This is a genomic window from Bacillota bacterium, from assembly GCA_018333655.1.
Lineage (GTDB): Bacteria > Bacillota > UBA994 > UBA994 > UBA994 > BS524.
Genome location: JAGXTJ010000053.1, coordinates 1 through 44512, shown reverse-complemented (window position 1 = coordinate 44512; position 44512 = coordinate 1). Strand labels below are relative to the sequence as shown.

The following is a 44512-nucleotide window of genomic DNA, read 5'->3' as shown; positions in this document are numbered from 1 at the left end:
GACTTCGTTCTTCTGGGCAATCGAAAATTTTGCGGAGTTATATGCAAGGCCTAGTTTCGTCTAAATAACGGAATTTAGGCCTTTTTGCCGCAAAACTTCCGATTGGACCCTTTTAGAACCGTCCCCTTTGTCGGGGGGCGGTTCTTTGGCTTTACTAGTCGGCTTTGCCACCGGGCAACGTGAGCACTTAGCGAATGGCCGTACCTGTCGCAAAGAGACGCTTTCCTGCCATTATGGCAGGAATTTCGTGTAACTTTGCGAATATAGATGCGTAGTATAGATTAGCGGCAGGAATGAGGTCTGTAGCGGGTGGATTTAGTGGAAAAGTCACTGGTCAGTAGAGCCAAGCAAAGAGACATTCATGCTTTTGCCGAATTAGTGGAACTCTATAAGGACCGCATGGTATCCTTTCTCTTTCGTATGACAGGCAATCGTGAAGATGCCTATGATCTAGCGCAGGATGTCTTCCTCAAGGTCTACAGCAACTTTCACGCCTTTGACAGCAACATGCGTTTTTCACCCTGGCTCTACCGCATTGCGCAGAATCTCGCCATTGATTTTTTGCGCCGCAAAAAGAAAATAGTATACTTAGATGAGCCCTTGAGCGGCGACGATGATCGCGTCTGGCAGCTTGAGAGTAGCGATCCTTTGCCCGAAGAAGTGGCAGAGTTTAAGGATTTAGAAGGCGCGCTCGAGCGAGCCTTGCTTCAGTTGAACCCACTTTATCGTATGGTCTTGGTGCTACGCTTTGTGGAGGACTTGTCTTATGAAGAAATAGCCAATATACTCAGTGTCCCCTCTACCACTGTCAAGACGCGGCTACATCGCGCGCGCGAAGCGCTGCGGCAGCTCTTGGTGGAGCAGGGCTACTATGAAGAATCCCAAGGGGGTAAGAGATATGGACTGCAGTAAGTACCGCCAACTCGCTCTAGAGCAAGATACTACAGCACTACCTAGAGGCCTTGTCGCGGCGATGAATGAACACGCCTGCAGTTGTGCGCCCTGCCAAGGCTATGTCGCGCAACTTAGGGAGATTGAGCAGGGTCTCAAATGCATAACGAGTGTCAAAGCCCCCGCTGATTTTACCCGCTCCCTTATTAAGTGCTTACCGACTACAGAGAGATTTAGTAACTCGTGGTTGCCCTGGCGAGCGGTCGGCGTGGCAGCGATTATGCTCTTGTTTTTTGGCTTTCCAACGTATATGTTAGTAGAGCACCCGCAGCCTTTTGTTGAGTCTACTGACGCACGCGCCGCTGTGCACATTGTCGGGCAAAGCGTCATTGTCCCTGAAGATGTAGTTGTGAGTGGCGACCTGAGGGTCTACCATGCATCGCTCCGGGTGCTAGGTCGAGTGGATGGAAATATTTATCTTATTTCGAGCGAGCATACTCTAGGCGAACAGGGCAGGGTGCAAGGGCAGGTTGTGCGACAGACGCATTTGCCATGGGACAAATTTGTCTTTGGTTTCCGTAACATCAGTCAAGAATTGCGCTCCTACTTAAGAGGGGCGTGGCGTTAGCCACTTCGCAGAGTTACTATCAAGCAAGGCGGCATATAGGAGGTCTAGTGTTTGGGGCAGAAATTTTCCGCAGAACAGATCGAACAAGTTATCGAGGCGTGCCGTAAGGCCTTGTCTGTCGACCCCAAGAATGGGGCAGCGCATCATGATTTAGCGGTGGCCCTCATGCAGGGGCACCAGTTTGAACAAGCCGTAGAGCACCTGCGTCAAGCCGTGCAGCATGATCCTAAACGTATATTAAGCCATTACCTTTTAGGCGTCGCCTATGCCGAGCAAAATCAGCTTGACGACGCCATTTCGGCATGGAAAAAAGTAGTCGAGCTTGATAAGCGTCACGCCACGGCGCACTACTTTCTGGGCAAAGTCTATGCCATGCGTGGCATGCTAGATGGTGCCCTACATCACTTGCGCAAAGCTACGGCGATTGAGCCAGACAGTAGCAATTTCCTTTACACTCTGGCCGAGGTATATGTTCTTAAGGGTGAACTTGCTAAGGCACAAAGCGAGTGGCAGAAAGTAGCCGAGGCCAATCCACAAGAGGTTAAGGCGCGCGTAAATCTCTGTGCAGTGAGTTTGGACTTAGGCGAATATGAGAACGCTCTGAAATATGGCCAGCAGATTTTAGAGCTAGGTCGTGATGACGCGCGAGCGCGCTTTAACATGGGGCTCTCTAGCCTCTGCCTAGGGCAGCTAGAGCAGGCCTTGCTTCATTTGCAACGTGCTCATGAGTTAGAACCGAAAGATTTCGATATTCTCATGAGCCTAGGCGAGGCTTATGACCGCGCCGACAAGCCCGCGCCAGCCTTTGCCGCCTGGCAGCAAGCCAGCGAGCTTAACCCCGAGAGCCCGCACCCCTATTTTAACTTTGGGCAGTCGCTTATGCGCCGCGAGAGGCTTGACGAAGCCCTAGTCGAGTGGGACAAGGCCCTTAGGCGCGATGCCGCTTACCTGCCAGCGCTGCTCGCCAAAGCGAATGTCCTAGCGCAGCAGGGCAAACTCGAGGCGGCAGGCGAAACTTGGCGCGCCATCTTGCAGTTAGACGAAAACAACCACTACGCTCGCCTAAACTTGGTCGGCATCTTGCTACGCCTAGAGAGATTTGCCGAGGCTCTAGAAATGTGTGAGTTGCCCCTGCACCCTGATATTAGTGCCGAAGAGAGCGCAAAGCTACCGCTCGCTGACTTCGCCTTGTTCAAGGGGTTAGCATTACTCTCGCTCGGACAAAAGAAACAGGCCGAAGAAATGCTCCTCGAAGCACTCCGCGCTGACCGCAAAGTCTTTAGTCGCCAAGCCACTCGCCTAGGGGAGCTATGTGACAAAGATCAGTTAGAGGTATGGTATCAGCAAGCCGCAGGCCCAGAAAAAGAAGTCTATGAGCTAGTCAGGGAGGCTCTGAGTGGTCAAGTGCAAGTAAGTACAGGCAGCCTGCCAGAGCGAGGCAATGGTTTTTGGGCGAGGCTGCTCAGCAAATTGCGCCACTGACCCGAAAGGAACGGAGACGCTATGTGGGCAACTCTAGAACAGATTCTGCTCGAGGTGCGTATCCTCGACCTACTGGAGATAGCCATTTTGTACTATGTGTTTTACAGGCTCATTCTGTTACTACGGCACACGCGAGCCGTACAGCTTATTAAGGGCGTAGTAGTGCTTTTAGGAGCTACTCTCCTTAGCGACAGTCTCCGCCTGACAACCCTTAACTGGATATTAAGTAGGGCCATTTCAGCGCTTTTTATCGCCATACCTCTTCTGTTCTGGCCCGAACTGCGACGGGCCTTAGAGCACTTAGGTCGTACTAAGTTTTTGGGCAAAGGGTTTAGCCTTATGACGGCCACGGACCAGACACCGGTAGCGGCGGCAATTGCGCAGGCTGCCGGTGCACTTAGCAAGAGCAGTACGGGGGCGCTGATTATTATTGAGCGGGAAAGTGGCCTTTCGGAGTATTCGGATACAGGCGTCCGCATTGACGCGGTAGTTACACCCGAGCTGTTGTTCAATATCTTCGTGCCCAATACCCCGCTGCACGACGGGGCAGTTATTATTCGCCAAGGGCGTCTTTCAGCGGCGGGCTGTTACCTGCCCCTTTCTTCCAATCCCGAAATTGAGCAAGAACTAGGTACCCGCCATCGCGCTGCCCTTGGCCTCACCGAGGAAACAGACGCTTTGGCGGTAGTAGTGTCTGAAGAAACAGGCTCTATTTCCTTGGCGCAAGGCGGAGAGCTTGCCCGCCATCTCGACCTCGCCGAGCTCGAGCGCCGGCTACACGCGGCCCTGCCCGCCACCCAAGCAACTTCTATTTTTTCGTGGGGGGCGAGAGTGTGAACAGGCGCGATATAGGCACCCACGTCTTGGCGATAGGTTTAGCCCTCGTACTATGGTTCTATGTGCAATCCACCCAAGTTCGCGTACAACCAGAAGATATTCCGGTGCAGCGTTTTCCTGCGGTGACGCTTGAAGTTCGCAATCGCCCCGCCGACCTAGAGCTAGTCAGCGCTATCGTCCCGACAGTTTCTCTGACCGTGCGCGCCCCGGACGAGGTATTGGCGGCGGTCACGGCGCGTGACCTTATTGTCTACATCGACCTGCGCGGTCTTCGAGCGGGCAGCAATCAGTTGGCGGTGCGCGTCGACGCGCCCGCGGGTTTAGAAGTGGTCGGTGTGTCTCCGGCACGGGTGGAAGTCATGCTCGAACCGGTCACCGCTGTGAATCTTCCGGTGTCGCTCGTGCTGCGAGGCACTCTAGCCCCGGGGTATTTTGCGGCCCCAGGCGTGGTAGGTCCGGCTAGTGTCACCGTTTTTGGGGGGAGCACTGCCGTAGGGCAGGTGGTTCCGGTAGTTGTAGAGGTAGATGTTACCGGCAAAACCTCTACCATAGAGAGTAGTCGTGTGCTGGAGGCCAAGGATTCCTTAGGGCAGGTGGTGCCAAAGGTCACCCTTAACCCCCCGAGCATACAGTATGTGCAGCCCATATACCCCATCAAGGTTCTGCCACTGCGGTTCGTTGCTGTGGGGCGGCCGGCTCCCCTTGTGCAAAGCGTGCGACTAGAAAGTGCGACCGCCACAGTAGAGGTCGCCGCACCGCCCGAGGTCTTAGCGGGGCTTTCTGAGATAGTCATAGAAGTTAACATCGAGGGGACAGCGGAGGACGAGACCCGAGAGGTAGTTGTGGGCGTGCCCAGAGGGACTTTCTTAGTGTCGTCGCCCACGGTAAGCGTGCAGCTGCTCGTGACCAAAAGCCCTTAGTGGTTTATTTGTCTTTTTTCGTCAGTTGTGGTTCAATGGAAAGGAGCATCTCTTATGCGCATATTTGGTACGGACGGAGTAAGAGGCAAGGCTAATACGGAGCTCACACCCGAGTTGGCTTTGCGTCTAGGTAGAGCAACAATTGCTGTGTTAAACGATAGTTCATCTCGCGCAGTAGTCTACATGGCGAGAGATACACGCATCTCAGGCGACATGCTAGCGTCGGCCTTTGCCGCCGGGGTTTTGTCCGCTGGGGCGGATGTAGTAGATTTAGGGGTCTTGCCCACGCCGGCTTTAGCCTATATTACGCGGCTAGGTCAGGCTACAGCTGGTGTCATGATCTCGGCCTCGCACAACCCGGCCATAGACAACGGCATTAAGCTATTTACGCGAGATGGGTATAAGCTGCCCGATGCCGTCGAGGACGAAATCGAACGCCAGGTACAGGCAGCGTGTGGCCGCGAAAGAGTAGCGGGGGATAAAGTGGGTCGGATGTTTCGCGGTGATACTGAGCAAGAGGCCTATGTAGATTACTTGTTAAAGATAGCGGACCTTGATCTAACGGGGGTAAAAATCGTCGTCGATGCGGCGCATGGTGCCGCCTTTGATGTGGCGCCGCGGGTACTGACCATGCTAGGTGCCGAGGTAGTGCCGCTTAACATTTCTCCCGATGGCGTAAATATCAATGTAGAATGTGGGTCTACTTACCCGGCCGCCATGGTGCAAGCCGTCCTCGCGCATGGTGCACAGGTGGGGCTCGCTTTTGATGGCGACGCCGACCGATTAATCGCCTGCGATGCGCGGGGCCAGCTACTAGATGGCGACGATCTCCTGCACATTTGTGGGCTGCTCCTCAAGGCCGAGAAGAGCCTCACCCATAACTTGGTGGTGGCCACGGTCATGAGCAACTTTGGTCTTGACGCCTGCCTGAGGCGAGAAGATATAGGTATTACGCGTTCTGCGGTTGGCGATAGGTATGTCTTGCAAGAAATGAAGCAAGTAGGCGCAGTTTTGGGGGGAGAGCAGTCGGGGCATTGCATCTTTCTTAATCACAGCACTACGGGCGACGGTCTGTTGACCGCGGTGATGCTGCTTAAGGCCACTTTTGGCCGCGGCGTGTCACTAGAAGCGTTGGCAGATAAGCTAGAGCGATTTCCGCAGATACTACTTAATGTCCCCGTCAGGGACAAAAAGGCCAGCATGGAGCATGGCGCGGTAAAGGAGGCGATAGTTAGGGCAGAGAATATGGTAGGAACAGAGGGTAGGGTCTTGGTGCGGCCTTCAGGCACTGAGCCGCTCGTGCGGGTCATGGTCGAGGCCAGGACAAAAGAGCTCGCTTCGCAAGCAGCGAGCGTCGTAGTTGATGTGCTATCTAGCGTAAGCGCCTGAGCCTTAGCAGTAGCTTGAGGCTGACGAGGTGGGGGTTTATCGATTATCGGCGGATGCCCTCCAGCCATTAGGGGTGGCTGTAAACCCTCTTTGAAAACGGCCGAGCAATCGGGCGGACAAAATAGGGGTACCCTAGTTTAATTATGTACTGAAATGGAGAGTTGCGGCATGTGTGGAATCGCCGGCTACGTAGGCGCGAGAAGCGCGCAAGATGTGGTACTTGATGGTTTACGACGGTTAGAATACCGTGGATATGACTCGGCAGGCTTAGTCTTACACAAGAACGGCAAGCTTCATCTAGAAAAATATGCGGGGAGACTTTCCGTTCTAGAAAACAAGGTCTCTGGCAATGGCCTGACTAAGGCGCACCTAGGCGTCGGGCACACCCGCTGGGCCACCCATGGCGCCCCGACGGATGACAATGCTCATCCGCACATGGGTTGCGGAGGCAAGTTTGCCGTGGTGCATAACGGCATTATTGAGAACTACGCCGAGCTGCGGCGTGAGCTAAGAAGTCGCGGGCACGAGTTCTTTTCGGAGACCGACACCGAGGTCATCCCCCACCTGATCGAAGAAGAGTACGCGGGTGACTTAGGCCAGGCGGTGGCGCAAGCGGCCAAGCGCATGCAGGGGGCGTTCGCTATCGCCGTGGTGTCTGAGCATGACCCCCTGACCTTGGTGGCCTATCGCCAGTATAGCCCCTTAATTATTGGTCTGGGCGAGGGAGAGAATTTTCTGGCTTCAGACATTCCCGCCTTACTGCCCTACACTCGTCAGACGGTAGTGCTAGAGGATGGAGATTTAGCCGTCCTAACCGCCGGTGAGGTTAAATTCTACAATGGCGGACAAGAGATCAAGAAAGAAACGCTCTACATCACTTGGGATGAAGTAGCTGCTGAAAAGGCAGGTTACTCACACTTCATGCTTAAAGAGATTCATGAGCAGCCGCGAGCCTTGCGCGACACTGTTTCGCCGCGCCTACTCGACGACCAAACCACTCTCGCCGAGGAAATTGGGCTGACCAAGGAGCTGATTGACTCCGTTAAGCGAGTGGTAATCGTGGCCTGTGGCACTGCCTACCATGCTGGGCTAGTGGGCAAGAACCTAATTGAAAAGCTCGCTCGTCTGCCAGTGGAAGTCGATGTGGCGTCAGAGTTTCGTTATCGCGAACCGATTCTTGACCCGAGCGACTTAGTAATCATCATCAGTCAATCGGGCGAAACAGCCGATACTCTGGCCGCACTGCGGGAGGCCAAGAGGCAAAAGTGTCGTGTGGTCGCCATCACTAACGTTGTCGGCAGCTCGGTCGCGCGGGAGAGTAGGCATGTGCTCTACACTTGGGCGGGGCCAGAGATAGCGGTAGCCTCCACTAAGGCTTACACAACCCAGTTAGCGGCCTTAACGCTGATGGCCGTTCATATCGGTTTGGCTCGGGGTGCCATTTCCTCCTCGCGAGCGGGTGAACTTCTCGCCGGACTTAAGGCTATACCCAGTCTAGTAGAAGAAATTCTTGCTCAGGCCGACGCCATACGCGATGTCGCGCTAAGGCTCTCCCAAAGTGAGAGCGTCTTTTTCATCGGACGTGGCCTAGACTACAGCGTGGCCCTCGAAGGAGCCTTAAAGCTTAAAGAAATCTCCTACATTCACGCCGAGGCTTATGCCGCTGGCGAGCTCAAGCATGGCACCCTCGCGCTCGTCTCACCGCAGACACCTGTCATATGTCTGTTCACGCAGCAACATTTGCAGGAGAAAATGGTGAGCAATGTCGAGGTAGTGAGGGCTAGGGGTGCGCGCACCTTTGTAGTGACAAATTGCAGCCCCCATGTCACAGAAACTTTGCATGATGTAGAAATTCGCCTGCCAGGCCTTGACCCCCTACTAGCGCCTATTCTCGCCGTTATACCACTGCAACTGATTGCCTACTATGCGGCAGTGGCGCGCGGAGCCGATGTCGACAAGCCGCGTAATCTGGCCAAAAGCGTAACTGTTGAGTAGAAGCCGCACAGGGCTGCCCCGACGCGGGCAGCCCTGTCTCCATAGCGATTTTGCGGTAGAAGGAACAAGATCCGAGTCTTCGAGCGGGGGGAGGTAGTATTCAAATGCTGGGTATAGGCATAGATATCACCAGTGTGGACCGCATTACCGCATTAAACAGCAGGTATGGTCAGCGTTTCATTAACAAAGTGTTGGCTAGTGGTGAGAGCTTTGCTAGTATGGAGTCCCTGGCTGGCCTTTGGGCGGCCAAAGAAGCTGTGGTTAAAGCCATGGGCACGGGCTACCTTGGCTTTGGCCCCCAAAGTATATGCATTACCCCTGATTCCTTTGGTGCGCCAGAGGTGCTACTAAGGGGCCAGGCAGCCACCCTAGCAGAGCAGCGGGGTATCAGCCGTTTCATGGTTACCATTTCGCACGCCGAGGGTTTGGCGGTGGCCTGCGCCGTAGCCCTCTAATGCAGGTGTTCGCGGCCGGCCTAATATGCACTAAGGATTTTTCTACGGCCATAGTTGTGTATAATGTGAAGTAGTAAGAGCAGGGGCGAGAGCAGTATATGAGGGGAGATTAAATAGTGCACGCTTATCGCCACACCGTGGCAGACATATCTTTAGATAATATCTCTTACAATACGCAAGCAGTGCGCAACCTGTTGTCTAGCCAGACAGAGCTTATGGCGGTGGTGAAAGCAGCCGGCTACGGGCATGGCGCGGTAGAGGTAGCGACTACAGCACTCGCCGCGGGGGCGACTAGCCTAGGTGTAGCTATAGTGGAAGAAGCAGTCGAGCTTAGGCGCGCGGGTATCGGCGTACCCATCCTTATACTTGGGCACATGCCCACAGAGTGTGCCGAGCAGGTGGTCAAACTAGGGCTGACCGCCACAGTCTTTGATCGCGAGTCGGCGCAAGCCCTGTCTACTGCCGGAACACGGCTAGGGCGCAAAGCGCGCGTGCATGTCAAAGTAGATACGGGCATGGGCCGAATAGGAGTAAGACCAGTAGATGCGCTGCCTTTCGTCGAGCTCATCTCCCACCTGCCTTCTCTCTTGGTCGAGGGCATCTTCACCCATTTTGCTGCTTCCGACGCGGTCGATTTGTCCGGGGCCAGGGCGCAACTCGCGCTTTTCGAGGGAGTTTGTGCCCGTTTAGAAATCAAGGGCTATCGTTTACAGCGCCATGCCGCTAACACGGCGGCCATTATGGCCTTGCCAGAAAGCCACCTCGACATGGTGCGTTTAGGAATAGGCCTTTATGGACTGTATCCTGCGGCCCATCTCAAGGCGAGAGTAGCCCTCCGCCCTGCGATGTCACTGCGTTCTAGGCTTTCTTACGTGAAGTGGGTTGCAGACGGTACGCCGATTGGTTATGGCGGTACCTACGTGGCCAAGGGGCAGCGGCTCATCGCCACCGTACCAGTGGGCTATGCCGACGGCTACTCACGGCGGCTTTCTAACCAGGGGTATGCCCTTTTGCACGGCAGAAAAGTGCCCCTAATCGGCAGGGTCTGCATGGATCAGTGTATGTTTGATATTACTGACTCTCCTGCGGTGGCAGGTGACGAAGTTGTGCTCTTCGGGTCGCAGGGGCTAAGTGAAGTATCTGTGGATGAAGTGGCTCTCCTCATGGGCACCATCAACTATGAAGTGACCTGCCTCATCGGTCACCGCGTGCCACGTCTCTACTGGCGACACCGCCAACTTATCTCTACGCGGTCTTTCCTTTCGCGCGGGTAATTTCTGCGCCGGCCAGATAAGCTCGCCGGGCATGTATGAACAGCGGATTTGTTGACACACTTATATTAGCGTATATATAATCGGTATAGATGTACGCTTGTCCACGAGCGAAAGAGGTGTGTCAGTTTGGCAGTAACGAAGCGTATTATGATTACCTTACCCACTAGTTTGCTCGAGGAAGTTGACGGTTTTGTGCAAGAGGTCAAGGGTAATCGTAGCGAGCTCATTCGTGCAGCCATGCGCCTGTACCTAGAAACACAGAAAAGACGCCGTATTCATGACGCCCTAAAGCGTGGTTACTTGGAGATGGCCGAGGTGAATCTGCATATTGCGAGAGAGAGTTTTATGCTAGAGAGTGAGGCCATGGAAATCCTGCCTAGGAGAAAGGTGTCTGGAGTGAACTAGGTTGATTATCAAGCGAGGCGACATTTTCTATGCCGACCTGAGCCCTGTGGTGGGCTCGGAACAAGGTGGGGTTCGACCGGTTCTCATTGTGCAGAACGATGTGGGCAACAAGTACAGTCCCACCGTAGTGATTGCCGCGATAACCTCGCAAATAGACAAGGCCCGCCTACCGACACATGTCGAGTTGACTGCCGATGATACTGGCTTAGAGAGAAACTCCGTCATTTTGCTAGAGCAGGTTCGCACGATAGATAAACAGCGCCTTACCCATAAAATTGCCCATCTCGATAATGAAGCTATGGAGAGAGTAAATGCTGCCCTAGGTATATCGCTCGGTCTGACCCCTTTTTGACAGCACCTAAGTCGCAGGACTTAGGTTTTTGTATCTTGACGGCAGGGATGAGGTCTATAAAGCGAGAAGATGGTGGGGAGAAAGTCATAGGGAGTGTGGTAAATTGCTAGAGCAACTGTCTAGGGTGAAATTAACTTTCCTGCCTACGGCCCTCGAGCCCTTGCCTCGCCTTGGAGAGCGCCTCGGCGTAGAGCTCTACATTAAACGTGACGACAATACGGGCTTGGCCATGGGGGGCAATAAAGCTCGCAAATTGGAGTTCTTACTGGGCGACGCCCTCGACAAGGGAGCCGATGTGCTCATTACCACCGGTGGTCCCCAGAGTAACCACTGTCGCATGACCGCGGCTGCCGCCGCTAAGGCGGGGCTTGGTTGTCACTTGGTTCTCTCTAGTGCCACGCTAACCGAGCGGCAGGGCAATCTCTTCTTGGGGGAGCTTTTGGGTGCCGAGCTTCATTTTGCTGGTTCAGATGAAACCCAAGTTGTCGAAGCCAAGATGGAGGAAGTAGCAGGAGAGCTACGGGCTCGCGGTAGGAGACCTTACCTCATACCTTTGGGCGGCTCTAACGCCATCGGTGCCGTGGGCTACATCGCCGGCATAACAGAAGTTATCGCCCAGTCGGCGTCAAGCGGCCTTACTTTTGACTACATTGTGCATGCCTCTGGCTCGGCTGGTACGCAGGCGGGGCTCTTGGCGGGGGCTAAAGTGCATGAGCTACCGCTCGCGATCATTGGCATTAGCGTCAGCAGGCCAAAAGAGCGACTCAGGAGAGAAGTCTACGAGCTATGCCAGGCCATTCTCGCTCACGCCCAAGTAAGTAAAGAGATAGATTCAGTCGATGTAGTGGTGTATGACGAGTATATTGGTGCCGGTTACGGGGTGCCTACTGAGGCGTCGTGCGCCGCACTCGCCACCTTTGCCACCTTAGAAGGCATTATTATTGATCCTGTCTATACTGCCAAGGCGGCGGCGGGTCTCATGGACCTAGTGCAGCGGGGGGTTATTCCGCGGGGTGCGAAGGTGCTTTTCTGGCACACGGGGGGAACTCCGGCACTCTTTGCTGACTCCGCCCTGCACTGGAGGGCCAAGTCATGAAGCCAGTTATAGGTCTAACTTGTTATCACGACTGGAAGGAGCAGCGTCATCGCCAGAACGACACCTATATCGAAGCCGTCAGAAAAGCGGGTGGTTTGCCGCTCTTGCTGCCCTGCCTGGCCGATTTAGCGGATATAGGCCAGCAGCTTGACCTAGTCGCGGGGCTACTAATCTGCGGGGGGCCCGATGTGGACCCGCTCTTCTTTGGCGAAGAGCCTGTCATAGGCATGGGCAATATTCATCCCGCTATGGATGCTTACGAAATTCCCTTGATTATCGAGGCGCTGGAGCGAGACATGCCCGTCCTTGGTATTTGCCGTGGGGTGCAGATGCAGAACGTCGCCTTGGGCGGCACCCTCATTCAACACATACCGCACGCGGTTACTAACTCCCTCCTGCACCAGCAACAAGCTCCACGCAGCTATAGAACACATAGTGTCAGAGTGGTTAGCGGCACAGGGCTAGCACGCCTCTTTCCTCGGGAGACACTCCGCGTCAACTCCTTTCATCATCAAGCGGTGGGCCAAGTTGCCCCGGGTTTTGTGGCTTCGGCCTTCGCCTTAGACGGAATCATCGAGGCGGTGGAGTCGGTGAACCATACCTTCGTCATGGGGGTGCAGTGGCATCCTGAGTGTATGTGGAATGAGGCAGAGAACTACGATCCCCTGTTTAACGCCTTGGTGGGGGCGGCGAGGAAGTACAAAACGCGTCGTTAAGGCAGCTCTCCACTGGTAAGCGTTCACTGTAGTGCTTGGCCTTCGGAAGTAGCCAAAGATATAATCAGCTAGGGGGCAGGTAGAGTAATGACCAAGAATAAGAATCAAAAGAATAGCAAGAGTAACAGTGCTTTAGCTACCGAAAAGAACAAGCAGAGTACAGGTGTGCAGTCCCTAGGGGATAAACTGCTGACTTGGTCAGTATTCCCCTTGTGGCAGGATGCGCGCCGGGGGAGGACCTTTCTTTTCACCGTCATGGCGTTTTTGAGCTTTATTTACCTCATCTATGGCGAGATGTTGTGGGTGGCTTTTGGTTTAGCCGTTATACTAGTCTCTTTTCACTCCTTTGTTCTGCCTTCCGAATACCAATTGACCACCAAGGGGGTCACCATTCGCACCGGGCTGTTTACTTTTTACCGCCCCTGGGAAGATTTTAAGTCAGCGCTCAAATTCCCTGACGGGATTCTACTTAATTTCTCGTACCGTGGTTTGCGCCGCCTTCTCGTGCCCGGCCAGTTCATCTACTATAGCAAGGATAACAAACTAGCGGTCGTCGCCATCATCGAGAAGCAAATGGCTCTGACAGCCAAAACGGCAGATAGTAAACCGTAACTTTACGGAGTAAGCTAGAGATAGAAGAGCTCTAAGAAAGGCAGGTGTATTTTGCAGTGACGACAAATTTTGAGATTACCCCCGAGCGTCGCGACGAGATTCTGTTGGCCGTCGTAGAAAGAATTGAGAAGTACGACATGATTACGCCATCGCTCTTTTTCTTACAAATGGGCAAGCCCATTTCCTTTGTGACTGGTCAAGCTCTATTTGCTTTTGCGCCCTTTGGCAGCCTCTTTGTCAAGGAGAAGCTGCTCGAAGAGCTCGCGCATCTCCTCTCGGATCGCGAAAACGTGGAGCGGCTGATGGTGATGCTCGAGACGCGCGAACAAGCGAAGAAGTCGGCCAAGTAGACGGTTTTTTCACGCTCTTCAGAGGAGCGTGTATTTTTTTGCACGGCAGAAGGAAACGCATATTTCTCGTCGTATTACTATAGTTTGTGGTCAATTTAGTTTGTGGTTGCTAAGGAACTTTGTTATAATCACAATGATTGAGAGTTTACCAAGAGGGGGATTAGTAACACTATGGAGCAGAGCCGCAAACTAAGGTCAATCCTAGCTACGGACTGCGGTAGCACAACCACCAAAGCCATTTTAATTGAGCTGGTGGATGGTGTTTACCGTCTTGTTTGCCGTGGTGAGGCGCCTACCACCGTTGAAGCTCCCTTTGAAGATGTAACTATGGGAGCGCGTAATGCCGTGCACGAGATCGAAGAGCTGATGGGCCGAACTTTTCAAGATGAAAATGGCATCATTACTCCTCAAAGAGACGACAAGGTAGGAGTAGATATATTCCTGTCCACAAGCAGCGCCGGTGGCGGCTTGCAGATGATGGTGGCCGGTGTCGTAAAGCAGATGAGCGCCGAGAGTGCCGAGCGGGCAGCCCTAGGCGCAGGCGCTATCGTTATGGATGTTATCGCCATTAATGATGGTCGCTTGCCTTACCAAAAGATTCAGCGCATCCGTCAGTTGCGCCCAGATATGATCCTCGTCTCTGGTGGCATTGACGGCGGCACGATTACTCATGTCGTTGAATTGGCGGAGCTTATCTCCGCTGCCGAGCCACGACCACGCTTAGGCATTGGCTTTAACTTGCCCGTCATCTATGCCGGAAATAAAGATGCTCGCCTGCATATCGAAAACACCCTTGGCGAGAAGACTGACCTCCGCGTGGTGGACAACCTTCGCCCGGTACTAGAGCGTGAAATGCTCGGCCCCGCACGCGAAGAAATACACAACCTCTTTATGGAGCACGTTATGGCGCAAGCACCCGGTTACAACAAACTCATGAGCTGGACCGAGGTGCCCATTATGCCTACACCCGGGGCAGTGGGTAAAATGATCGAGACTGTGGCTGCGCAAAAGAACATGACTGTAGTTGGTGTAGACATCGGTGGCGCGACTACCGACGTGTTCTCCGTCTTTGCCGACACCTTTAACCGCACCGTGAGCGCTAACCTTGGCATGAGTTACAGTATCTGTAATGTAATGTTGGAATCTGGCCTAGATAATATTATGCGCTGGATGCCCTTCGACATCGATGCGGCTGATTTGCGTAACCGCATTCGTAACAAGATGATTCGTCCGACCACCATTCCGCAGACCATGCAGGAGTTGGTCATTGAGCAAGCTATTGCGCGCGAAGCCTTGCGCTTGGCCTTCGAGCATCACAAGTCTTTAGCCATTGGTCTGCGCGGTGTGCAAGTACAGCGCGACATTGCCGAAGCCTTTGAGCAGTCTGGCTCTGGCGCCACACTAGTCGACCTTATGGGGCTCGGCATGATCGTGGGCTCGGGCGGCGTACTGTCTCATGCCCCTCGCCGCGTGCAAAGTGCTCTTATGATGCTTGACGCCTTCGTGCCTGAGGGCATCACAGAGCTCGCCGTCGACTCCATCTTTATGATGCCGCAGCTTGGTGTTCTCTCTAGCGTCAATGCCGAAGCTGCACAGCAAGTGTTCGACCGCGACTGCCTTATTCGTCTCGGCACGGCCATCGCACCCGTTGGTCAAGCCAAAGAGGGCGATGAGTGCGTGACAGTGAAGTTGACCACCTCAAAAGGTAAAACCATTGAACACAAAGCGGTCTATGGTAGCATGCACCTAATCTCGCTCGAAGAAGACGAGACAGCTGACTTAGTGGCCCGCCCTGCACGCGGCTTTGACCTCGGCAAAGGCAAGGGGCATGAAGTTCAAGCCAAAATCTTGGGCGGCGTCGTAGGAGTTATTATCGACGCACGTGGACGTTGCCCGCTTGGGCTACCAGCAGACAAGAACAAGCGGATTGCCAAGCTAGTTGAGTGGTACAAGGCTCTTGACGCCTATCCCATGGACATACTACAGAAGTACCTTGGTTAAGGGAGGATTGAACATCAATGGCTAGTGCATACACTCCGGGACTACTGGTTACCGAGTCAATATTGGTCAAGAAGCGCCGTCGCCTCCCCATTCTCGGGGAAGTAACGGTAAAGCTTGGCGACATTGTCAAGCCTCACGACATAGTTGCTAGCACCTACATTCCGGGTGACCCAGATACAGTAAATGTAGCCAACCACATTGGGGTTGAAGGCGACGAGATCTTAGAGTTTATGCTCAAGAAAAAGGGCGACAAAGTGACAAAAGGCGAAGTTATCGCCAGAAAGTCCTCCTTCTTTGGCCTCTTTAAGTCTTCTGTAGAGTCTCCTATCGACGGTACGGTAGACAATATCTCTTCCGTAACTGGGGTAGTAACCTTGCGCAAACCTGCCGTGCCTGTCAACGTTCCCGCTTACATCCACGGGCGCATTACCGAAATTATGCCGCGCGAAGGCGTGGTAGTAGAGACGCCAGCTGCGCTCATCCAAGGCATCTTCGGCGTGGGCGGCGAAACACAGGGCGCCTTAGTGATGGTAGCTAAGAAGAACAGCGACATCCTAAGTGGCGACAAGCTTAAGCCCGAGCACAAAGGCAAAGTAGTAGTGGGGGGTTCTCTCGTTACCGCAGACGCTTTGCGCAAGGCTTCGGAGCTAGGTATAGCCGGCATCGTAGCTGGCGGCATCATCGACAAAGACTTGATTGAGTACCTCGGGCATGACATCGGCGTGGCTATTACCGGCGCCGAAGACATCCCCCTCACCCTTGTCTTAACCGAAGGTTTTGGTCAGATCAACATGGCGGACCGCACCTTTAACTTGCTTAAGAGCCTAGACGGCAAGGTAGCCAGCATTAACGGCGCCACACAGATTCGCGCCGGCGTTATGCGCCCAGAGATTATTGTGCCACTAGAGCACCTCGTCAAAGCGACTGAAAGAAGCACCGAATCCGGCATGATTGCCGGCACCCCCGTGCGCATCATTCGCGAGCCATACTTCGGCAAGCTCGCCACAGTGCATACCCTGCCCCCAGAGCTTCACGTTATCGAGACTGGCGCCAAAGTGCGTATTATGACAGCCAAGCTAGACAGCGGCGAAATTGTCACCATCCCCCGCGCCAATGTCGAGCTTATAGAAGGCTAGAAGCAGAAGTAGAATATAGTTCCTAAAGAACCGGCTGAGTCGCTTATCGCGGCTAGGCCGGTTCATTCTTTTTCCGACACCTGGCGTCGCGGTAGCGACAGAGGGGACGGTTCTTTTTGTCGGAATTGCGCGACAAAAAGAACCGTCCCCTCTGTCGCAGAAATAAATCTTGACATTGGTGGCGGGCAAACTATAGTCATTATAGTAACTTCTACTAGAAATGAGGCGGGGACGGGCATTGTACGAACTGTTGCTCGTTCTGCCGGACTGTAAACCACGCCGAGGTCTGTCGCACTCTTCCGGTAAATTGCTTTTGCCTGGGATAGTACAAATTTTGCTAAGGTATGGCGTTGTTCATATAACAGGAGGTGACTTCATCCATGGTAATTTGTACGGGAGGCATGGGGCTAGAATTATGGCAGGTAATGCTGATGCTGATAGGTGCTGGTGCTATCGTCCTCATAACAGTTTTTATCCTGCGAGAGCTGGTACGTAGTGGGCGCGTGGAAAAAGACGCGAGCGATGCCAAGAAACTTGAGACAAGGAGACGAGGAGGAAGGATTGGCACCTCATGTTGGGTGGCTAGCGTTGCGATGCTTTTGGCGGTGCAGAGGGATTTAATTGAGGCGGCTGTTCCTTGGCATGAGCTATTAATGGTAATTGGTACGGGGGCAGTGGCATTTGCGGCAACTGAGCTCATGTGGGTGTGGTGCCGCAAGCAAGAAGCAAGAAGCAAGAAGCAAGAAGCAAGAAGCAAGAAGCAAGAAGCAAGAAGCAAGAAGCAAGAAGCAAGAAGCAAGAAGCAGGAGAGAGGTAACGTTTATTAACCACAGAGTGCATAGAGTATTAGAGTTGGTATCGTTATCATCCCACCTGTGTTTGTCGGCGAGCACATTGTAGTGAGGGGAGCGCAATAGTGATCAGAGAAAAACTAACAATTGGACAACTTGCCAAGTGTGCAAATGTATCGGTGCGGACACTGCAGCATTATGATCAAATTGGGTTGATGAGGCCATCTGAAAGTAGTGAAAGCGGTAGGCGAATTTATCAGGCGAAAGACATTACGAAGCTCCATCAGATTATGTATTTAAAATCCTTGGGATTTTCCTTGGAAGATATAAAGGACAAAATAATCCCGGTAAACGGTTCAGATGATGTTGTGCATCTGTTGAGTCAGCAAGCCGAGGTTATCTGTAATAAAATTGAAAGATTACAGAAGGTCGTGGAGTCCATCAAAATGCTGAAAACTGAAATCAATATGAAGCAGGAAGTAGACTGGAATAAGTATTCGAGCATGGTAAGGCTGATACAAGAAAATTGTGGGTATTACTGGGTGGTCAATTATCTCGACAAAAAAGTCATCGGCCATTTACTAGAGCAACAGGGGAGAGACAAAGAGATTCTACCAGGTTGGTGGAGAGATATATTCGAGAGCGCAATCTCGCTAGAAGAAAGTGGAGTTCTTCCAGAAAGCGCGGAGGGACAGCGCTTAGCGGAGCAATGGTGGAAGCAGATGCAAGAACTGAGTGACGGAAAACTAGACATCATCAACAAAATGGTGGATTTTTACTACAGCGCAGAGCAATGGCCTGAAGAATTCAAGACCATGCAGCAGAAAGCCCAACCATTTATAGAGAGGGCTTTTTTGCACTACATGGAAAAAAACAACATAGAATTGCCTGAAAGAGGCGTGTAAGCTGTAGCTTCGATGCTAAGGCAGTAGTGTCCTGCCGCAATCCTCCCGTGGCTAATTTCAGGCCCCTCTTTGGCCTTAGACAAAGTGGGGGCAGAACCTGGACGCAATGCTCTTGATTGTGACGTTACGTCGTGTTGTATGATGTTAAGCAAGAGCGAATTTCGTACCATGAATTTGCCATGAGGGGGATGAAAATGAAAATAGCCATTTTCGGGGCAACAGGAAAGACTGGTCTAGAACTTATCAAACGGGCACTTGACAGAGGTCACACCGTAACCGTGTTTGTCCGCGACCCGGCACGCCTACAAGATAGAAGGGGCGTTCTCAAAGTCTTTTCTGGCGACGTGCATGATGCCGCAAGCGTCGAACAATGTGTAAAAGATCAGGATGCGGTTATCTGTGCGTTAGGTTCTAAGGATCTCTTCAAAAACAGTAAAATTCGCACCAACGGCACCATCAACATCATCAGAGCGATGAAAAAGTGGGGAGTGCCGCGGCTTGTTGTCATGTCTGCGATGGGTGTTGGCGATAGCTGGAGCTCCTTGTCACTGATTAACAAGCTCTTTTTTGCCATCCTCATGCCTGCAGCGCGCGAGGACCACGAATCGCAAGAGGCAGAAGTCAAAGCTAGCGGCTTGGACTGGACAATCATACGACCTAGCGGGCTCAAAGACACTCCACATACTGGTGTGTATTTGGTTGGCGAAAACATTCGTGCCAAGACTGCGCAGATTTCTAGAGGTGATGTGGCAGACTTGATGTTGCTTGCCTTGGAAAATAACACCTATACCCACTCGGCTTTAACCATTACCAACTAAAAGTATGGGTCGGAAAGGATGACGGCAAGAAATATCGTAAAAGGAGCATTAGCTTGAAGCAACCACTAAAAGACAAGGTTGTAGTGATAACTGGTGGTGCTGGCGGTCTTGGTCTGGCTCTAGCGAAGGAAGCAGTAGCGCTTGGGGCAAGCTTGGCACTGCTTGATTTGAATCTGGATGCGCTCCATGAAGCAGAAAGGAACCTTAAAGACTTGTTTCCCGCGGTACAAGTTTCCCTTCACCCCATTGATATCAGTCAGCCAAGTCTCTGGGTAAAAACAAGTGCTGACATTTTGGCAGTCCATGGCGCAATCGACATTCTGATCAATAATGCGGGCATCACTTTGGCACCACAGCCGATCGAAAATATACAGTCGACTTTGTATGACAGGGTGGTAGCTGTTAATCTACTGGGAGCAATATATGCTGTAAGAGCCTGCTTGCCTCTGATTCTAAAGTCTCCCCAAGGTGGCGTGATTAACATCGGCAGCCTCGCCGGGCAAATTGGCCTTTATGGGTACAGTCCATACTGCGTGAGCAAATTCGGTTTGCGTGGTCTGGGTGAAGGCTTGCAGATGGAGTTTGTTGGCACAGCGCACCGCTGTCTTAACGTCTATCCGGGAGGAATTAAGACCAACATCATGAAAAATGCCCTCGGCATGGCCGAAGACAAGCGTGAGGCGATGCATCGGTCATTCATTAAACAAGCATCAATTGGGCCTGAACAAGCAGCTAAAAATGTCTGGCGGGCTTACTTAGGTGGGCAGCTAAACCTGATTATGGGCTTAGATGCATGGGTAATCATATTGATACGCAAGTGTTTGGGTAAATGGGGACTAAAATTGTTAAAAAAGGCCTTCGACTTCCAAGCTCAGTCGGTCAAGTAAGACCTAAGCGACAGAGGGGACGGTTCTTTTTGTCGGAATTGCGCGACAAAAATAACCGTCCCCTCTGTCGCAGTGCTCTAGCGACGCCGGTGATACTCAAACCAAGCTATCTGCCGCGTAAGTTTGTCTAGTCGATGCAGGGGGCGCTTGAGCCCATGGGACTCGCCTGGGTAGCGAATCAGCACCGCATCCTTACCCTGTCTTTTTAGTGCTGTGTAGAATTCCTCGCTCTGGCTGACGGGGCAGCGCAAGTCGTTCTCGCCGTGCATCAACATAAAGGGCGTTTCGACTCGGTCAGCAAAAGTGACGGGGGACGAGCGGAGCATCTGGGGGGCGCTTTCCCAAGGCGAGCCGCCGTATTCGCGCTCGTCGGCCAAGGTGATGTCGGAGGTGCCGTAGCCACTAAGCAGGTTAGACACCGGTGCCCCGGCGCAAACAGCGTTAAACTCGGTGGTCCTGGTGACCAGCCAGCAAGCGAGATACCCGCCGTAAGACCAGCCTTGGGCGAACAATTTCGACTGGTCGATAACCCCGCGCGCGTTCACCGCCTTGACACCGGCCAAGACATCGCCGCAGTCGAGGTCGCCCCAGTTGCCATCGATAATATCAGCGAAACGCTGACCATAGCTCTCGCTTCCCCGTGGGTTAGTCAGGAGCACGGCATAGCCTAGAGCCGCAAAGACTTGGGCATCGAGCATAAAGCGTGGTCCATACCAGCCGTGGGGCCCGCCATGGATGAATAGCATCAGTGGGTGCACGGTCTGCTCTGCCTGATCTGGGGGTAACAAGAGCCACCCATCTAGCGCTTGTCCGTCCTCGCTGACAAAGGCAATGTGCTCGGCCGGAGCTAGCAGCAGCTCGGCCGTCGCCTGCATGTTGTGAGCGGTAAGCGCGCGTTCTGCGCCTTCGCGCGAGGCCCATATTTCTTCCAACAGGTCAAAGCGACCTTTAATGTAGGCTAGGGTCTTACCTGCCCCGGCCAAAGATAAATAGGAAGTCTGCTGCGCTGCCAGAAGGGCCTCCACAGTGCCATCTACTGACGCTGCATAGATGTGCACACAGCCTTGATCGGCGAGAGGGAACACAAATCTCTTCCCTTGCCAAAAGCCCCCCGGAAGCGCGGGCCTGTCGATGGGCTTGGTGACTGCTATCGCGTCACTATGTGCGCATCGATCTTGGCCAAAAAAAGGCAGCAAGTAGAGCCCTGTAGTGGTTGAGGTCGCGCTCTCCCCTGCGTGCCCGAGGAAACTTACATACTCTCCGCACGGAGAAAAGCGCGGGTTGCTAGTAGGGCTGGGTGCGGCGTACAGCAGCTCCTCGGTGCCCCCATCAACTGGAAACACCCACAGGTCGCGCGCGAGCACATAGTCTGCGTCTTTGCTGCGGCGCGCAGACGTTACGATGCAGCTTCCGTCGGGCGACACATCACAGCTTGTGTAGTCAAAATCCCCACTTGTGATCCGACGCCCTTCCGCTGGCAAGGGCGACTGCGGCGGCACGATAGGTACTTCGCGCACGAAGACATGTTCGCGCACGTCGCCGAAATACCCGCTGCCGTCGCGCCGGTAGCTAAAACGGGTTACTACCTTAACGAGGTTCTCTTTTTTGTCTGGCTCGGGCTGCTTGTCTGCGTGAGGTTTGTCGGCTAAGTGCTTTAGCCTGGCGGAGTCACCCTCCGGCGCGCCCGGGTAAGGTTGCCAGCCTTCCTCCTGACTAAAGACTTTGGCACTGTAAGCAAGGCGTGTGCCGCAAGGGAACCAACACAGGTTGCCGGCAACATTTTCTTCGGTCGTAAGTCGCCACGGCTCGCCCCCGAACGCTAGCTCGATGATGTAGATTTGGCTCTTGCCGTCACGCCCGGAAACAAAGGCGAGACGACTGCTATCAGGCGAGAAACAACCCTTGCCCTCCTTGCCGCCGTAGGTGAGGCGCCGACTGTTCCCGCTGCCAAATTCAAAGAGGTAGAGGTCCGTCTTACTCTCGTCCTTGTCTTGGTCGAGGCGAGTCACAGTATAGGCCACTAACTCCCCGTTCGGCGAGACAGCGATGTCACCCGGGTAAGCTAAGGCAAGTAGGTCGGGGGGAACTAGCATGCGTTTCTGCACAGGCCTCACTCCTCATTTTCACTTAGGGTCTTGTCAGATATTTCTCTGCCCCTTTCCGTACTCCTGCCTATCCTTGGCGGCGAAGCACTGATAGAGCAAGATGTCGCTCAGTTGTTACTATGTAGTAGGGAGGTAGCACACGCGGCAGGAAAGCATGGACGGATGTGGAATAGTTTATGAAAGCCGTAGGCACAGAAATTCCCCAGTTAGCGCGACTGCAACCATGTTGCACAAAGGATGAGGGAGTCGCCATGCAGGTGGAGACTTCAAACCACCCTAAACTGCTTCAGTCACAGGCTGAGGTGGTGAGCGTTAGGGGGAAAGTGGGGGCAGAGACTCCGGCAGGTGAGTACTGCGGAGACGAATAGAATTTCAATCAATACTGAAATTCCCCAAGGAATCTGAACCTTTGTTGAAGTATCGAAATATCAAGATGTCATCAAAAACAAGACGCTTATAAAGTGGAGGCGGAAGAAAGTACGGAATCTCCATAGGACACAAAGACATGAAGCATGCTGGATAAGTAAAGTCGCCCAGCGAGACGTAAAACTCTTTGCCCGCTGGAGTGCGTAAGGAGACTACCGCAAGCCAGATGACACGAGCCGGATGAATCGAGAGGCTCACGTCCGGTTGTGTGAAGGACTGGAGGGGGGCGCCCCAGTCTGCTCGGCGATTAGTTTAGTTGATTGGTTCGATTGATTGTCAGAATGTAATAAAGAATTATGTCAAAATGTGCTTGACAGTCCGGAGGGGGGTGAGGTAAAATTTAGCTAATGTTTGAGAATGGGGCAAGATTGGATGAAAGCGTGTTTAGTTGTAGTCCTTTCTTTGGTGATTTTGGTAAATACCATCATGATTCCTGTTGCTAGAGCTGAGTCAGCCGTAGGTACAGTCGAGTGCCTTATAGCATCTCTGATGCAGAACAGCACATATCTGGCAATTCGGGAGTCGCTCAGCCGTGAGGGTACAATGTTAATAGACCCGCGTGTTGCACACCGGGGCAACGTGGACATCATTGCGTTTAGCACTAACAACCCGGATTTGTCTACAGTATTGGTGGTTGTTGATGCTGCCCGTCAAGTGCGTGATATGGTCGCAGTGCAGAGGGGCGGAATGCAATCAGGAAACGAAGTAAGCGCAAGTAGCGCTACCGACGGAATAACGGCGGTTAGCCTCCTCACAGGTGTTGCCAAGGAGGTCGTAACCGCGAGCCCGGAGTTAGAGGGGGTTCATGTTGGGTCTCTTGTAGTCATGTTTGGGGTAGTATTGTGGCAAACCACGCAGTGGATGGTTCTTTATCAAGTAGGCTTGCATAGTTGGCAGGCAGCTATGGTGCTCTCTATTGCATGGGGTACCGCGCTCGCGTATATCGATCATCATGGCAACATTTGCCCCAATGTAGTATGGAAATTCCACACCGAACAAATTACGCTAGGGCATAGCGTTGTTCATGTGTGTCCGCATACCGGATTAGTCACTGTGCCCTGAATAAGGGGCCAAGCATTAGGGGGTGACTTCATCAATGGTAATTGGTACGGGAGGCATGGAGCTAGAATTATGGCAGGTAATGCTGATGTTGATAGGTGCTGGCGCTATGGTCCTCTTAACAGTTTTTATCGTGAGAGATTTGGTGCGTCGTGGGCGCGTGGAACAAGACGCGAGCGATGCCAAGAGACTTGAGACAAGGAGACGAGGAGGACGCATTGGTACCTCATGTTGGGTGGCTAACGTTGCGATGCTTTTGGCGGTGCAGAGCGATTTAATTGAGGCAGCTGTTCTTTGGCATGAGCTATTAATGGTGATTGGTACTGGTACAGTGGTATTCACGGCAACTGAGCTCATGTGGGCGTTATGCCGCAAAGCACTTGCTAAGATTAGAGCACCACATTCAAAGGCGTAAGCTTTGCCACGCCCCATCTGCGGTAAGCTGGTGGGGCGTTCTGTCGCACAGGTCCTCCCTGTCGTACGCTATTGCTGGAGAGGCCCGGCAATGCGGCGATGGAACGCTCTGACATCTCTTCATCGTGCACATTCTTCTGATATTCTTGTATTGAGCCATTTCGAGCTCTCCGAATTGCTCCGTTTGCTCAGTTTCGCAAACAAAGCATGCAGGATTTTTGGTCGGAGTGGCTCACTTTTCAATTAGCAAAAGTGGCTGTATTGGCTCATTTTTAGATTAGCCTTTACAAAGGATACGAGCGGAACAGCTAAAAAGGCTTCCGTATGAGTTTTTGAGAGGCTTGTTCTTATCGCGGGAAACGGATGGAAGCAAAATGCGGCAGACAAGGCTTTAGACGAAACTGTAAATTGGCTAGGAGAATTAGGCGATGCCATAAGAGAGGAGGTGTTAAATTAATGGTGTGAACGGTAAGATAAAGTGGACAGATTGGCGCGAGTCGATGAGGTAGTAATAACCGAAGACATGGCACCGTCTTACCCGTACCGCCCTAAGGGGTATCCTGTCGACCCGACGCTTCTTCTTGGCATGTGTTTAGTAGAGACTTTCAAGCCACAGTATTTATCTGCGTTAGGGTCGCTAATTAAATCTTGCTTGGCTAGGCGTGTATTGGTATTCACGAGCGGATTCATGCTTCCCCATGTAATGGAGGCCATTGCCGTTGCTCCGCACGACTGGGAAGGTGGAAGCGAAGTCCGCTTTGTGAAGTGCCACAACCGCTATTGGGGTGGGAACATGCATATGTGCGACCTCATGACCGTGGATGATTTTATCGCGCAACTATCTTCACTCTACAGCTGGATGCCCGATCTCGTAGTTATGTCAGAATCCAGCTTCCACAATGGCTAGGGTACATCTTTATGTTGGAGATAAGCAAGTGTGTCCTAAGGGCTTCTCATTCATTGGCATGCGTGAAGGAAAGATATTCCCTATATGGGAGAAGAAATGCAGGTGACTAGTAATCTCACAGTTGCAATCGCGATCAGTGATGTTTGGAAGAAGTATGGTCGGACACAAGCCCTTGCGGGTCTTGCGTTGGAGGTTCCCAAGGGGAGCTTAGTCGGTTTGGCTGGGCCAAATGGCGCGGGAAAGACCACTCTGGTTAAAATTATCTTAGGTGTTACCAGCTACGATTCCGGACAAGTCACGGTACTCGGATTAGCGCCGAGGACTCAAGGGATGCAGATCAGAGGTCAAACTGCCATTGTCCACCAGCGCAGCGGCGTCGATGCTTTCTTGAGCGTCTGGGACAATGTACAGATATACATTCGATTGCGCGGGCTTGAAGTCGCGGCCAGTGAGACCAAAGCAAGGGAATTACTGCGGGATTTCGGCTTGGAAAAGGTACTCCAGCAGCCAATGATTATGCTCTCCGGTGGCGAAAGCCGGAAGGTCCAAATCGTAAGAGCGTTGCTCCTTGACCCACCACTTCTGGTAATGGATGAACCGACAGCAAGCGTCGATCCGGAGAGCAGAAGAACCCTGTGGTCTAAGGTGCGTCAGCTGACGTCCAAGGGAACTACGGTATTGTGGACAACGCATGATCTGCATGAGATGGCTGCCGTTAGTGACTGGGCATTCGTACTAAAAGGTGGTCAACTGGTTCGGGGTGACACTCCCCGTAACTTGGCTAGGTTGGTGGGTGGGGATGTCATAGAAATTCGCGGGCGCTTCTCGGAGGAATTGCGTGCCAATATCACCGAAATACCCGCTGCTAGACTTATTAGACACTCCAGCACAGAACTTGTGTTCGAGAGCAACTCCCCAGAAGCAGCTCTGCCTCGTGTGGTAGCAGTTCTGCATGACTGTGAGGCTACTATTTCCGCAATTTCTATCCGGTCTGTAACGTTTGAGGAGGCCTATGTACGACTGGTGGGGGGGGAAGTAAGGTGAGCCTTCTATTAGGGCTAGTATACCGTGAGCTTAAATTGTACACGCAATCACCGACGAATGTCGCCCTGTCTCTAGCTACTCCAGTGATCTACGCGCTTTTGCTTTCCACTGCCTTGGGTCGAGCTGTAGGGGACGTTATCCACAATGGTAATCCCATTTCCTATGCAGCATTTGCCGTTCCCGGCCTTGCCGTTCTCGCGCTCTTGACCAGCAGCATGTCCAACTCACAATCGCTATTCCAGGAACGAGATTCGGGGATGCTCCTTGAGATAATGTCATGTCCGATCTCGCCGCGGACGTATGTGCTGGCCAAGTATTTTGGTACTACGATCGTTGCCACCTGCCATGGTCTTCTGTTGCTTGGCTCGACGACTCTGTTGTTTGGATTGCGGTGGGATGTTCTGCGGTGGCTTGCTGCCTTAATCGGGTTACCATTAGGGAGTATTCTTATTGTGTCAGTTTATCTTCTAATATGTGGGTTGGTGAAGTCACTGCAAACCTTCCTAATCGCCATGAACCTGTTATCGATGGTGATGATGTTTGCATCAACAATCTTCACACCGCAAGATGCATTCGTATGGCCCCTAAATCTGTTAGTAATGATAAATCCCGTGACGATCAGCGCTGAGATGATGAGGTCTATTATGCTCAGTCCCGCCACTGAATGGATAGGTGCCTTGGCACAAGTGACAGCACTGGGTACATTGCTCACTATTGGGGCGGTGCGGATTCTTGAGCACAAGTTCAAACAGCTGTAGTACTCCGTAAGCGTCTACCTTCCACCCTTGGGTCAATCCAAGAGGGGCAAGGGCGGGCAAAACATATGTTCGCAGCAAGTAGTATGAACCATTGCTATTCCTGATCCTAACCAACCCCGCCTGAGGAGGACATAGACTATTCCCTTAGTTGACACGGTAGAGGGCACAGTTTCGAACCCTGTTGCTCCCACCATAAGAACTAGTAACGCCAGAGATTTTGCGCCTTTGGCGTTCTTGTGTTGTAGAGAAAAACGACTTAATAGATAAAAATTCCAACACAAAGGGTTTTCTTCTTTGGCTAGGCCCACTCTGGAGCCGTAATTGAAACTGGCAGCGTAAAACCTTCGGGAAATAGGAGCCTATGCTCTGATGATTTGCAGGGGTGGTCTTTAGAGCGGCCAATTAGGTTAACTATTAAGATGTTAATTTAACTTAATATTAGCAATAAATCTTGACATTGGGGGGGGGTAAGCTATAGTCACTATAGAAACTTCTACTAGAAATGAGGTGGAGCCGGGTATTGTACATTTTGGCTGCTCCTTCTGCCGAAAGGTATCGATTCAAAAAGGCTCTTGACAGACGAAGTGGCGAATCCCATTAAAGCCTACCTGCCCTGCCCCTTAAGAGAAAAGCAGGGACCAGCCAGTGCCAGTTTTGAGGCGACCACAGTAGTTTTGCCGCAATTCCGCCCCAAAATAACCTACGCAAATTCAAGGAGGGTGCTTGTGAGAAGGGTATTCGTGATTCTAGCAATTGTGCTCATCTTAGTTAGTCCAATGATGGTTTCGGCCACGACGTCCAGAACGCTATCCGTCTTTCACTCCGATGAAGCTTGGATAGGATTTAATCCTAGCAGAACCATATGGTCAACTCTAGTTAATAACAGGGGGTTTACTCTAGCGGAGTTTCAAGCATATATAAACCATGCACAGAGCCAATGGGCGAGAGCGGGTATTCACACGTTTGGAGTAGATGATCTTCCACCCGCTTCTATACAGATTTTTGGGGGAAGTCGAGCTGACCTTGAGAACATGAATGCTGCTTTGCGCACGCGCTCTGCCCTTACTGTTCCCGTGAATTGGCCCATGGTTGGCACCCACACCTTTCAACACCCCACCCGTGGAACCTTGTCGATCCCTAATCATCGAATCGATCTGATGAGGGTATACGTACCTCGACAACCTTGGTACTATTTGTGGTGGCACGCTGACTATTATCGCACGTCATTTACCCATGAACTGGGGCACGCCCTAGGGTGGTTTGGACACAGTCCAAACTCCCAAGACGTTATGCATAGGTCTGATGGGCGTCGACCTGTGCTGACTATTAGGGACATTGAACATCTTAGGCAGAACTACTGATAGGGGAGGAAGACGCTGTGATGACAAAAAAGAGAAAGACTATTATTGTTGCAGTGACCGTACTCTTGGTAAGCGCAGTGGCTTACTCTGCCGCAGCCGTGCTGTTCCCCGCACGACGTTTAGCCCTGACTGAGTTCCACGGCCCACGGGGGGGATCATTGTTTGGTTTGCCACTAGTGGAGCCAACGTTTGAAAACCATGTGATTATGCTGTCTTCGAACGTTATCGTCGGCACGATAGTGACGACTCCACCGGAAGGAAGGGCAGAACAGCAAGGCATCTTTGAGGTTGAGGTAAAAGAGGATTTGATTTCTCGCACTGCCGGGAACACAATTATGGTGTCTGCAGAGAACGATTTGTTCGAAGTGGGCGAAACTTATCTGATGTTGTTATCGAGAATCGCTCGCACCACTTTCTCATTTGATTTTTACGTAGCGGATTCGGAGTTTGTGTTTCGGGTAGACGGCCTGGGCGACCAAGTGCAGCGCCTTGTTAATCCTGCGGAGCGCGTTTTCATGGCCCCATTTCAGGACCCCAAGTATAACTCTCTTTCGCGGCTAAGACAGTACATTCGCGGTCTAGCCCCGGCCAATAGAATGCGCTATATACATAGAGACAGAGATGTAAAAGTGCTAGAGCAAGCTCCGAGTCACGCCGCTCTCATCAATCTGGCAGATCACATTCTGTTGATTGAGACTATTTCCGCCGAACTGAACGCTAATGGGACGGCAGCGATGGTCGGTTTTAGAACTATCCATACATACAAGGGCGAAGGGATACATGCCACAACAACCGCAAGCACATTCAAAGGGGTGAATGTTGCAACCATCTTGTTTCTGCCTACTTACGTGGAGATCAATCAGCGCTATCTTGTATTCTTGGTGGAAGAAGATGACGGACACATCACCTTGGCCACTCGCAGGGGTAGTGTCGTCGCCGAAACAGATCCAGAGTTTAGCCCCTTGCTCGAAAAGCTCACCGCGTCACGGCGTTAGTGGGGGAGGTCCCCTCTGTCGGTAGAGGATGCAGATGTAAAACGCGTTGCTCTTTGGGTACGAAGAAAGGAGTTTTACATGCGAACAACACGTCAAGCACTATTCTTGTTTTGTGCAGGGGTAGTGGCAATAGTGGTGTTAGGATTTTTAAGTTTGCTTTGGATTGATCATTACAGACTGGGGATCGATCTTCCTCGCACTAATGAGTTGTTTATAGATAGCACCGGCATGGAGTGGCGAGTATTAACTAGGGATGCAAATAGAAACAAGCTCATCATTACCGAGCGCGGGCAGTTCGTAGGAAACCGCTATGCCATGACACTGACCTTGGCAGATGGTACTTCGAGAATACTGACGGAGCCTGTAGGTGTTCAATTTAATAGCGAAAACGTGTTTACGAGTTTGAGTGAAAGCGATGTGCTACGCCCCACATTGGACGCATGGTTCGCTAATATATTAGCCCCTGAACTGAGAGAACGCGCATTGCCAGCGGAAAATATAGATAATGTCGCTTCGGATATGGAACACGAACTCCAGCGTATTGACCCTAGTTTATTAACTCACGTAGGTGCCGGAAGCGTTACGCCCCAAAACGCGATGTTCGTGTTATCCATAACGGAGGTACGAAAGTATGCAGAGTCCGGCACATTCAACATACTCTATCGCAGCTGGCTTCGTTCGCCTGGTGTATCGGAGGGGCGCGTAGCTCAATCGGGTGCAAGTGACCCTGATCGTGGGCGCAGAAGATTGAGCTTTTCTGAGGCAGAAGCTACAAGAGAAAGTGGCTTTCGACCAGCAATATGGACTCGTTCACCATAAACGCACGACAACGGGGACGTTGCGACAGAGGGGACGGTTCTTTTTGTCGGTGTTTTGCGACAAAAAGAACCGTCCCCTCTGTCGCAGAGGTTTTGCGCCTTTGGCGCTCTTGTGTTTAGTAAAAACGACTAATAGTTAAAAATTAACCCACGAGGGTTTTCTTCTTTGGCTAGGCCCACTCTGGAGCCGTAATTGAAACTGGCAGCGTAAAGCCTTCGGGAAATAGGAGCCTATGCTCTGATGATTTGCAGGGGTGGTCTTTAGAGCGGCCAATTAGGTTAACTATTAAGATGTTAATTTAACTTAATATTAGCAATAAATCTTGACATTGGTGGGGGGTAAGCTATAGTCATTATAGAAACTTCTACCAGAAATGAGGTGGAGCCGGGTATTGTACACATTGGCTGCTCCTTCTGTCGGACTGTAAATCTCACCGACGAACTAGTTGCGAGGCATGAAGCGGGCAGTGTTTGCCAGACTAGTTTAACGCTCACACACACTGGCCCTCTCTGGCGGGAGTTGTAGATTCAATTAATTTTTTGACAGGTAAAGCAAAAAATCCCCTTAAAACCCACATGCCTTGCCCCTTAAGGGAGAAAGCAGGGTCCAGCCAGTGCCAGTTCTGAGACTCCCCCAGTCGTTTTACAGCAATTCCGCCTTAAACAACCCACGTAAAATTAAGAAGAGAGTGTTTGTGAGAAAAGTATTCGTGGTTCTAGCATTTGTGCTCATCTTAGTTAGTCCAATGATGGTTTCGGCCACGACGCCCAGAACGCTGACTGTCTTTCACTCGGATATCAATACAATAGGGTTCAATCCTAACAGAACCATATGGGCGCACCTCTTTGACGATGGATTCACTCCGACGGACTTCGCGGCATATGTAGATCATGCGCGGAACCAATGGGTGAGAGCTGGCATTCACACGTCTAGAGTCAATGATCGCCCTGCTGCGTCAATAGAGATTTTTGGAGGAACACGAAGTAGACTTGAGGAAGAGGAACCCCGTCTGCAGGGGCGCGTGGGTGTTGCCATTATCGTGAGTTCTGCCAACGTTGGAAACCACACCTTTAACTGTCCCACCCATGGACTTCGGTCCATCTCTAACCATAGACTTGACTTGATGAGGGTATGGGTGCCGCAGCGAGGCTTCCTACTTCTGTGGTGGCAGCGCACCGACCGCAACCGCACGACGTTTACCCATGAACTCGGTCACGCCTTAGGGTGGTTTGGACACAGCCCAAACTCGCAGGATGTCATGTATGGGGCTGATGGGATGCGGCCCATATTGACTATTAGGGATATAGAACATCTTAGGCAGAACTATTGAGGAGAGGAGGGAGACGTTGTATGACAAAAGGGAGAAAGACTGTTCTCGTTGCCGTGGCCGCGCTTTTGGTAAGCGTAGTAGCCTACTCTGTCGTAACCGTGCTGTTCCCCCCGCGACGGTTAGCTCTGACGGAGTTTCACGGCCCCAGGGGAGGGGCAGTATTCGGCTTGTCATATGTGGAGCCCACGTTTGAAAACCATGTGATTTATTTGTCTTCGAATGTGATCGTCGGCACTGTACTGACGACCCCGCCGGAAGGAGCGAGCGTTGGTTTTTACGATGTGAAGATAGAAGAAAATATACTTTCGCGCATGGTAGAAAGTACAATCAAGGTTTATGGAGAGGGTGATCTCCTCACGCAGGGCGAAACCTACCTGTTATTGTTATCGAGATTCGCTGCCACCGTGTATCCATTTGATTTTTATGTAGCCCGCTCTGATTTTACATTTCGCGTAGATGTCCCAAGCGACCAGGTGCAGCGCCTTGCTAATCCCGCGGAGCGCGTGTTCATAGCCCCGTTTCAGGACCCCCGGTATAATTCCCTTTCGCGGCTCCGAGCGTACATTCGCAGTCTTGCCCCGGCCAATCAAGTCCGCTCCTACCGTTTCCTGAGGAACAGAGATGTCCAAGTGATAGAGGAAGCTCCGAGCCAGGCCGCTCTCATCAACATGGCCGACCACATTTTGATGATTGAGGTTGTCTCGGCCGAGCTAATTCCCAACGGGATGCTAACGCGAGCTGGATTCACAACTCTCAAGGAGTTTAAAGGTGAAGGTACTCACGGTGCCTATTCCTTGCTTCTCCCTCCTGATGCGAAGGTCAACCAGCGATACCTTATTTTCTTGGTGGAAGCAGAAGATGGTGGCGTCACATGGGCCACTCGCAGGGGCAGTGTGGTGGCCGAAGATGATCCAGAGTTTAGCTCCCTGCTTGAAAAGCTCACCGCGTCAGGGCGTTAGTGAGGGTGGCGCGGACATCTAGATTTGATTCGCATCTCCCTTCTGCTTACATCCGAGCCAATTTCGCAGCAAGTAGCATGGCCCATTGCTATTCCTGATTCTAACCAACCCCGCCCGAGGAGGACATAGACCATTCCCTTAGTTGACACGGTAGAAGTCACAGGTTCGAAACCGGTTGTGCCCACCATAATAGCTAGCGAGTTTTTTTCTAACTCCTAGTGAACGCGCCCCCTAGGGGGCGCGTTTTTGTGTTAAACATTACCTTGTGGTGAACACTAGACAAAATCAAGAGGGGGAATAGCAAGTGGAATTTGTGCCCGTTCCAGAGCCTTGTCGAGCCGCACAGGCCAAGCTCATTGAGCAAGTAGCGCAAAAGATACATCGGTACGGCCTAGAGGTGCCGGCCATCTTCTTTGGCGAAGCGATGAAGCCGGCCTCCTTTGCCCTAGGGCAGGCGATGCATGCTTTCTCTTTTCTGCCTGAAGCTTACTTCGGGAGAGAGGACTTATGGCAGCAGCTCGGCTTTATGCTCGATGACCGCAGTCAAGTGGAAAAGCTATTAGTGCGTCTAGAGGAGCTCGCTAAATCGCGCTAAGCGGGGCGAGCGGCGGGCAGAGGTCGCAGTTCTGCCAAGACAATGCCGAGCACAATCATGGCGCCGCCGAGTACACCTAGGGCGCCTAGTCTTTCGCCTGCCACGAGGTAGCCAAAGACAGCGGCAAAGACAGGCTCAGCCGAAAAAATTAGGGCGGTATGCGTTGCGCTGGTAAACTGCTGCATGCGGCACTGCACATAAAAAGCGAGCGCCGTGGCTAAGAAGGCAGTCATGCCGAGGGCGAAGAACAGCTCAGGGGGAAAACTAGTCGGAGGGCTCTCTAGGGTTAAAGCTAGCGAACTAAAAAGAGTGGCCGCGACTCCGGTCATCCCTAGGGCAAACGAGAGAGGGTTGAGCTCTTTGGCGCGCCTGCCGATGGTGATTATCTGCAAGGCAAAACTCAGCGCACATCCAAGAACTAGGGCGTCACCGAAGTTAAACGGGTCGCGACCAGTACCGCTAAGAAAAAATAGCCCGAGCGCGGCCAGTGTCACCCCGAGCGTAACTTGCCGGGGCGGCCAAGCGCGACTATAGAGGCTTACGATGAGCGGCACCAATATCACCGACAAGCCAGTAATAAAGCCAGCGCGTGAGGCTGTCGTAAATTGCAGGCCCAAGGTCTGCAAGGCAAAGCCAGAGGTCATCATGAGGCTAGGCGCGATTACTAACCGCCAGTGGGGGAGTAGCCCCCGCACCGTGCCGGGAATGAGTGCCAGCACGAGTGCCGCCAGACTAAAGCGGCCGGCGAGAAAATAAAATGGCGTAATAGTGCCGATGGCGTCTTTGACAACCACAAAAGTAGCGCCCCACACGATGGTGACACCAAACAAAGCGAGATTAGCCTGCCACTGTGGCAGTGTCCTAGTCGTCATGTGCCACCCCCTTACCTGACCATTCTAACATAAATTAGTATGATTTTGAGGCACAGTTATGGTTGCACTGTTGAACCTTTTGTTTCTCACTTGCTTGGTAGGAGACGATTTCAACCACAGAGGGCCTCCTTGTTTCTCTGTGACCTCTGTGTACTCTGTGGTAAAAAGCGTGTCTTCCCCACTCTAACCTCTACTCTGTGGTAAAAAAATTCCCTCCCCGTGCTACAAGGGTAGGAGACGATTTCAACCACAGAGGCACAGAGGCGTGGAAAAGAGAGGAACAAGGAACGAGGGTATTTGCTTAAATAAACTCTTTCTTTCTCTGTGACCTCTGTGTGCTCTGTGGTAAAAAACGTACCTTCCCTATCCTGCCTCTTATTTCTTGCTTCTTGTCTCTTGTACTCTGTGGTGAAAAACGCACCTTCCCCTCTCTAAACGCATTCAGATTAGCTTGACTTCTCTCCCTTGACACGGTAGTTTATTATTGCACGCGAAATATTAGGGGGCATTAGCATGACAGGAGCCTCGACCACAGGAGTCTCGCACAGGGCCATCTCTCATCCGCTTTCCTTGCATGAGCTAGGCCATGAGCCACACAGTGGAGAGATACAGTCTCAAGTTTTACGCCTCGCCCTGCCTGCCATGGTGGAGCAAATACTCATGACCCTAGTGAGTATGGTAGACATGATGATGGTCGGTAGCCTTGGGGCAAGTGCTATCGCCGCGGTGGGTCTCAGTAATCAACCCATGTTCGCTGCGCAAGCGCTTTTTTCTGCGGTTACCGTTGGCAACACTGCTGTCATTGCCAGGCTGATGGGGGCGCGCAATGTAGATGGTGCCAATCATGCGGCACGCCAGTCCTTCATGTTGGCGATAGTGATGTCACTCCTGCTCACTGTCTTTGTTCTCGTTGCCGCACCATTTATCATAAGCTTTATGGGTGCAGAGCCTGACGTTGCGCCCATCGCCATAACCTACACCAGGATTGTCGGGCTCAGTCTGTTGTTTTCGCTCGCCACGGTAATCTTAAACGGTGTGCTGCGTGGAGCGGGTGATATGAAAACGCCGATGCGGGTCAACGTCGTTGCTAATCTCATCAATTTAGTGGGCAACTACCTCCTCATCTTCGGGCACTTTGGCTTTCCGGCCCTCGGAGTAGCGGGAGCAGGTTATGCCACTTTGTTTAGCCGCGCCATCGCTCTTTTTATGGTCGTGGGGGTGTTCTTCTCCGGCAAGTTTGTGCTACGTCTGCGTTTAACGGACTGTTGGCGCCCCGACTTTACGGTCATGCGCCGCATCTTGCGCGTCGGATTGCCTGCCTCAGGGGAACAGCTCATTATGCGCGTAGGCATGATGCTCTTCGCGCGCATTGTGGCAGGTCTAGGCACAGTGCCGTACGCTGCGCACCTGCTCGCTATTAATATCGAAGGTCTGTCTTTTACACCGGGCATGGGGTTTGCCATGGCCTCCACCACACTGGTGGGGCAGGGCCTTGGGGCGGAGCGTCCAGATTTAGCAAAGAAGTTAGGCTTAGAATCGCGCCGCATAGCCATGCTCTTTATGGGTACCGTGGGAATAATTATATTCATATTTCCGCATCAGTTGCTAGGTCTTTACACTAGCGACCCCGAGGTAATTCGTCTCGGCACGATCTGCTTGCGCATCATCGCCCTCGTGCAGCCGATGATGGCCTCTAACTTCGTGATGATGGGGTCACTGCGTGGCGCAGGCGACACGCGCTTCGTCATGCTTATTACGATTGCAGGCATCTGGCTAGTGCGGTTGAGTCTCGCCACACTCCTCGTCCATCACTTAGGTCTAGGCCTGACGGGCGCATGGATTGCTATGTCCCTCGATCAGACGACACGTGGCGCGTTTGCCTACTGGCGCTTTAGTCATGGAGGTTGGCAGCAGGCGCGGGTCTAGGTGAGGTATCTGTGAGATTAAGGCGCGTTATAGGGCAGGTTGTGACCTGTCTTTTTTGTCTGTATAATTAGGTTGTCTATAGTGAAGTAAGGGGTATTATTGTGGAACTTAAGGACTTAGGCGAATTTGGCTTAATTAAGCGCCTCCTGGCTAATCAGCCTACGGCGGTGGGGGTTATCGTCCCCCCCGGGGATGACGCGGCGGTGCTCGAAATTACCCCGGGGCAGAGGGTTGTCTTGACTTGTGATTGCATGGTTGAAGACGTGCATTTTTTGGCTAAGGCCAGTGGCTACGACGTAGGATACAAGCTGTTGGCGAGCAATATAAGTGACATTGCCGCCATGGGGGGCGTGCCGCGCTACGCAGTGGTCACCTTGGTAGCTCACGTCGCGACTGCGGTAGCCTGGCTAGATGATCTTTATGCTGGGTTACGGGCCTGCGCTTTAGAATACGGAGTGGCTGTAGTGGGCGGCGATACTAGTCGTGGCGATAAAGTAATGCTGAGCGTAGCCTTGCTCGGCGAAGTCGCGCCTTTTAGGGAGCTCTTGCGTAGTAGTGCTAAGCCTGGTGACTTAGTATGTGTTACCGGGCCTCTTGGCGGCAGTGCCGCAGGGTTAGAGGTAGTCTTAGGCAAGGCTAGCCCGCCAGAGCGCCTCGCAGAGGAGGCGTTAGCCCGTCATTACCGGCCTCGCCCCCAGGTTGCGGCCGGCTTGCTTATCGCCTCGCTTGGCGGTCGCTGCGCTAACGACATTAGCGATGGCTTGGCCAGCGAAGCGCATGAGGTGGCTGCAGCCAGTGCCGTAGAGATAGAGATTGACAGCGCGAAAGTGCCGCAAACAGAGGCTACAGTCTATATTGCCAACGCCGTTGGTAAAGACCCCTTGGATTTCGCCTTCTATGGCGGCGAGGACTACGAGCTCTTGTTCACTGTGCCGGAGCATACTTGGCTAGAGGTGCAGGCTGCCCTGCCTACAGCCCGTGTTGTGGGGCTGGTGCGGGCAGGGCAAGGTGTCTTTGTGCGCCGCGGCGAAAATATCAGGCCGCTCGCGCGGGGGTATACTCATTTCAGATAGGCGGTTAGAGTGTGGAGCTAGAAACGACAGTTGCCCTTACTTTGCGCGACATGGGACGAGAGTTAGGGCAGCGTCTCATAGGCGGGATGGTCATAATTTTGCGCGGCGACTTAGGGGCGGGCAAGACTTCTTTTGCGCAGGGCGTAGCCGAGGGCTTAGGGGTAAGCTTGCCGGTAACTTCGCCTACTTTTGCTTTAATCCAGCTCTATGAGGGCCGCCACCTTAACTTGGTGCACTGTGACTTTTACCGACTAAAATCCCCGCAAGAAGCTCTAGATATCGGTTTCTTAGAGTACCAGACTGCACGCAATGTGGTCCTGGTAGAATGGGGAGACGCCTTCAGGGAGCTTATGCCAGGTGATGTGCTGACGCTTGACATGATTTATACCGAGGCGGGGCGTAAGATTCACCTCGAGCAGGTAGCATCAAAATACCAAGCAATAATAGACGAGTGGGTGCAGGCATGCCAATCCTCTGTTTCGACACCACGACCAAGGTAGCCTCTGTCGCTGTGGTAGAAGGCGATGCTGTGCTCTGCGAAGTAAGTCTAGGCCATGTGGAGAGCCATGCCGCCCGCCTCCTACCAATGGTCGACTTTGCCCTGCGGCAGGCCAATGTCAAGAGGCAGGATATTAAACAGATTGCCGTCGGCGCAGGGCCCGGCTCTTTTACCGGCCTCCGCATTGGGCTTAGTCTTGCTAAAGGCCTAGCGGAGGGCTTAGCTGTGCCCTTGGTCTTACTCTCTACGCTCGAGGTCTTGGCCCAAGCAGCTTCTCTTCACCCCGGCGTGGTCATTCCGCTCTTAGACGCGCAGCGGCAAGAATACTATGCGGCAGCTTTTAAGTGCGGGCAGGGTGAATTTACGCGTCTGTCACCTGACATGGTGGTCAAGAAAGAAGAGTTCGCCGTCTGGGCACATTCGTTTGCCTCCCCGGTGCTTTTGACGGGTGAAGCCGCCCCTTTGGCAGAGCATGCTACAGGGTTTTTTGTGGCCAGAGCTTTTCTCTCTGCCCCGCGTGCTGCCATAGTAGGAATTTTGAGTCAAGGGCGTACACCTACGGATCCGAAATGTGCCCTGCCCAACTACATTCGCACTTCCTCCGCACAGCCGAAGAAGGGAGGCCTATCATGAGCCTTGTTCTTAGCCGCATGACCGAGAGTGATATTGACGAAGTCCTCTTGATAGAGCAATTGTCTTTTCCTACGCCTTGGTCGCGCCAAGCGTTCGTGGGTGAACTGACCAATAACCCGCTCGCCATCTACCTAGTCGGGCGGATTGAATCGCGCCTTGTTTGCTACGGCGGCTCCTGGATGTTCTTAGGGGAGGCGCATATCACCAATATCGCCGTGCACCCTGACTTTCGCGGGCAGGGCTTAGGTGAGGCCATCTGCCTCTCCTTGATGGCGGAAGCAGTAGAGCTCGGTATCGCCCGCATGACTTTAGAGGTTAGGGCGATGAACATCGTGGCGCAGGGCTTGTACCGCAAGTTAGGTTTCTATTCGGCGGGCGTCCGCCCCGGCTACTACACAGACACGAAAGAAGACGCCCTAATTATGTGGAAAGACAATCTTTTGCCAGAGAGCTGCGAGGACACACAACCATGCGCGAAGTGATACTGGCTGTAGAAACCAGCTGCGATGAGACTTCGGTGGCCGTCCTAGCCGAAGGCAAGCACATTTTGGCGAACATCGTCGCCTCACAGGTAGATGTGCATCAAATTTACGGCGGTGTCGTGCCCGAGATTGCCTCACGCCAACACATTGAAAACATAAGCCTCGTGGTTGACACCGCGCTCTCTACAGCCGGGGTTAGCCGTAAGCAACTTTCGGCCATCGGGGTGACCTGTGGCCCGGGCCTCGTAGGGGCTCTCCTGGTCGGTGTTAGCTATGCCAAAGGGCTAGCCTACGCCCTAGACATACCCCTCATACCAGTGCATCATCTAGAGGCTCATATTTACGCTAACTTTCTCTTGACGGAGCCCCCGTCCCTGCCGCTGATGTGCCTCATAGTCTCCGGCGGACATGCCGACTTAGTCTACATGCCTCGCCACGGCGAGTTTCATTTGCTTGGGCGCACGCGAGACGATGCGGCGGGCGAGGCCTTTGATAAAATTGCCCGTGTCCTCGGTTTGCCGTACCCGGGTGGGCCGCATCTCGAAAATTTGGCCTCCCATGGTCATGCTGCGCTCGCCTTCCCGCGGGCTTACCTAGGTCCTGACAGCTTGGACTTTTCTTTCTCGGGGTTAAAGTCAGCGGTGTTAAACTATATAAATACGAGCAGGCAGCAGGGCAAAGACCTGGTCGCTGCCGATGTCGCGGCAAGTTTTCAGGCGGCTGTGGTCGAGGTGCTGGTGGAGAGGGCCATAGCGGCGGCGAAAAAAGTAGGCAGCACCAATTTATGTCTCGCAGGTGGGGTATCGGCTAATAAAATGCTGCGACGCGGACTTGCCACCGCAGCCAGTTCGGCGGGGTTACAGTTTTTTGTGCCGGAATTTCAGTACTGCACCGATAATGCCGCCATGGTGGCCATGTCGGCCTACCATCGCTGGCAGGGCGGCGTCGTGGCTGACTTGTCCCTTAATGCCGCAGCCGTACTGCCGATGACGAACTGGGCTACATAAATGACTCGCCATAATGCTGTGGATAATGGGTATAACTCAGAGAAATTCGCACCACTACAGGCTATTTTCTGTGGATAAACCTGTGTATAGTGTGGACAGTAATTTATTATGTTAACTAGAGCACCAATTTATGGGGTAGGCCTACGGCGTTGTTTTAAGGAGAGGGCACATGGATAAACAAGTCTGGCGAAACAAAATGCAAGCACTTCGCCGTCAGTTAAGCGCAGAAAACCGGGCCGAACTTAGTGCCGTACTTTGCCAAATGCTTATGTCGGCCCTACTTTGCGGCCAGGGAAGCAGGGTGATGGCCTACCTCCCCATACGTGGTGAAGTGGACTTAAGCCCCTTGCTCCTTACTCTCGAGGAACGAGGGGTAGAGATCGTGTTGCCGAAAGTCATGGGTGCGGGGCGCATAGAGCCCTTTCTCTGCCCGCGGTCCTGGCATGAGCACGTGCAGGTGGCCACTTACGGTATTCGCGAACCAAGTGGGGACGCGCGCCAAGTAGAGACAGAGTCACTTGACTATGTTCTCGTTCCTGGCCTGGCCTTTGACCGTGAATTTTACCGCCTTGGCTATGGCGGGGGGTACTACGACCGCTTCTTGCCCCGTTTGGGACCACGTGCGGTAACAATAGGGGTGGCCTTCGCTATACAAGTGGTCGAGAGCCTGCCACATGAAGAGCATGACGGAAGGCTCGACGCCCTCATCACGGAGCAAGGCCTAGTCTGGCGTGAAGCGGTGCCCCCTGCATAAATTTGTGGTGTTAGGGCAGACTAGCGCAGTGTATAGAGGGCTGTCTAGTGTCTAGGCACGTAATATAGAGCTAGATGTAGTAGCGGGCAGCAATAAGGAGATAATGCGCTAAAAAGCGCTCTTTGCGTCCAAAATTAGCCCCCTATCGCCTCCGCTCGGTGTTGCTCACTCTGCGCGGTGCGGTTATAGTATTGTTAGCACTCAACCTTACTGAGTGCTAATGATTACATACAACAATCTAAGGAGGTCTGTGTCCATGAAGTTGCAACCACTAGCAGACAGGATCGTAGTTAAAGCTCTTGACCGCGAAGAAAAAACCAAGAGCGGTATCGTGTTGCCTGAAACTGCCAAGGAGAAGCCCCAAGAAGGCGAAGTTCTCGCTGTAGGGCCCGGCAAAATGGGCGAAGATGGCAAGCGCATTGTCCCCGAAGTAAAAGTGGGCGACAAGGTTGTCTATTCTAAGTACGGCGGCACCGAAATCAAGATAGACGGCGTGGAATACCTCATTCTTAAGGAATCAGACGTTCTCGCTATCGTCAACAAAGGCTAGGAGGTTTTGAAGATGGCTAAAAAGATTATTTTCAATGAAGATGCCCGCCGTGCTCTGCAACGTGGCGTTGACGCTTTGGCCGATGCGGTAAAAGTAACGCTTGGTCCTAAGGGTCGTAACGTTGTTCTTGAAAAGAAGTTCGGGGCCCCCCTCATCACTAATGATGGCGTGACCATTGCCCGCGAAGTAGAGCTAGAAGACCCCTTCGAGAACATGGGCGCACAACTCGTTAAAGAAGTAGCTACCAAGACCCAGGACGTAGCTGGCGACGGCACGACCACGGCCACTCTTCTGGCGCAATCCATCGTGCGCGAGGGCCTCAAGAACGTCACTGCTGGTGCTAACCCCATGGGCATTAAGAAGGGCATCGAGAAGGCCGTAGAAGCCGTTGTAGCCCACATTAAAGAATTGTCCTCTCCAGTTGCCGACAGCGCCGCGATTGCCCAAGTGGCCTCCATTTCCGCTGGTGACGAAGAAATCGGCCGTCTAATTGCCGCAGCCATGGACAAAGTTGGCAAGGACGGCGTTATCACCGTTGAAGAATCAAAGACCTTCGGCACCGAGCTCGAAGTAGTAGAAGGTATGGAGTTTGACCGTGGCTACGTTTCGCCTTACATGGTCACCGATGCCGAAAAGATGGAAGCCGTGCTTGAAGACCCCTTCATATTGATCACCGATCGTAAGATCAGTGCTATACATGACATCCTCCCCGTGCTAGAAAAGCTTGTGCAACGCGGCAAGCCCCTACTCATTATCGCCGAAGACGTAGAAGGCGAAGCGCTTGCTACTCTCGTTGTCAACAAGCTCCGTGGCACGTTCACTTGCGTTGCCGTCAAGGCACCTGGCTTTGGCGATCGCCGCAAGGCCCTGCTCTCCGACATCGCTGTGCTTACACAGGGCCAAGTTATCTCTGAAGAGCTCGGTCTTGAGCTTAAGAGCACCGACATCACTATGCTCGGTCGGGCACGCCAAGTGCGCATCGGCAAAGAAGAGACCGTCATTGTCGACGGACACGGCTCTAAAGAAGAGATCGTCAAGCGCGTCAACCAAATCAAGGTGCAAATTGAAGAGTCCACTTCGGACTTCGATAAAGAGAAGCTGCAAGAGCGTCTCGCCAAGCTCTCTGGTGGCGTAGCTGTCATCCGCGTGGGTGCTGCCACTGAAGTTGAAATGAAAGAGAAGAAGCTTCGCATTGAGGACGCACTCTCTGCTACCCGCGCAGCTGTAGAAGAGGGCATCGTTCCCGGTGGCGGTATTACCTTGCTCAGCTCTATTGCCGCGCTGGATGCTATCGAAGCAACTGGTGACGTCAAGACCGGCGTAGACATTATTCGCCGTGCCCTCGAAGAGCCAGTTCGTCAAATTGCCAGCAACGCCGGCCTCGAAGGGTCTGTCATCGTGGGCAAAGCTAAGGAGCAAAAAGTTGGCTTCGGTCTCGACGCCCAGAACGGCACATGGGTTGATATGCGCGCGGCTGGTATCGTAGACCCGGCCAAGGTGGTGCGCAGCGCACTGCAAAACGCCGCCTCTATCGCCGCCCTTATCCTCACCACAGAGACCCTCATTGCCGATAAACCCGAACCAAAGTCTGCCTCCATGCCTAACCCAGGCATGGGCGGCATGGACATGATGTAAGTAAACAGAACGAGCCGCCCTCACTGTGGGGCGGCTCACTTCTTAGAGGGGAGAGTCGCGCGTGGATGTTTTTCTCGTGGCGCGTCCTCAGGGCAGGCTGCTCGGCATGGCTCTAGAGGTGCAAGAGGCCCTCAACCGTCGTTACAAGCTCTATGACCACACCTTGCCGCCCCTACATCTTACGTTAGCCCGCATCACTGCAGGTGACGACGTAAATTTCACGCGGGCCATAGAGTGCATTGGCCGGGTTGTGAGCCGCACATCCCCCTTCAATATTGAGGCGCGGGGGTACTTGCGCTTTGGCGCGCCTCACTTAGCGGTAGGTATTGCCGTGCTAGCTAAGGAGCCCCTCGTCTCCCTGCGCGAGGCCCTCGCGATGGAGCTCAAGGAGCAAATGGTGAACGTGAACAGTCAAGAGTGGAGGCCTCACATTACCCTGGTCTCAGCGACCTTTAGCAATAGTTCTTGGGGGGAGGCAGAGTGGTTATCTGCCTATGACTGTGCACTAGAGTTCCCTCTGGTGGCAGAATGCCCAGTCAGCGAGTTAGAGCTGTGGTACCCCGAATATGTGCCTCAAGTTAAGTCGCTGGCAGGCTTCACGCTGGGAGTGGGTCGTAAACAGGGGAGGGACACTCCGCAGCAATAAGGCGAACGATAGCAGTACTTTTACTGCATATTGTTCGCCTTCTCTGTTGTCGACTCCACTTTACATGGTATAATCTCAAAAAGGCCAAGGAGGCGCAAATAGTGCAAGCTAGCCGCGAAATGGTGCTTATTCTCGACTTCGGCGGGCAGTACGCCGAGCTCATCGCTAGGCGTGTCCGTGAACTGCATGTTTACTGCGAAATATGGTCAGCCGCAAAGTCGGCGGCGGAAATCGCACAGGCGAAGCCCGTGGCCATTATATTCTCTGGCGGGCCGAACTCGGTCTACGCTAGTGGTGCGCCTAAGGTAGATGCAGAAATATTTCGCTTAGGGGTGCCCATCCTCGGCATTTGCTATGGGATGCAGCTCTTAGCGCAGGCCTTAGGTGGGACAGTGGCGGGCGGAGAGGGACGCGGAGAGTATGGCCGCGCCTTGCTTACTGTGCCCAAAGCCGAGGGAATCTTTGCCGGCTTGCCCGAGAAATTTGCCGTGTGGATGAGTCATGGTGACTCGGTTACCACTTTGCCAGAGGGGTTTGTCGCTGCCGCCCACACCGAACACACTAGCGTGGCCGCCATGCACAATCTAAGTATGGGCATAATTGGGGTTCAGTTTCACCCCGAAGTAGTGCATAGCGAGTTCGGCACTGCGATGCTTAAAAACTTTTTGTTTGGTGTCGCCAAGGCTAAGGCAGATTGGCAGATGGACTCCTTTGTCGAGACGGCAACGGCGGCCATTAGGGCGCGCGTAGGCGACGAAGAAGTAATCTGCGGCTTAAGTGGCGGGGTAGATTCGGCGGTGGCGGCGCTACTCGTACAACGCGCCGTAGGTGACAAACTAACCTGCATTTTTGTCGACCATGGCCTACTGCGTAAAGGTGAAGCCGCTGAAGTAGTCAGTACTTTCCGCGACCAGATGGGCTTAAAGCTTGTCTATGTCGATGCCGCGCAGAGGTTCTTGGCCAAGCTGGCTCATGTAACCGACCCAGAGCAAAAGCGCAAGATCATCGGGGCCGAGTTTGTGCGCGTCTTTGAAGAAGAAGCGTCCAAGCTAGGTGGGGCCAAGTACTTGGTGCAGGGCACCCTCTATCCTGATGTCATCGAGAGTGGCAGCGGTACCGCCGCCACCATTAAGACGCATCACAATGTGGGCGGCTTGCCCAAGGACATGAAGTTTACTCTCATCGAGCCGCTACGGCTCTTGTTCAAAGATGAAGTGCGTGCCGTAGGTCGTGAACTAGGACTCGCACCTGAAATAGTAGAGCGACACCCGTTCCCTGGCCCGGGGTTGGCAGTGCGCATTATGGGCGAGGTGACGCCGGAGAAACTAGCACGAGTTGGCGAAGCAGACCACATCGTGTGCCAAGAAGTTGCCCGCGCTGGATTACAGCGCGAGATTTGGCAGTGTTTTGCCGTTTTGACGGGTGTAAAAAGCGTGGGTGTTATGGGCGACGAACGCACTTACGCCGATGTAGTGGCTGTGCGCGCCGTCGCCTCGACCGATGCCATGACCGCCGACTGGTTTCGCCTGCCCTTTGACGTGCTCGACCAAATTTCCCGCCGCATCGTCAACGAAGTCAAGGGCATTAACCGCGTCGTTTACGATATCACCTCCAAACCCCCCGGCACCATTGAGTGGGAGTGACGACCACAAGAGGCAAGAGGCAAGAGGCAAGAGGCAAGAGGCAAGAGGCAAGAGGCAAGAGGCAAGAAACAAGAAGCAAG

At 52.9% G+C, this 44512-nt stretch carries 44 protein-coding genes; 42 read left to right on the top strand and 2 right to left on the bottom strand.

The annotated features are described in order from the left end of the window. Positions 1–309 precede the first annotated feature (309 nt). The 21 genes from KGZ92_09800 (at position 310) to KGZ92_09700 (ending at position 19940) form a co-directional block, all read left to right on the top strand. Positions 310–912 (top strand): sigma-70 family RNA polymerase sigma factor, encoded by a 603-nt coding sequence (locus KGZ92_09800; protein ID MBS3889556.1) that lies wholly within the window; start codon positions 310–312, stop codon positions 910–912. Continuing rightward, on the top strand, positions 872–1519 hold the full coding sequence (locus KGZ92_09795) for a hypothetical protein (protein ID MBS3889555.1): 648 nt from the start codon (positions 872–874) through the stop codon (positions 1517–1519). Before KGZ92_09800 ends, KGZ92_09795 begins: the two co-directional genes overlap by 41 nt. 51 nt (positions 1520–1570) lie before the next feature. Next, the gene (locus KGZ92_09790; protein MBS3889554.1) at positions 1571–3001 is read left to right on the top strand and encodes a tetratricopeptide repeat protein; all 1431 of its coding nucleotides are present in this window, start codon (positions 1571–1573) and stop codon (positions 2999–3001) included. 21 nt (positions 3002–3022) lie between these two features. Continuing rightward, positions 3023–3838, top strand: coding sequence for a diadenylate cyclase CdaA (gene cdaA, locus KGZ92_09785; protein MBS3889553.1), 816 nt, complete (start codon positions 3023–3025; stop codon positions 3836–3838). Next, the gene (locus KGZ92_09780) at positions 3835–4758 is read left to right on the top strand and encodes a hypothetical protein (GenBank protein MBS3889552.1); all 924 of its coding nucleotides are present in this window, start codon (positions 3835–3837) and stop codon (positions 4756–4758) included. The genes cdaA and KGZ92_09780 overlap by 4 nt, the downstream gene beginning before the upstream one ends. A gap of 54 nt (positions 4759–4812) precedes the next feature. Further along, a complete protein-coding gene (locus KGZ92_09775) occupies positions 4813–6147 on the top strand; it encodes a phosphoglucosamine mutase (GenBank protein ID MBS3889551.1) in 1335 nt (444 codons plus the stop codon). Between the two features lie 168 nt (positions 6148–6315). After that, positions 6316–8142 (top strand): glutamine--fructose-6-phosphate transaminase (isomerizing), encoded by a 1827-nt coding sequence (glmS, locus tag KGZ92_09770; GenBank protein MBS3889550.1) that lies wholly within the window; start codon positions 6316–6318, stop codon positions 8140–8142. Between the two features lie 104 nt (positions 8143–8246). Then, complete coding sequence (acpS, locus tag KGZ92_09765; GenBank protein ID MBS3889549.1) at positions 8247–8597, top strand: holo-ACP synthase; 351 nt, start codon at positions 8247–8249, stop codon at positions 8595–8597. A 113-nt stretch (positions 8598–8710) separates the two neighbouring features. Then, on the top strand, positions 8711–9871 hold the full coding sequence (gene alr, locus KGZ92_09760) for an alanine racemase (GenBank protein ID MBS3889548.1): 1161 nt from the start codon (positions 8711–8713) through the stop codon (positions 9869–9871). Positions 9872–10108: 237 nt separating this feature from the next. After that, on the top strand, positions 10109–10276 hold the full coding sequence (locus tag KGZ92_09755; protein ID MBS3889547.1) for an antitoxin MazE: 168 nt from the start codon (positions 10109–10111) through the stop codon (positions 10274–10276). Between the two features lies 1 nt (position 10277). Beyond that, positions 10278–10628: a type II toxin-antitoxin system PemK/MazF family toxin gene (locus KGZ92_09750; protein MBS3889546.1), complete on the top strand. Its 351-nt coding sequence runs from the start codon at positions 10278–10280 to the stop codon at positions 10626–10628. A 103-nt stretch (positions 10629–10731) separates the two neighbouring features. Continuing rightward, positions 10732–11724 (top strand): D-cysteine desulfhydrase family protein, encoded by a 993-nt coding sequence (locus KGZ92_09745; GenBank protein MBS3889545.1) that lies wholly within the window; start codon positions 10732–10734, stop codon positions 11722–11724. Then, the gene (locus KGZ92_09740) at positions 11721–12440 is read left to right on the top strand and encodes a gamma-glutamyl-gamma-aminobutyrate hydrolase family protein (protein MBS3889544.1); all 720 of its coding nucleotides are present in this window, start codon (positions 11721–11723) and stop codon (positions 12438–12440) included. The genes KGZ92_09745 and KGZ92_09740 overlap by 4 nt, the downstream gene beginning before the upstream one ends. An 87-nt stretch (positions 12441–12527) precedes the next feature. Then, complete coding sequence (locus KGZ92_09735) at positions 12528–13052, top strand: hypothetical protein (protein ID MBS3889543.1); 525 nt, start codon at positions 12528–12530, stop codon at positions 13050–13052. Between the two features lie 56 nt (positions 13053–13108). Beyond that, positions 13109–13402 (top strand): hypothetical protein, encoded by a 294-nt coding sequence (locus KGZ92_09730; protein ID MBS3889542.1) that lies wholly within the window; start codon positions 13109–13111, stop codon positions 13400–13402. A gap of 171 nt (positions 13403–13573) precedes the next feature. Next, the gene (locus KGZ92_09725; protein ID MBS3889541.1) at positions 13574–15403 is read left to right on the top strand and encodes a glutamate mutase L; all 1830 of its coding nucleotides are present in this window, start codon (positions 13574–13576) and stop codon (positions 15401–15403) included. A 17-nt stretch (positions 15404–15420) separates the two neighbouring features. Then, positions 15421–16539 carry a hypothetical protein gene (locus KGZ92_09720; GenBank protein MBS3889540.1) on the top strand — a complete coding sequence of 373 codons (1119 nt, stop codon included), beginning with the start codon at positions 15421–15423 and terminating at the stop codon, positions 16537–16539. A gap of 380 nt (positions 16540–16919) precedes the next feature. Then, positions 16920–17366, top strand: a complete 447-nt coding sequence (locus tag KGZ92_09715; GenBank protein ID MBS3889539.1) for a hypothetical protein — start codon at positions 16920–16922, stop codon at positions 17364–17366. A gap of 89 nt (positions 17367–17455) precedes the next feature. Next, positions 17456–18235, top strand: coding sequence for a MerR family transcriptional regulator (locus tag KGZ92_09710; protein ID MBS3889538.1), 780 nt, complete (start codon positions 17456–17458; stop codon positions 18233–18235). 194 nt (positions 18236–18429) lie between these two features. Continuing rightward, positions 18430–19053: an SDR family oxidoreductase gene (locus KGZ92_09705; GenBank protein ID MBS3889537.1), complete on the top strand. Its 624-nt coding sequence runs from the start codon at positions 18430–18432 to the stop codon at positions 19051–19053. Between the two features lie 53 nt (positions 19054–19106). Next, on the top strand, positions 19107–19940 hold the full coding sequence (locus KGZ92_09700) for an SDR family NAD(P)-dependent oxidoreductase (protein ID MBS3889536.1): 834 nt from the start codon (positions 19107–19109) through the stop codon (positions 19938–19940). A 77-nt stretch (positions 19941–20017) separates the two neighbouring features. Here the strand turns inward: KGZ92_09700 and KGZ92_09695 are convergent, their stop codons facing one another. Further along, the gene (locus KGZ92_09695; protein ID MBS3889535.1) at positions 20018–22045 is read right to left on the bottom strand and encodes a S9 family peptidase; all 2028 of its coding nucleotides are present in this window, start codon (positions 22043–22045) and stop codon (positions 20018–20020) included. Positions 22046–22221: 176 nt separating this feature from the next. Between KGZ92_09695 and KGZ92_09690 the strand changes: the two genes are divergently transcribed. The 10 genes from KGZ92_09690 (at position 22222) to KGZ92_09645 (ending at position 32712) form a co-directional block, all read left to right on the top strand. Further along, positions 22222–22413 (top strand): hypothetical protein, encoded by a 192-nt coding sequence (locus KGZ92_09690; protein MBS3889534.1) that lies wholly within the window; start codon positions 22222–22224, stop codon positions 22411–22413. Between the two features lie 430 nt (positions 22414–22843). After that, positions 22844–23533, top strand: a complete 690-nt coding sequence (locus KGZ92_09685) for a hypothetical protein (protein MBS3889533.1) — start codon at positions 22844–22846, stop codon at positions 23531–23533. A gap of 34 nt (positions 23534–23567) precedes the next feature. Continuing rightward, positions 23568–23945: a hypothetical protein gene (locus KGZ92_09680; GenBank protein ID MBS3889532.1), complete on the top strand. Its 378-nt coding sequence runs from the start codon at positions 23568–23570 to the stop codon at positions 23943–23945. 486 nt (positions 23946–24431) lie between these two features. Further along, positions 24432–24851 (top strand): hypothetical protein, encoded by a 420-nt coding sequence (locus KGZ92_09675; GenBank protein MBS3889531.1) that lies wholly within the window; start codon positions 24432–24434, stop codon positions 24849–24851. 186 nt (positions 24852–25037) lie between these two features. Beyond that, positions 25038–25895, top strand: a complete 858-nt coding sequence (locus tag KGZ92_09670) for an ABC transporter ATP-binding protein (GenBank protein ID MBS3889530.1) — start codon at positions 25038–25040, stop codon at positions 25893–25895. Next, the gene (locus tag KGZ92_09665) at positions 25892–26653 is read left to right on the top strand and encodes an ABC transporter permease (protein ID MBS3889529.1); all 762 of its coding nucleotides are present in this window, start codon (positions 25892–25894) and stop codon (positions 26651–26653) included. The genes KGZ92_09670 and KGZ92_09665 overlap by 4 nt, the downstream gene beginning before the upstream one ends. A gap of 1378 nt (positions 26654–28031) precedes the next feature. Next, positions 28032–29009, top strand: a complete 978-nt coding sequence (locus KGZ92_09660; GenBank protein MBS3889528.1) for a hypothetical protein — start codon at positions 28032–28034, stop codon at positions 29007–29009. Positions 29010–29132: 123 nt separating this feature from the next. Then, entirely contained in the window at positions 29133–29828 is a 696-nt protein-coding gene (locus tag KGZ92_09655) for a hypothetical protein (protein MBS3889527.1), read from the top strand. 1350 nt (positions 29829–31178) lie between these two features. Next, positions 31179–32117 (top strand): hypothetical protein, encoded by a 939-nt coding sequence (locus KGZ92_09650; GenBank protein MBS3889526.1) that lies wholly within the window; start codon positions 31179–31181, stop codon positions 32115–32117. A gap of 304 nt (positions 32118–32421) precedes the next feature. Further along, positions 32422–32712, top strand: coding sequence for a hypothetical protein (locus tag KGZ92_09645; protein MBS3889525.1), 291 nt, complete (start codon positions 32422–32424; stop codon positions 32710–32712). On the opposite strand, the gene KGZ92_09640 is transcribed toward KGZ92_09645, so the two are convergent. Beyond that, positions 32709–33584 carry a DMT family transporter gene (locus KGZ92_09640; protein ID MBS3889524.1) on the bottom strand — a complete coding sequence of 292 codons (876 nt, stop codon included), beginning with the start codon at positions 33582–33584 and terminating at the stop codon, positions 32709–32711. The genes KGZ92_09645 and KGZ92_09640 overlap by 4 nt on opposite strands. A 513-nt stretch (positions 33585–34097) precedes the next feature. On the opposite strand from KGZ92_09640, the gene KGZ92_09635 reads away from it, so the two are divergent. The 11 genes from KGZ92_09635 (at position 34098) to guaA (ending at position 44432) form a co-directional block, all read left to right on the top strand. Beyond that, the gene (locus tag KGZ92_09635; protein MBS3889523.1) at positions 34098–35510 is read left to right on the top strand and encodes an MATE family efflux transporter; all 1413 of its coding nucleotides are present in this window, start codon (positions 34098–34100) and stop codon (positions 35508–35510) included. Between the two features lie 101 nt (positions 35511–35611). After that, on the top strand, positions 35612–36583 hold the full coding sequence (thiL, locus tag KGZ92_09630) for a thiamine-phosphate kinase (protein ID MBS3889522.1): 972 nt from the start codon (positions 35612–35614) through the stop codon (positions 36581–36583). 50 nt (positions 36584–36633) lie between these two features. Next, positions 36634–37083 (top strand): tRNA (adenosine(37)-N6)-threonylcarbamoyltransferase complex ATPase subunit type 1 TsaE, encoded by a 450-nt coding sequence (tsaE, locus tag KGZ92_09625; GenBank protein ID MBS3889521.1) that lies wholly within the window; start codon positions 36634–36636, stop codon positions 37081–37083. Beyond that, entirely contained in the window at positions 37047–37715 is a 669-nt protein-coding gene (gene tsaB / locus KGZ92_09620; protein MBS3889520.1) for a tRNA (adenosine(37)-N6)-threonylcarbamoyltransferase complex dimerization subunit type 1 TsaB, read from the top strand. The genes tsaE and tsaB overlap by 37 nt, the downstream gene beginning before the upstream one ends. Continuing rightward, a complete protein-coding gene (gene rimI, locus KGZ92_09615) occupies positions 37712–38197 on the top strand; it encodes a ribosomal protein S18-alanine N-acetyltransferase (GenBank protein MBS3889519.1) in 486 nt (161 codons plus the stop codon). Before tsaB ends, rimI begins: the two co-directional genes overlap by 4 nt. Next, on the top strand, positions 38185–39204 hold the full coding sequence (gene tsaD, locus KGZ92_09610; GenBank protein ID MBS3889518.1) for a tRNA (adenosine(37)-N6)-threonylcarbamoyltransferase complex transferase subunit TsaD: 1020 nt from the start codon (positions 38185–38187) through the stop codon (positions 39202–39204). The genes rimI and tsaD overlap by 13 nt, the downstream gene beginning before the upstream one ends. Before the next feature lie 169 nt (positions 39205–39373). Continuing rightward, a complete protein-coding gene (locus tag KGZ92_09605) occupies positions 39374–39958 on the top strand; it encodes a 5-formyltetrahydrofolate cyclo-ligase (GenBank protein ID MBS3889517.1) in 585 nt (194 codons plus the stop codon). Positions 39959–40214: 256 nt separating this feature from the next. Continuing rightward, positions 40215–40508, top strand: coding sequence for a co-chaperone GroES (gene groES / locus KGZ92_09600; protein MBS3889516.1), 294 nt, complete (start codon positions 40215–40217; stop codon positions 40506–40508). Between the two features lie 12 nt (positions 40509–40520). Beyond that, on the top strand, positions 40521–42143 hold the full coding sequence (groL, locus tag KGZ92_09595) for a chaperonin GroEL (protein MBS3889515.1): 1623 nt from the start codon (positions 40521–40523) through the stop codon (positions 42141–42143). Positions 42144–42204: 61 nt separating this feature from the next. After that, a complete protein-coding gene (locus KGZ92_09590) occupies positions 42205–42789 on the top strand; it encodes a 2'-5' RNA ligase family protein (protein ID MBS3889514.1) in 585 nt (194 codons plus the stop codon). Positions 42790–42890: 101 nt separating this feature from the next. Beyond that, the gene (gene guaA, locus KGZ92_09585) at positions 42891–44432 is read left to right on the top strand and encodes a glutamine-hydrolyzing GMP synthase (protein ID MBS3889513.1); all 1542 of its coding nucleotides are present in this window, start codon (positions 42891–42893) and stop codon (positions 44430–44432) included. Positions 44433–44512 lie beyond the last annotated feature (80 nt).

What these genes read in the sequence shown, in the direction of transcription:
- KGZ92_09795 (MBS3889555.1), top strand. Translation starts at nt 872, where the DNA reads ATGAAGAATCCCAAGGGGGTAAGAGATATGGACTGCAGTAAGTACCGC.
- cdaA (MBS3889553.1), top strand. Translation starts at nt 3,023, where the DNA reads ATGTGGGCAACTCTAGAACAGATTCTGCTCGAGGTGCGTATCCTCGAC.
- KGZ92_09775 (MBS3889551.1), top strand. Translation starts at nt 4,813, where the DNA reads ATGCGCATATTTGGTACGGACGGAGTAAGAGGCAAGGCTAATACGGAG.
- glmS (MBS3889550.1), top strand. Translation starts at nt 6,316, where the DNA reads ATGTGTGGAATCGCCGGCTACGTAGGCGCGAGAAGCGCGCAAGATGTG.
- acpS (MBS3889549.1), top strand. Translation starts at nt 8,247, where the DNA reads ATGCTGGGTATAGGCATAGATATCACCAGTGTGGACCGCATTACCGCA.
- KGZ92_09755 (MBS3889547.1), top strand. Translation starts at nt 10,109, where the DNA reads ATGCGCCTGTACCTAGAAACACAGAAAAGACGCCGTATTCATGACGCC.
- KGZ92_09740 (MBS3889544.1), top strand. Translation starts at nt 11,721, where the DNA reads ATGAAGCCAGTTATAGGTCTAACTTGTTATCACGACTGGAAGGAGCAG.
- KGZ92_09735 (MBS3889543.1), top strand. Translation starts at nt 12,528, where the DNA reads ATGACCAAGAATAAGAATCAAAAGAATAGCAAGAGTAACAGTGCTTTA.
- KGZ92_09725 (MBS3889541.1), top strand. Translation starts at nt 13,574, where the DNA reads ATGGAGCAGAGCCGCAAACTAAGGTCAATCCTAGCTACGGACTGCGGT.
- KGZ92_09720 (MBS3889540.1), top strand. Translation starts at nt 15,421, where the DNA reads ATGGCTAGTGCATACACTCCGGGACTACTGGTTACCGAGTCAATATTG.
- KGZ92_09715 (MBS3889539.1), top strand. Translation starts at nt 16,920, where the DNA reads ATGGTAATTTGTACGGGAGGCATGGGGCTAGAATTATGGCAGGTAATG.
- KGZ92_09705 (MBS3889537.1), top strand. Translation starts at nt 18,430, where the DNA reads ATGAAAATAGCCATTTTCGGGGCAACAGGAAAGACTGGTCTAGAACTT.
- KGZ92_09690 (MBS3889534.1), top strand. Translation starts at nt 22,222, where the DNA reads ATGAAAGCCGTAGGCACAGAAATTCCCCAGTTAGCGCGACTGCAACCA.
- KGZ92_09685 (MBS3889533.1), top strand. Translation starts at nt 22,844, where the DNA reads ATGAAAGCGTGTTTAGTTGTAGTCCTTTCTTTGGTGATTTTGGTAAAT.
- KGZ92_09680 (MBS3889532.1), top strand. Translation starts at nt 23,568, where the DNA reads ATGGTAATTGGTACGGGAGGCATGGAGCTAGAATTATGGCAGGTAATG.
- KGZ92_09650 (MBS3889526.1), top strand. Translation starts at nt 31,179, where the DNA reads ATGACAAAAGGGAGAAAGACTGTTCTCGTTGCCGTGGCCGCGCTTTTG.
- KGZ92_09640 (MBS3889524.1), bottom strand. Translation starts at nt 33,584, where the DNA reads ATGACGACTAGGACACTGCCACAGTGGCAGGCTAATCTCGCTTTGTTT.
- KGZ92_09635 (MBS3889523.1), top strand. Translation starts at nt 34,098, where the DNA reads ATGACAGGAGCCTCGACCACAGGAGTCTCGCACAGGGCCATCTCTCAT.
- tsaE (MBS3889521.1), top strand. Translation starts at nt 36,634, where the DNA reads ATGGGACGAGAGTTAGGGCAGCGTCTCATAGGCGGGATGGTCATAATT.
- tsaB (MBS3889520.1), top strand. Translation starts at nt 37,047, where the DNA reads ATGCCAATCCTCTGTTTCGACACCACGACCAAGGTAGCCTCTGTCGCT.
- rimI (MBS3889519.1), top strand. Translation starts at nt 37,712, where the DNA reads ATGAGCCTTGTTCTTAGCCGCATGACCGAGAGTGATATTGACGAAGTC.
- tsaD (MBS3889518.1), top strand. Translation starts at nt 38,185, where the DNA reads ATGCGCGAAGTGATACTGGCTGTAGAAACCAGCTGCGATGAGACTTCG.
- KGZ92_09605 (MBS3889517.1), top strand. Translation starts at nt 39,374, where the DNA reads ATGGATAAACAAGTCTGGCGAAACAAAATGCAAGCACTTCGCCGTCAG.
- groES (MBS3889516.1), top strand. Translation starts at nt 40,215, where the DNA reads ATGAAGTTGCAACCACTAGCAGACAGGATCGTAGTTAAAGCTCTTGAC.
- groL (MBS3889515.1), top strand. Translation starts at nt 40,521, where the DNA reads ATGGCTAAAAAGATTATTTTCAATGAAGATGCCCGCCGTGCTCTGCAA.